The sequence below is a fragment of the Catellatospora tritici genome (assembly GCF_019083965.1).
GTDB classification, from domain to species: Bacteria; Actinomycetota; Actinomycetes; order Mycobacteriales; family Micromonosporaceae; genus Catellatospora; species Catellatospora tritici.
In genome coordinates this window covers 282,442-338,593 of sequence record NZ_JAHRCY010000005.1, presented here as the reverse complement: position 1 = coordinate 338,593, position 56,152 = coordinate 282,442, and the positions used below count along the sequence as shown (strand labels likewise).

General features: G+C 71.7%; 55 protein-coding genes (2 of these 55 running past the window's edge). 17 read left to right on the top strand and 38 right to left on the bottom strand.

Annotated elements, in window-relative coordinates; all coding sequences use genetic code 11:
* On the bottom strand, window positions 1-1,378 hold the 5' portion of the coding sequence (locus KUA19_RS13860; RefSeq protein ID WP_217396411.1) for a nitrilase-related carbon-nitrogen hydrolase. It extends 20 nt beyond the left edge of the window; 1,378 of the gene's 1,398 nt are visible here — the first part of the coding sequence; it begins with the start codon at window positions 1,376-1,378; the stop codon falls past the left edge of the window.
* Between the two features lie 3 nt (window positions 1,379-1,381).
* Window positions 1,382-1,951: a TetR/AcrR family transcriptional regulator gene (locus tag KUA19_RS13855; RefSeq protein WP_217396410.1), complete on the bottom strand. Its 570-nt coding sequence runs from the start codon at window positions 1,949-1,951 to the stop codon at window positions 1,382-1,384.
* Window positions 1,952-2,039: 88 nt separating this feature from the next.
* Here KUA19_RS13855 and KUA19_RS13850 point away from each other — a divergent pair, with 88 nt between their 5' ends.
* Both KUA19_RS13850 and KUA19_RS13845 read left to right on the top strand, forming a co-directional pair.
* Window positions 2,040-2,795, top strand: coding sequence for a class I SAM-dependent DNA methyltransferase (locus KUA19_RS13850; protein ID WP_217396409.1), 756 nt, complete (start codon window positions 2,040-2,042; stop codon window positions 2,793-2,795).
* Window positions 2,782-3,276, top strand: a complete 495-nt coding sequence (locus KUA19_RS13845) for a hypothetical protein (RefSeq protein ID WP_217396408.1) — start codon at window positions 2,782-2,784, stop codon at window positions 3,274-3,276. Before KUA19_RS13850 ends, KUA19_RS13845 begins: the two co-directional genes overlap by 14 nt.
* A gap of 49 nt (window positions 3,277-3,325) precedes the next feature.
* Here the strand turns inward: KUA19_RS13845 and KUA19_RS13840 are convergent, their stop codons facing one another.
* From KUA19_RS13840 to KUA19_RS13815, 6 genes are read right to left on the bottom strand one after another with little or no spacing between them, the layout of a single operon-like run.
* A complete protein-coding gene (locus tag KUA19_RS13840) occupies window positions 3,326-4,528 on the bottom strand; it encodes an MFS transporter (protein WP_308167442.1) in 1,203 nt (400 codons plus the stop codon).
* Window positions 4,525-4,827, bottom strand: coding sequence for a DUF6755 family protein (locus KUA19_RS13835; RefSeq protein WP_217396406.1), 303 nt, complete (start codon window positions 4,825-4,827; stop codon window positions 4,525-4,527). The genes KUA19_RS13840 and KUA19_RS13835 overlap by 4 nt, the downstream gene beginning before the upstream one ends.
* Window positions 4,824-5,345, bottom strand: a complete 522-nt coding sequence (locus KUA19_RS44535) for a QcrA and Rieske domain-containing protein (RefSeq protein ID WP_217396405.1) — start codon at window positions 5,343-5,345, stop codon at window positions 4,824-4,826. The genes KUA19_RS13835 and KUA19_RS44535 overlap by 4 nt, the downstream gene beginning before the upstream one ends.
* Window positions 5,342-5,989 carry a 4Fe-4S dicluster domain-containing protein gene (locus KUA19_RS13825; protein ID WP_217396404.1) on the bottom strand — a complete coding sequence of 216 codons (648 nt, stop codon included), beginning with the start codon at window positions 5,987-5,989 and terminating at the stop codon, window positions 5,342-5,344. Before KUA19_RS13825 ends, KUA19_RS44535 begins: the two co-directional genes overlap by 4 nt.
* A complete protein-coding gene (locus KUA19_RS13820) occupies window positions 5,989-8,274 on the bottom strand; it encodes a molybdopterin oxidoreductase family protein (protein WP_217396403.1) in 2,286 nt (761 codons plus the stop codon). Before KUA19_RS13820 ends, KUA19_RS13825 begins: the two co-directional genes overlap by 1 nt.
* 1 nt (window position 8,275) lies before the next feature.
* On the bottom strand, window positions 8,276-9,277 hold the full coding sequence (locus KUA19_RS13815; RefSeq protein WP_217396402.1) for a hypothetical protein: 1,002 nt from the start codon (window positions 9,275-9,277) through the stop codon (window positions 8,276-8,278).
* Window positions 9,278-9,430: 153 nt separating this feature from the next.
* Here KUA19_RS13815 and KUA19_RS42750 point away from each other — a divergent pair, with 153 nt between their 5' ends.
* A complete protein-coding gene (locus tag KUA19_RS42750; protein WP_217396401.1) occupies window positions 9,431-11,569 on the top strand; it encodes a bifunctional diguanylate cyclase/phosphohydrolase in 2,139 nt (712 codons plus the stop codon).
* Window positions 11,570-11,584: 15 nt separating this feature from the next.
* Here KUA19_RS42750 and KUA19_RS13805 read toward each other — a convergent pair whose 3' ends face one another.
* Window positions 11,585-12,994, bottom strand: coding sequence for a glycosyltransferase family protein (locus KUA19_RS13805; protein WP_217396400.1), 1,410 nt, complete (start codon window positions 12,992-12,994; stop codon window positions 11,585-11,587).
* A 411-nt stretch (window positions 12,995-13,405) separates the two neighbouring features.
* On the opposite strand from KUA19_RS13805, the gene KUA19_RS13800 reads away from it, so the two are divergent.
* A complete protein-coding gene (locus KUA19_RS13800) occupies window positions 13,406-13,903 on the top strand; it encodes a DUF8692 domain-containing protein (RefSeq protein WP_217396399.1) in 498 nt (165 codons plus the stop codon).
* 16 nt (window positions 13,904-13,919) lie between these two features.
* On the opposite strand, the gene KUA19_RS13795 is transcribed toward KUA19_RS13800, so the two are convergent.
* From KUA19_RS13795 to KUA19_RS13780, 4 genes are all read right to left on the bottom strand, one after another.
* On the bottom strand, window positions 13,920-14,483 hold the full coding sequence (locus tag KUA19_RS13795) for a GerMN domain-containing protein (RefSeq protein ID WP_217396398.1): 564 nt from the start codon (window positions 14,481-14,483) through the stop codon (window positions 13,920-13,922).
* Complete coding sequence (locus KUA19_RS13790) at window positions 14,480-15,835, bottom strand: sensor histidine kinase (RefSeq protein ID WP_217396397.1); 1,356 nt, start codon at window positions 15,833-15,835, stop codon at window positions 14,480-14,482. Before KUA19_RS13790 ends, KUA19_RS13795 begins: the two co-directional genes overlap by 4 nt.
* Window positions 15,832-16,509, bottom strand: a complete 678-nt coding sequence (locus KUA19_RS13785; protein ID WP_217396396.1) for a response regulator transcription factor — start codon at window positions 16,507-16,509, stop codon at window positions 15,832-15,834. Before KUA19_RS13785 ends, KUA19_RS13790 begins: the two co-directional genes overlap by 4 nt.
* A 221-nt stretch (window positions 16,510-16,730) precedes the next feature.
* Window positions 16,731-19,031 (bottom strand): isoamylase, encoded by a 2,301-nt coding sequence (locus KUA19_RS13780; RefSeq protein ID WP_217396395.1) that lies wholly within the window; start codon window positions 19,029-19,031, stop codon window positions 16,731-16,733.
* Window positions 19,032-19,186: 155 nt separating this feature from the next.
* Here KUA19_RS13780 and KUA19_RS13775 point away from each other — a divergent pair, with 155 nt between their 5' ends.
* Window positions 19,187-19,837 (top strand): dienelactone hydrolase family protein, encoded by a 651-nt coding sequence (locus tag KUA19_RS13775; protein ID WP_308167441.1) that lies wholly within the window; start codon window positions 19,187-19,189, stop codon window positions 19,835-19,837.
* Here the strand turns inward: KUA19_RS13775 and KUA19_RS13770 are convergent.
* Complete coding sequence (locus KUA19_RS13770; RefSeq protein ID WP_217396394.1) at window positions 19,821-20,846, bottom strand: GAF domain-containing protein; 1,026 nt, start codon at window positions 20,844-20,846, stop codon at window positions 19,821-19,823. The two genes, KUA19_RS13775 and KUA19_RS13770, sit on opposite strands and share 17 nt — an antisense overlap.
* 130 nt (window positions 20,847-20,976) lie before the next feature.
* Here KUA19_RS13770 and KUA19_RS13765 point away from each other — a divergent pair, with 130 nt between their 5' ends.
* Complete coding sequence (locus tag KUA19_RS13765) at window positions 20,977-21,804, top strand: MOSC domain-containing protein (protein WP_217396393.1); 828 nt, start codon at window positions 20,977-20,979, stop codon at window positions 21,802-21,804.
* A 56-nt stretch (window positions 21,805-21,860) separates the two neighbouring features.
* Window positions 21,861-22,547 (top strand): DUF4184 family protein, encoded by a 687-nt coding sequence (locus tag KUA19_RS13760; RefSeq protein WP_217396392.1) that lies wholly within the window; start codon window positions 21,861-21,863, stop codon window positions 22,545-22,547.
* 6 nt (window positions 22,548-22,553) lie between these two features.
* On the opposite strand, the gene KUA19_RS13755 is transcribed toward KUA19_RS13760, so the two are convergent.
* Both KUA19_RS13755 and KUA19_RS13750 read right to left on the bottom strand, forming a co-directional pair.
* Complete coding sequence (locus KUA19_RS13755) at window positions 22,554-22,760, bottom strand: RNA-binding S4 domain-containing protein (protein WP_308167440.1); 207 nt, start codon at window positions 22,758-22,760, stop codon at window positions 22,554-22,556.
* A gap of 14 nt (window positions 22,761-22,774) precedes the next feature.
* Window positions 22,775-23,884, bottom strand: coding sequence for a M20 family metallopeptidase (locus KUA19_RS13750; RefSeq protein ID WP_308167439.1), 1,110 nt, complete (start codon window positions 23,882-23,884; stop codon window positions 22,775-22,777).
* A gap of 76 nt (window positions 23,885-23,960) precedes the next feature.
* Here KUA19_RS13750 and KUA19_RS13745 point away from each other — a divergent pair, with 76 nt between their 5' ends.
* A complete protein-coding gene (locus tag KUA19_RS13745) occupies window positions 23,961-25,046 on the top strand; it encodes a winged helix DNA-binding domain-containing protein (protein WP_217396390.1) in 1,086 nt (361 codons plus the stop codon).
* A gap of 3 nt (window positions 25,047-25,049) precedes the next feature.
* On the opposite strand, the gene KUA19_RS13740 is transcribed toward KUA19_RS13745, so the two are convergent.
* On the bottom strand, window positions 25,050-26,099 hold the full coding sequence (locus KUA19_RS13740) for a hypothetical protein (protein WP_217396389.1): 1,050 nt from the start codon (window positions 26,097-26,099) through the stop codon (window positions 25,050-25,052).
* 99 nt (window positions 26,100-26,198) lie between these two features.
* On the opposite strand from KUA19_RS13740, the gene KUA19_RS13735 reads away from it, so the two are divergent.
* Window positions 26,199-27,281: a calcium:cation antiporter gene (locus tag KUA19_RS13735; protein ID WP_217396388.1), complete on the top strand. Its 1,083-nt coding sequence runs from the start codon at window positions 26,199-26,201 to the stop codon at window positions 27,279-27,281.
* A gap of 91 nt (window positions 27,282-27,372) precedes the next feature.
* Here KUA19_RS13735 and KUA19_RS13730 read toward each other — a convergent pair whose 3' ends face one another.
* From KUA19_RS13730 to KUA19_RS13695, 8 genes are all read right to left on the bottom strand, one after another.
* Entirely contained in the window at window positions 27,373-28,380 is a 1,008-nt protein-coding gene (locus tag KUA19_RS13730; protein WP_217396387.1) for a hypothetical protein, read from the bottom strand.
* A 108-nt stretch (window positions 28,381-28,488) separates the two neighbouring features.
* Window positions 28,489-29,043, bottom strand: coding sequence for a GNAT family N-acetyltransferase (locus tag KUA19_RS13725; RefSeq protein WP_217396386.1), 555 nt, complete (start codon window positions 29,041-29,043; stop codon window positions 28,489-28,491).
* Between the two features lie 5 nt (window positions 29,044-29,048).
* Window positions 29,049-30,227, bottom strand: a complete 1,179-nt coding sequence (locus tag KUA19_RS13720) for a pyridoxal phosphate-dependent aminotransferase (protein WP_217396385.1) — start codon at window positions 30,225-30,227, stop codon at window positions 29,049-29,051.
* Between the two features lie 51 nt (window positions 30,228-30,278).
* Window positions 30,279-31,514, bottom strand: coding sequence for an MFS transporter (locus KUA19_RS13715; RefSeq protein ID WP_217396384.1), 1,236 nt, complete (start codon window positions 31,512-31,514; stop codon window positions 30,279-30,281).
* A 4-nt stretch (window positions 31,515-31,518) separates the two neighbouring features.
* Entirely contained in the window at window positions 31,519-32,070 is a 552-nt protein-coding gene (locus tag KUA19_RS13710) for a GNAT family N-acetyltransferase (protein ID WP_217396383.1), read from the bottom strand.
* Between the two features lie 36 nt (window positions 32,071-32,106).
* Window positions 32,107-32,658 carry a hypothetical protein gene (locus tag KUA19_RS13705; RefSeq protein ID WP_217396382.1) on the bottom strand — a complete coding sequence of 184 codons (552 nt, stop codon included), beginning with the start codon at window positions 32,656-32,658 and terminating at the stop codon, window positions 32,107-32,109.
* 278 nt (window positions 32,659-32,936) lie between these two features.
* Window positions 32,937-33,368 carry a hypothetical protein gene (locus KUA19_RS13700; protein WP_217396381.1) on the bottom strand — a complete coding sequence of 144 codons (432 nt, stop codon included), beginning with the start codon at window positions 33,366-33,368 and terminating at the stop codon, window positions 32,937-32,939.
* A gap of 176 nt (window positions 33,369-33,544) precedes the next feature.
* Window positions 33,545-33,802 (bottom strand): acyl carrier protein, encoded by a 258-nt coding sequence (locus tag KUA19_RS13695; RefSeq protein ID WP_217396380.1) that lies wholly within the window; start codon window positions 33,800-33,802, stop codon window positions 33,545-33,547.
* Between the two features lie 296 nt (window positions 33,803-34,098).
* Between KUA19_RS13695 and KUA19_RS13690 the strand changes: the two genes are divergently transcribed.
* Entirely contained in the window at window positions 34,099-35,055 is a 957-nt protein-coding gene (locus KUA19_RS13690; RefSeq protein ID WP_217396379.1) for an ABC transporter ATP-binding protein, read from the top strand.
* Between the two features lie 10 nt (window positions 35,056-35,065).
* Entirely contained in the window at window positions 35,066-35,830 is a 765-nt protein-coding gene (locus KUA19_RS13685) for an ABC transporter permease (protein WP_217396378.1), read from the top strand.
* Here the strand turns inward: KUA19_RS13685 and KUA19_RS13680 are convergent.
* From KUA19_RS13680 to KUA19_RS13650, 7 genes are read right to left on the bottom strand one after another with little or no spacing between them, the layout of a single operon-like run.
* Window positions 35,823-36,659, bottom strand: coding sequence for a 2-hydroxy-acid oxidase (locus KUA19_RS13680; RefSeq protein ID WP_217396377.1), 837 nt, complete (start codon window positions 36,657-36,659; stop codon window positions 35,823-35,825). The two genes, KUA19_RS13685 and KUA19_RS13680, sit on opposite strands and share 8 nt — an antisense overlap.
* A gap of 35 nt (window positions 36,660-36,694) precedes the next feature.
* Window positions 36,695-36,964: an acyl carrier protein gene (locus KUA19_RS13675; RefSeq protein WP_217396376.1), complete on the bottom strand. Its 270-nt coding sequence runs from the start codon at window positions 36,962-36,964 to the stop codon at window positions 36,695-36,697.
* A 12-nt stretch (window positions 36,965-36,976) separates the two neighbouring features.
* Window positions 36,977-37,897 (bottom strand): 3-oxoacyl-[acyl-carrier-protein] synthase III C-terminal domain-containing protein, encoded by a 921-nt coding sequence (locus KUA19_RS13670; RefSeq protein WP_217396375.1) that lies wholly within the window; start codon window positions 37,895-37,897, stop codon window positions 36,977-36,979.
* Window positions 37,894-39,246, bottom strand: a complete 1,353-nt coding sequence (locus KUA19_RS13665; RefSeq protein ID WP_217396374.1) for a condensation domain-containing protein — start codon at window positions 39,244-39,246, stop codon at window positions 37,894-37,896. The genes KUA19_RS13670 and KUA19_RS13665 overlap by 4 nt, the downstream gene beginning before the upstream one ends.
* 27 nt (window positions 39,247-39,273) lie before the next feature.
* Window positions 39,274-40,611 carry a condensation domain-containing protein gene (locus KUA19_RS13660; protein ID WP_217396373.1) on the bottom strand — a complete coding sequence of 446 codons (1,338 nt, stop codon included), beginning with the start codon at window positions 40,609-40,611 and terminating at the stop codon, window positions 39,274-39,276.
* 1 nt (window position 40,612) lies between these two features.
* Window positions 40,613-41,770, bottom strand: a complete 1,158-nt coding sequence (locus KUA19_RS13655) for a glycosyltransferase (protein WP_217396372.1) — start codon at window positions 41,768-41,770, stop codon at window positions 40,613-40,615.
* Window positions 41,767-42,645, bottom strand: a complete 879-nt coding sequence (locus KUA19_RS13650; RefSeq protein ID WP_308167438.1) for a methyltransferase domain-containing protein — start codon at window positions 42,643-42,645, stop codon at window positions 41,767-41,769. Before KUA19_RS13650 ends, KUA19_RS13655 begins: the two co-directional genes overlap by 4 nt.
* A 204-nt stretch (window positions 42,646-42,849) precedes the next feature.
* Here KUA19_RS13650 and KUA19_RS13645 point away from each other — a divergent pair, with 204 nt between their 5' ends.
* The gene (locus KUA19_RS13645; RefSeq protein ID WP_217396370.1) at window positions 42,850-44,481 is read left to right on the top strand and encodes a class I adenylate-forming enzyme family protein; all 1,632 of its coding nucleotides are present in this window, start codon (window positions 42,850-42,852) and stop codon (window positions 44,479-44,481) included.
* On the top strand, window positions 44,478-45,251 hold the full coding sequence (locus KUA19_RS13640) for a class I SAM-dependent methyltransferase (protein ID WP_217396369.1): 774 nt from the start codon (window positions 44,478-44,480) through the stop codon (window positions 45,249-45,251). Before KUA19_RS13645 ends, KUA19_RS13640 begins: the two co-directional genes overlap by 4 nt.
* Here the strand turns inward: KUA19_RS13640 and KUA19_RS13635 are convergent.
* The 4 genes from KUA19_RS13635 to KUA19_RS13620 form a co-directional block, all read right to left on the bottom strand.
* Window positions 45,221-46,225, bottom strand: coding sequence for an alpha-ketoacid dehydrogenase subunit beta (locus KUA19_RS13635; RefSeq protein WP_217396368.1), 1,005 nt, complete (start codon window positions 46,223-46,225; stop codon window positions 45,221-45,223). The genes KUA19_RS13640 and KUA19_RS13635 overlap by 31 nt on opposite strands.
* The gene (locus KUA19_RS13630; protein WP_217396367.1) at window positions 46,225-47,241 is read right to left on the bottom strand and encodes a thiamine pyrophosphate-dependent dehydrogenase E1 component subunit alpha; all 1,017 of its coding nucleotides are present in this window, start codon (window positions 47,239-47,241) and stop codon (window positions 46,225-46,227) included. Before KUA19_RS13630 ends, KUA19_RS13635 begins: the two co-directional genes overlap by 1 nt.
* 15 nt (window positions 47,242-47,256) lie before the next feature.
* Complete coding sequence (locus tag KUA19_RS43920; protein WP_308167436.1) at window positions 47,257-48,162, bottom strand: 4'-phosphopantetheinyl transferase superfamily protein; 906 nt, start codon at window positions 48,160-48,162, stop codon at window positions 47,257-47,259.
* A gap of 98 nt (window positions 48,163-48,260) precedes the next feature.
* Window positions 48,261-50,858, bottom strand: coding sequence for a proprotein convertase P-domain-containing protein (locus KUA19_RS13620; protein ID WP_217396366.1), 2,598 nt, complete (start codon window positions 50,856-50,858; stop codon window positions 48,261-48,263).
* A gap of 287 nt (window positions 50,859-51,145) precedes the next feature.
* Here KUA19_RS13620 and KUA19_RS13615 point away from each other — a divergent pair, with 287 nt between their 5' ends.
* From KUA19_RS13615 to KUA19_RS13605, 3 genes are read left to right on the top strand one after another with little or no spacing between them, the layout of a single operon-like run.
* Window positions 51,146-51,733: a helix-turn-helix domain-containing protein gene (locus KUA19_RS13615; RefSeq protein WP_308167435.1), complete on the top strand. Its 588-nt coding sequence runs from the start codon at window positions 51,146-51,148 to the stop codon at window positions 51,731-51,733.
* Complete coding sequence (locus KUA19_RS13610; RefSeq protein WP_217396365.1) at window positions 51,730-52,983, top strand: MFS transporter; 1,254 nt, start codon at window positions 51,730-51,732, stop codon at window positions 52,981-52,983. Before KUA19_RS13615 ends, KUA19_RS13610 begins: the two co-directional genes overlap by 4 nt.
* A 17-nt stretch (window positions 52,984-53,000) precedes the next feature.
* Window positions 53,001-53,516, top strand: coding sequence for a DUF4126 family protein (locus KUA19_RS13605; protein ID WP_217396364.1), 516 nt, complete (start codon window positions 53,001-53,003; stop codon window positions 53,514-53,516).
* A 30-nt stretch (window positions 53,517-53,546) separates the two neighbouring features.
* Here the strand turns inward: KUA19_RS13605 and KUA19_RS13600 are convergent, their stop codons facing one another.
* A complete protein-coding gene (locus KUA19_RS13600) occupies window positions 53,547-54,491 on the bottom strand; it encodes an acyltransferase domain-containing protein (RefSeq protein ID WP_217396363.1) in 945 nt (314 codons plus the stop codon).
* Between the two features lie 146 nt (window positions 54,492-54,637).
* Window positions 54,638-55,729, bottom strand: a complete 1,092-nt coding sequence (locus KUA19_RS13595) for a DUF3103 family protein (RefSeq protein WP_217396362.1) — start codon at window positions 55,727-55,729, stop codon at window positions 54,638-54,640.
* A 274-nt stretch (window positions 55,730-56,003) separates the two neighbouring features.
* Between KUA19_RS13595 and KUA19_RS13590 the strand changes: the two genes are divergently transcribed.
* Window positions 56,004-56,152 carry the beginning of an ABC transporter substrate-binding protein gene (locus tag KUA19_RS13590; protein ID WP_217396361.1) on the top strand. It continues 1,126 nt past the right edge of the window, so 149 of the gene's 1,275 nt are visible here — the first part of the coding sequence; its start codon is at window positions 56,004-56,006; its stop codon lies off the right edge, out of view.

The following is a 56,152-nucleotide window of genomic DNA, read 5'->3' as shown; positions in this document are numbered from 1 at the left end:
CTCGCGAGCGCCGCCGGATCGCCATCGCGGCCGGCACCGCGGCACCGGCGGCGCACAGCCAGGCGAAGGCGTCACCGACGGGGCCGTACACCGTGGACACCGTGGTCACCGGGACGTCCACGATCAGCGTCGCGACGCCCTCCGGCTGGTAGCTCGCCTCACCGAGCACCGTGCCGCGTGAGTCGCTGACCGTCAGTTGCCCCGATCGTGCCGTCCGGACGACCGCGAGCCCGCTCTCCACGCCGCGCATGGCCGCGATTCGGCTGTGCAGCCAGCCGTCCCGGTCGAAGTCCCAGGCTGGGACCAGCAGGAGCTGCGCACCGTCGCCGCGATAAGGCCGGACCGTGCTCGGGAAGTCCATGTCCTTGCAGACGATGACGCCGACGCGAGGATCTGAGCGCAGCAGCACCCGTTCGCGGCCCGGCGCCAGAGCGTCCTCCAGCCCGGCGATGAGGTGCTGCTTGGCGTAGCGCTGGAGGTGACCGTCGGGCTCGATGACGACGGCGGCGTTGGTGTTCGCGACGACCGCGCCGAACACCAGGGTCACCCGCTCGGACCGGGCGAGCTCGGACAGTGGGTCGGTGACCTGCGCCAGCTGCTCCTCGCTCAGTTGGAGCACCTTCTCCGGCATGACGATCATCGTGGCGCCCTGGCGGGCCAGGTTCCGCGCGCCGGTCACATAGGTGTCGAGCAGCGACGGACCCTCGGGCGACGCCAGGCGTACCGGATTGAAGGGCTGGCCCACGGCCAGCAGCCCGACCCGGACGGTCGGTCCCGCGGGCGCCGTCGCCATCCGCGCGAGCCCCAGGCCCGCGGCCGCCACCAGCACCGCCGCGAGCATGGTGACGGTCGAGCGTCGGGCGGCGGCCAGCGCCGCCGGGGTCAGCATGATCAGGAACGTGACGGCCCAGACACCGGCGAAGGCCGCGGGCTGGCGGGTGATGCTCCAGGAGCTCTGGGTGTAGGCGAGGCTCCACCACGCGCCGTGGGGCAGCGTCAGCGAGACGAGCCACTCGACAGCCACCCAGACGACGGGCACCGCCAAGGTCGCGGCTACGGGTCTGCCCACGAGCATCAGTGCCCGGAACAGCACCGTGGCGAGACTCAGGGTGAGCCCGGTGAGCAGGACGAGCCCGGCCGCCAGGGGCACCGGCGTCTCCAGGTCGCGGACGAAGTACGACCACAGGTTGCTCGCGCCGACCGTCCCGGCGATCAGTGCCACCGGTAGCGCGCCCCACCAGGGCAGGCGAGGGGCGATCCAGAGCACGGGCAGGGCGGCGATCCAGGTGAGCACCGGGATCGGGTGCAGACCGGTGCCGAGGTACAGCAGGGCGGCCGTGGCGGCTGCGCAGCCGACGGCGATCAGGGGTGTCTTCATGGTCTAGCCGGCGATCCCTTCACGGATGCGGTCGAGGCAGCGGTGGCACAGGATGCGGAACTGCGGCTCGGTCAGGTTGATCCGGCCGCCGTGGTACAGCTGGATGAGGCCGTGCAGCTGGGCGGTCAGCGTCAGCGCGACCTCGTGCACGTCGTCGTCCTTGAGGGCTCCTGCCGCCATGTCGCGTTGGATCGCGGCGGCGAGGATGGCGGCCGTGGGGGAGCGGCCCTCCCGGAAGTCCTCCGGGTACTGCCTGGCGCCTTCCCGGCGGGCGGTGAACATGAACTCGTACAGGCGCGGGCGGGCCAGGGCGAAGTCGATGAGGGCGTCGGCCGCCTCGGCGAGGGTGGGCTGTTCCAGGACCGCCCACTGTGCCGCGACCTGGGCGAAACTCGTCGTGGCGACGTGGGCCAGCAGTTCGTCGCGGTTGGGGAAGTGCCGGTAGAGGGCCATCGGTGTGACGCCGACGGCGGCGGCGACGCGGCGCACGCTCACCGCGTCGGCCCCCTCCTCCTCCAGGATCCGGGTGGCGACATCGATTACCCGCTGTTTGGTGCTGCTCTTGTCCGGCACGTGTACACCGTATACGTATACGGTGTACACGTAAAGCCCGCTCCTAAATGGGTGGCGCGAGCGCAGCGAGATGAGCAGGCTCCTGCGCATGACGAGCAGTGACCTGTGGGACGAGGACGACGCCACGCATTACGACGACCGCTCGGCCGACATGTTCGACCCGAAGGTGCTCGACCCCACCGTGGACTTCCTCGCCCGGCTGGCCGGGTCCGGTCCGGCGCTGGAGTTCGCGGTCGGCACCGGGCGGGTGGCGGTCCCGCTCGCGGCCCGCGGCATCCCCGTCACCGGCATCGAGCTGTCCCAGCCGATGGCCGACCGGCTGCGGCGCAAGGTGGCCGAGGCGGACCTGCCGGTCGTCGTCGGCGACATGGCCACCACGACGGTCGCCGGGCGGTTCTCGCTGGTGTACCTGGTGTACAACAGCATCGGCAACCTGCGCACCCAGGACGAGCAGGTCGAGTGCTTCCGCAACGCCGCGCGCCACCTGGCGCCGGGCGGCCGCTTCGTCATCGAGCTGTGGGTGCCGGGCATCCGGCGCTTCCCGCCGGGCCAGACGGCAGTGCCCTTCGACGTGACCGACGAGCATGTCGGCTTCGACACCTACGACATGGTCACCCAGCAGGGCACCTCGCACCACTACCGGCGATACGCCGACGGCAGCACCAGCTACGGCTACAGCAACTTCCGCTACATCTGGCCTGCCGAGTGCGACCTGATGGCGCGGCTGGCGGGCCTGGAGTTCGAGCAGCGGGTGGCCGGCTGGGACGGGGCCCCCTTCACCTCCGACAGCGGCAGTCATGTCTCGGTGTGGCGAAAGCCGACAGACGCCGGTGACCAGGCATAGGGGACGTCGGTGGTCCAGTTTCGCTGCGGCGGGGGGCTCCCCGGACCGTGGTTACCGGGTCCATCAGGTCCGGCTGCAACGGGCGGTCTATGTCGTCCGTGCGGACGGCTGGTCGGCCATAATCGACTACGACAGCCTGGCTGCGGCTCGTCAGATCTCGGCCGGTGAGTACGCGCTGCCGGTGGTGTCCACGGTCGGCTACGTCGAGGGACCGCACGAGGAGCCGTTCCTGCAGGCGCTTCCCGACGGCATCGGCCATGGCGTCGACCTGGCGGCATTCGTTCGCCGGCTCGATCTCGAACGCTGGATGCTGCGGCCGGAGGCGCTGGCGGGCGGAGTTCTGACGCGGGAGACCGCGCCACGCGACGGCGGCATCGGCGTCTACCGGGCCAGGCATACGCTCTTTCTCGACGCCGACATCTGGGCCACCGCTGTCGCGCTCATGAAGGAGCACAGGTTCCCAGGGCTCCGTCGTCGGTGACCTCATGGCCGGGCGGCTGAGCGCCTGAGGCGGTGCGCCGTCATCGCCCTCAGGCGCGGTTGCGGATGGACCAGGTGTAGGCCAGCGCGCCGAGCGAGACCAGCGACAGCAGCAGCAGGCCCACGCCGTACTGGCCCATGGCTCCGTACACCGCGCCCATGACCAGCGGCGGGACGAATCCGCCGAGGCCGCCGACGGCGCCGACGATGCCGGTGACCGCGCCGATCTTCGAGTTCGGGACCACCCTGGCCACCAGGGCGAACACCGCACCGGCCCCGGCGCCCAGCGCCCCGGCCATGACCAGCAGCGTCAACGTCGCCCACGGGTACAGCGACGGCGTGAACGCCTGCCAGGCCGCCATCACCATCACCACGGCCAGGCACACCGCCAGCACCCTGGCCGGTCCCACCCGATCGGACAGCCAGCCGCCGGGCGGCCGCAGCAGCACCGCGACCAGGGTGAACCCGGCCGCCTTCAGTGAGGCGTCGCCCTGTTCGAGGCCGTACGCCGACTGCAGGTAGGTGACCAGGTACACCGCGAACGAGACGTAGCCGCCGAAGGTGACCGCGTACAGCCCGGCCAGCGGCCAGGTCATCGGTTGGCGGGCGGCGTCGGTGAACCGCTGCGCGAACGGCTCGGCGGGCACGGTGCGCCCCGGCGGGTCCCGCAGCACCAGCCACGCGACCACGCCGTACCCGGCGAGCACCACCGCGACCAGGTAGAACTGGGCGTTCTCGCCGATCTTCAGCATCGGCTTGGTCAGCAGTGCCGCGATGGCGGTGCCGCCCATGCCCATTCCGATCACGCCCAATGCCATGCCGCGCTTGGCGGGTGGGAACCAGCCGTTGCCGTGCGGGATCGCCGCCGCGAACGGGGTACCGCCCAGGCCCAGGAAGAACCCGATCACCAGCAGCGCCGGGTACGAGCGCCCGGCCAGCGTCAACGCCAGCACCGGCAGGATGGTCAGGAACGAGATCGCGGGCAGCACCTTGCGCGCGCCGAGCAGGTCGGTCAGCGCCCCGACCGGGATCCGCCCGAGCGAGCCGACCAGCACCGGCACCGCCACCAGGATGGACTGCTGCACCGAGCTCAGCCCGAGGGTCTGCTTGTAGTGCGCCGACAGCGGCGAGATCAGTCCCCACGCCCAGGAGCTGAGCAGGAAGCCCAACGCGGCGATGATCAGGTTCAGGTACGCCCCGCGTGGCACGATCTGGACCGGCGTCACCACGCCGGTCCGGCTCGGGGCGGTCACCGGTCGCGCCGCTCGCCGATGCGCCACGCCCATAGCGCGACCAGGAACGACGCCGCGCTGAACGCGGCGGTCCACCACGCCGTGCGGGTCTGGCCCATCATCCACGCGTTCAGGCCGACGCCGATCGCCCACAGCTGGCCGACCAGGATGGACAGCACCAGTGCCACCCGCCCGGACAGCATCGCCGAGCGCTCCGGATCGGTCTCGGCGCCCGCCCCGGGCCCGGGGCCGGTGCTGCGCACGCGCGGGTCGCCATACCCACTGGTGGGTCTGATCAGCGGATATCGCTGCTCGGTCATGCCCGCTCCTGTCCCGATCGCAGCGTGCCGACGGCCCAGATGCCGTCACCGCGCTCCTCCAGCAGCACCCGCGGCAGCGGCCGTGGCGGCGGACCGGCCGTGACCTGGCCGGTACGCGGGTCGAACACGCCCTCGTGGCAGGGGCAGTACAGCTCGCCCTGCTCGCCCCGGCCGGCCCGCCACAGCACCGCGCAGGCCAGGTGCGTGCACACCGACGAGTACGCCGCCAGGGTCCCGTCGGCCATCCGCAGCGCCACCGCCCGGTCCTCCTCGCCGGGGTAGCTGAACGCCACCGACTGGCCCGGTTCGAGCCGTTCGGCGACGAGTTTCGGCGCGGCGGTGCCGTCGCCGTGCCGGTGGAACAGCCCGGACGCGACCGCGGCGGTGCCGACGGCCAGCCCGCCGGAGACCGTGACGGCCAGGCGCAGATAGTCGCGGCGGCTGGTCAGCGAGTCGGCGGCGATGCGCTCACGCAGCTGCTCGACACTCTCGGCCGGTGCCTGCTCGTCGATGGTCACAGGGGCTCTCCCAGCACGTTGTCGGCGGAGGTGGGCACGGACCCGAACGGCTGCGGGCCGCGCGTCGGCTCGGCGAACTGGCCGACGCCGCCGGGAACCGGCACGTCGGCCCGACCGGCGGGCACCACCACGGCCACGCCGGTGGTCAGCAGCGTGCCGTCGAAGTCGAAGGTGTTGGCCACGGCCACGTTCGGACGTTCGGCGCGCAGCTCCTCGACGGTGCCGTAGAAGATCGACCCGGTCGGGCAGACGGTGGCGCACATCGGGGCCAGTCCGTACGAGGTGCGGTCGTAGCACAGGTTGCACTTGAACTGCAGCTTCGCCCGCAAGTCGATCTTCGGTACGCCCATCGGGCAGGCGTTGACGCAGTTGCCGCAGCCGATGCAGCGGCTCTTGTCGGCGTCGTGCACCACCCCGTCCGGGGTGACCAGGATGGCCTCGGCCGGGCACACCTGCGCGCACGGCGCGAGCGGATCCTCGCAGTGCATGCAGACGGTCGGCATGGAGGCGACGCTGTGCCCGGCATCCAGATAGTCCAGGTGGATCATTGACTTGCCCCGGTGCGAGTCGCACTCCCGGCACGCCGACACACACGCCTGGCAGCCGATGCAGCGGCCCGGATCGATGATGATGGTGCGTCCCATCACGGCTGTGACGTCCCCCTTCCCTGCGACGACGTGGGCGGCCGTTCGTCGCCGCGCGAGACCTGCGTCTCGGTGTAGGACTGGTGGCCCGGCGGCACCGGCGGTGCGGGCACCGGCGTGACGTGCGCGGCGGGCTGGATCCGGCACGCGCACACCTTGTACTCGGGGATCTTCGAGCGCGGGTCGAGCGCGTCGATGGTCAGCTCGTTGGCGGCCACCGGATACGGCCAGTGGTACGGCACGAACACCGTGTCGGGCCGGATCGCATCGGTGACCAGCGCCGGGAACGTCGCAGCGCCGCGCCGCGTGATCACGGTGACCGGGTCTCCGGAGGCGTAGCCGTGCGACGGGTGCACCTCCACCCACGGGCGCGGCGTCTGCTCGACCAGGCCACCCAGCCGCCGGGTCTGGTTGCCCGACAGGAAGTGCGCCACGGTACGGCCTGTGGTCAGCGTCATCGGGTACTCGTCGTCGTACGGGTCGGCCGGGGGATGCCAGCGCACCGCCTGCATGTGGATCTTCTTGTCGGCGTGCCAGGTCTGCCCGTCCTCGAACAGCCTCGGCGTGCCCGGATGGTCGACCGTCGGGCACGGCCAGCTGATCCCGCCGGTGGAGTCCAGCCGGGCGTACGTGATGCCGAAGTAGTCGTTGACCGTGCCCTGCGAGGCGATCCGCAACTCGTCGAAGACCGGCTCGGAGCTGTCGAAGTCGAACTTGTCGCCGACCCCGAGGCGGCGAGCCAGCTCGCACATGACCCACGTGTCCGTGCGTACCCCCGGCAGGGGCTCCTGGGCCTTGCGGTGGCGGACCACCCGCGCCTCGGCGTTGGCCATCACCCCGTCGTCCTCGGCCCAGGTGGTCACCGGCAGCACCAGGTGCGCGTTGGCCGAGGTCTCCGACAGGAAGAAGTCGCACTGGGTGTGGAAGTCCAGCGCGTCGTACCCGGCCTTGACCACGGCGTAGTTGGGCAGCGAGACGAACGGGTTGTTGCAGATGCCCAGCAGGCCGCGGATCTCGCCGCGGCTCATCTGGTGCACCATCTCCATCATCGAGGTGCCCGCCTGCGGCAGGTCCGCCTCCTCGACGCCCCAGATCCGCGCCACCTGCGCCCGGTGCACCGGGTCGCTGATGGACCGGCCGCCGGGCAGCATGTCGGACTTCTGGCCGTGCTCGCGGCCGCCCTGCCCGTTGCCCTGCCCGGTGATGGTGCCGTAGCCCGCGCCGGGCCTGCCGAGGTTGCCGGTGGCCACGCACAGGTTGATGACCGTCAGGCAGTTCTCCACGCCCTGGGTGTGGTGCTCGATGCCGCGCGCGTGCCAGGCCATCGCCTTGGGCGCGGTGGCGAACATGCGCGCCACGGCGGTGACCTGCTCGGCGGGGATGCCGCAGAGCTGCGCCGCGCGGTCGGGCGGGTACTCGGCGGCGGCCTCGACGACCTGTTCCCAGCCGGTGGTGTGCGCGGCGACGTACGCCTGGTCGGCCAGCCCTTCACGCACCACCACGTTGAGCACCGCGTTGAAGAACGCCGCGTCGGTACCGGGCCGCAGGGCCACGTGGATGTCGGCGGTGCGGGCGATGCTGGTCTCACGCGGGTCGACCACGATCAGTTTCGCGCCCCGGTCCCGGGCGCCCCACAGGTACTGCGTCATCACCGGGAAGCACTCGCCCACGTTCGACCCGGCGATCAGCAGGCAGTCGGTGAGCAGGATGTCGGCGAACGGGTTGGCGGCCCGGTCGATGCCGAACGACAGCTTGTTCGCCCCGGCCGCGCTGACCATGCACAGCCGCCCGTTGTAATCCACGTGCCGGGTCCGCAGGGCCACCCGGGCGAACTTGCCCACCAGGTACGTCTTCTCGGTGAACAGGCTCGCCCCGCCCAGCATCCCGAACGCGTCGCGGCCGTACGCGGCCTGGATGCGCTGGATCTGCTCGGCGGCGTGGTCGAGCGCCTGCTCCCACGACACCGGCCGCAGGTCGTCGGTGCGGGTGCGCCGCAGCAGCGGGGCGGTGAGCCGGTCGGGGTGGTTGACCTGCTGGTACGCGTTGAGTCCCTTCGGGCACAGCCGCATCCGGTTGATGTCGTGGTCACGGGGCTCCACCCCGAACACCTTGCCGTCGCGCACCCGCAGGTACATGCCGCACTGCACGCCGCAGAAGCAGCAGTGCGTGGCGACCAGCGTCTCCTCGCCGCGCACGGCCCGCCACCGGTCGGCGGGAACCCCGCCCGCGTCGCGGAAGCGCGACGTGCCCGGCGGGGTGATCGTCGGATCGAGTGGGATGGTCACCTCAGAAGCCTCGTTTCACCTCGGTGCGGTACGCCTGGCCGCGCTGCAGCCGTTTGCACCGGGGACAGGTCAACGCCATCGCGTCGAAGCGCAGGTCCAGGTCGCGCATGGTGGCGCGCAGGTTGTCGACGTACTCGGTGGTGTCGATCGGCTCGCCGCAGACCCGGCAGGGCTGCACCTGCCCGGCGCCGGTGTACTTGAACAGCTGCATGCCGACCGCGGCCGGGCGCTGCACGATGTGGAAGAACTTCCCGAACGGCAGGTACAGCAGCGTCAGTACCACGGCCGCCAGGTGCAGCACGGCCACGAACTCATAGCCGCCGCCGTGCAGGAGCGCGCTGGAGAAGGTGAGCAGCAGACCGGTCACCGAGATCACGATCAGCGCCAGCAGCGGCACGAAGTCGTAGCCGAAACGCTGACCGGTGCTCGCCTCCCGATCGCGCATGCGCCGGACCAGGAAGTACGTCGCCCCGGCGATGACCAGCACCGCGGCGAGGTCCAGGCCGTGGAACAGCAGCCAGCCCAGCGGCGACAGCGCGTCGAAGCGCACCACCCCGAAACCCCAGACGTTCATCGTGTACGCCGGTCCGGCGCCGGTGTTGGAGGTGAAGGTGAACCAGCCCCAGACCAGCGGGAACGTGATCGCCGCGGCCAGCAGGCAGCCCCAGAACAGCAGCTGGTGCGCCGCCCAGCGGGCCCGCGACCGGGCCCCGAGGAACTTCTGGAACCCCAGGTACGTCGCGATCATCCGGGGCAGGGCGGTGGGCGCCTTGCGCAGGTTCTGCCAGGACAGGGCCGCACCCCAGCCCTTGCGGAACAACCGCCGCGCACCAGGGGAGGAGATCCACACGGTGTACCGGTAGGCGATGCCGAAGGCGAGGAAGACGCTGGCCACGGCGTACGGCACCAGGGCGGAGTCGAAGCTGTGCAGTCCTCGGCTGCCCGCGTAGATCGCCGCGCACAGGACCAGCGCGGTGACGATGCCGACGACCACCGGTTTCATTCCCAGATCGTATTAAAACGGTTTTCTCTGGACAGGTGCTTTGTGAACCCTGCTGCCGAGCTGGGCGATCGTGCTCCGTCAGCCGGACACGATGACCGACATATCGTGCACAATTGTAGAAGAGGGATTTTCTGCGCAGCGGTCAAGGAGATCGTGACGACCGGCGAAGAGGCGAGCACGACCCAGTCGCGCATCAAGGCCATCGACGGGGTTGAGCTGGGCGCTGCCCTGGCGGGAGCGGCCTGGCTGGTGCTGTACGGCGTTCTGCTGGCCGCCACCCGAAACTCGCCGAACGGGTCCCGCTTCGTCGGCGAGGTGCTGTACCTGGTCCCGATCGCGGCGGCGGCGGCGCTCAGCGTGGTGGCCGCCCGCCGCACCCGCCAGCGGGTGCGGACGGCCTGGCGACTGCTGGTCGCGTCGAACTCGCTGTGGCTGCTGGGCGAGTCCATCTGGGCGTTCTACACCTACACCACGCCCGGCGGCGCACCCGTCCCGTCGATCGCGGACGCGGTCTACCTGGCCTCCTACGCGTGCGCGCTGCCCGCGATCGTCATCGGCCTGGGTCTGGTGCTGGTGGGCCGAGCCCAGGGGCTGGTCGACGCGCTGCTGGTGGCGGCCGGGGCCGCCGCCATCGGCTGGCAGCTGGTGATCGGGCCGCTGCTGCCCAGCGACTGGAACGCCGCCACCCTGGTCACCTTCATCTATCCGGTGCTGTCGGTGAGCATCGTCAGCATCCTGGTGGCGGTCCTGCTGAGCGGTTCGAAGAGCATCCCGGCCTCCATGATCCTGGTCGGGGCCGCGTTCGGTGTGTCCGCCGTGACCGACGCCGCCTACGCCTACATCACCGTCGTGCGCGAGTACGCCAGCTCCAGCTGGGTGAATCTGGGCTGGCAGGGCGAGGCGGTGCTGCTGTGCCTGGCCGCCGTCGTGGCCGCCCGCCGCAGCGAGGCCGACAAGCCCGGGGTCATCGACCCCGACATCACCCTGCTGCCCGCCGTGGTCGCGGTGCTGGCCGTCGGCGGGCTGGCCGCCGCCGACCTGATCCTCGTGGGCAGGTTGAGCGAGGTGACCTTGGCCGTGTCGGTCCTGCTGCTGCTGGGACTGCTGGTGCGGCAGGTCGTCGCGGCCCGCGACCGCACCCGGTTGACCCAGCAGCTGCGTACCGCCGCCGTCACCGACCAACTCACCGGTCTGCACAACCGCCGGTTCTTCCAGGAGATGATCGGGCTGGAGGCCGAGCGGGCGGCCCGCCGCCGCACCCCGCTCAGCCTGGTGCTGGTCGACCTCGACCACTTCAAGGCGGTCAACGACACCTTCGGGCACTCGGTCGGCGACGCCGTACTGATCGACATCGCCCAACGGCTGCGCCGGGCCTGCCGGGCCAGCGACCTGATCTGCCGCTACGGCGGGGAGGAGTTCGTCTGTCTGCTGCCGGGCACGGACGCGGCCGGGGCGGCCGAGCTGGCCGAGCGGATGCGCGCGACGGTCGGCGGTGCGCCGGTGCTCGTCCGCGGCGGTGACTGCATCGACCTCACCGCGTCCATCGGTGTCGCCACCGCCGAGCCCGGCACCGATGGGCAGGTCGACATCGACGCGCTCGTGAACGCCGCCGACATGGCCGTCTACCAGGCCAAGGACCTGGGGCGCGACCGGGTCGTCGCCTCCGCCTGGCATCCGCGACCGGCCGTCGACGCCGATCTGCAGCTTCCGGCGGCGCTGGTCTGGATGTCGGACCGGATCGACCGTGCGCTCGGCGACGGCAGCCCGGGTGCCGCAGTGTCGCGCTGGGCGCGGCTGACGGCCGAGCGGCTGGGACTCGACGAGGCGGCACAGCGCAACACCGCCGCCGCCGCCCGGGTACGCGACCTCGGCCGGATTCTCGACCTGGCGGCGCCACCCGCCACCCGGCCGGACCCCGAGGCCGACGGACGGGACGCGCAGTGCGCGGCCCGGCTGCTCGTAGAACTCGCCGACCGCCCCGACCTGGCCCAACTGGTCGCCGCCCACCGCGAGTGGTACGACGGCTCCGGCGCACCCACCGGCTGCGCCGGAGCCGCCATCCCGATCGAGGCGCGGATCATCGCCGTGTGCGACGCGTGGGCGCGGGCGCCTGCCGACGTGTCGGGCGGCTTCGACGCGGCGGAGTCTCGCCGGCGACTGCTGCGAGACCGGGGGATCCGCTTCGACCCGGTCGTCGTCGACGCCTTCCTGTCGCTGGTCGACGAGGGGGTCATCGGTCTGGCCCCGATGCCCGGCCCGGTCGCCGGGCTGGACGGCACGCCAAAGCCGTGACCGTGCCGGAACGGTTCAGACCCGTACGAAGGCGATCATCGCCATGCCGGTGGCGGCCTGTAGCGCGGTGGCGGACACCACCGCGACGATCGGCCACAGTCGTGCCGTACGGGCGCACAGCCAGGCCGCCGGAATCTGCCACAGCACCGCCAGGAAGATCCACAGGCGTACCGTCTCGCCCCGGTTCACCCCCAGCAGGTCCAGCACGACGAGCGTGACCGCCGCCGAGGCGGCGAGCACGGCCCCGGCCCGCCACGGCCCACGCCGGACTGCGTCGACCACCCCGGCGGCCACCAGCAGCACGGTCGGCAGCCCGGCGGCGATGGCGAAGTCCCACAGGTTGCGCACCACCCACACCCCGTACGGGCGATGGCCGTCGCCGTTGAAGCCGCGGGCGTCGTCGAGCACATAGGCGAAGTTCGACGCCAGGTCGTAGCCCACGACCAGCCGCATCGCGGCGTAGCAGGCCGCGAATCCGGCCACCGCCAGCCCGATCAGCCACCCGGTGTCCGGCCACGACAGCCTGCCACCGGCCTTCGCCCACCCCAGCAGCGCCACGAACACCACGCCGAGGGCCAGCGGCAACGGTTCGAAGAACATCGTGCCGTACAGGAAGGCACCCAGGGCGACCGCGTCGCCGCGACGGGGACGGCGGAGGAAGCGAACGAACAGCCACAGCGCCAACAGGATCGGGACGGGGGAGACGGTGTTGAGGATCGGGAGGAAGAACAGCCGTCCCGGCACCAGGATGGACAGTGCGAGGGCGTAGAGGGCGGTGCGGTGGTCGAGCAGCTCGGCGGCGAGGAGGTAGACGAGCAGGCAGGACAGGCTCGACGCGGCGACGGTGAGCACCCCCATCGCGGCGGGTGAGTCGGTCAGCGCCACCAGCACCTGGTAGAACACGGTCTTGCCGGCCATGTTGGTGCGGGCGTGGGAGTCCAGGGCGGCGCCGATGTCCGCTTGCCCGGACAGGAACTCCCAGATGCCGTACGCGCGGGCCGGTTCCAGGAAACCGTTGGCCCGTTGACTGGTGACCAGGTCCTGGAGGGCGATGTCGTCGTTGCCCCGGATCAGCAGCTGCATGGGCACGGCCGCCGCCAGCCAGGCGGCCACCACCACGAGGCGTCGCCGCTCGTACCAGCGGTGCGACAGCCACAGCCCCACCGAGGCGACGAGCGCCGTGACCAGGAACGGCCACAGGATGTCGGGGGAGAACAGGCGCAGGTAGTGGTATCGGTAGTGCCCGGCGCGGGACCCGACGGGCACCAGGTGCGCCATCATGCCCAGACTGACCAGCACCCCGGCGGCGCAGGCGGCGACCGCGACCCAGCGCAACCGCCCGGTCGGCCGCACCCGGTGGTGCGCTCGCGGATCGCCGGCCTGTGCGCCGGTACGGGACCGCGGCAGCGGAGCCGTGTCGACCATTCCTGCCTCTTCCTCGTCGTCGCCTGCCGCCCGGGTATGGGCAGCGTGGTGGCGCCGACGAGAGTCCGACGGCGCCACCACGGAAGGGAGCAGCGCGGCTCGGGGCCGCCACTGGCGGAGTTCGCGGCCGACGTGGGCGAGCGCTGCTCGGGGCACGGCGTCCGGGACCGGTCGGGGCCGCAGCAGGCAAGGAAGCGGCCCCGACCGGTTGCCGTCGGCCGTACGGACAGGTCAACGGCGCGTGCCGACGAGCGGCATTGGCGCAGAATATGACATTCAGATGACAATCGCCTGTTATCAGATGGTTTTCGAGCGCTGTGGTGCGGCACCGGTGCGACAGTGGCTGGCGCAGGGGCCGCCGTCCTGTCCGCACCGGACACGGCTGCCGCCCGCTGACGCCAGGAGGCAGGAATGGACATCGGACTCCCGCGCGCGGACCGGCTGGTGCGACGGCTGCTGGCCGCGGTGGCGGTGCTGCACGTGTTGAGCCTGGGCAGCAACGCCATCTACCACGGGCTGGGCATCCACGAACCGTTCCCGAGATTCGCCTGGTTCACCATCTTCTTCAACGTCGACAAGGAGAAGAACCTGCCGACCTTGTTCTCCTCGGCGGTGCTGATGCTGGCGGCGTGCGTGCTGTGGCAGATCGGCACCGAAGCCAAAGCGGCCGGACGGCGGTATGTGCGGCACTGGCGGGGGTTGAGCGTCGTCTTCGTGGCCCTGTCGCTGGACGAGGTCGCCCAGGCGCACGAGGTGGCCAGCAGGTCCGGAGTGCTCCGGCTGGGCGCGGCGTCGTACCTGTCGTGGATGGTGTTCGTCGCCCCGCTGGTGCTGGCGTTCGCGGTGTCGTACCTGCGATTCCTCGGCCACCACGACGGCGTGGCCTGCGAACCCTGGCACGACCGGTGAGCACGGTCGCGACGGGCTACCAGGTGAGCAGGCTGGTGTAGTCGGCGCAGGTCAGCGGAGTGTCGGTGAGCGCGCCGTCGGCGCGGGGCACGCCGACCGGGTGGCCCTCCCGGGTGAACGCCACCCGCTTCACCCCGGGCCGGGCCGTCAGCGTGCACACGACCTGGGCGAAGGCGAGGACGTCGTCGTTGCGGCCGGTGTCCTCGCGGGTGCTGGACAGGTCGACCACGGCCGTGGTGGCGCTGGCATCCACCGCGCCGATGATGTGCGTCCCCAGCAGCGCACTGGTGAACCCGACGTCCTCCTCGGCCTCGGTCGGCCCGGCCATCAGATCGGACACCAGCTGCTGTATCGACGGCGGGGCCGACAGCTTGCGCTCGACCCGGATCAGCGAACCGTTGTTGACCAGGTACAGGTGCTCGCTGGCCGGACCGGCGGTGCGGGCGACCGGTTCGACGAACGCCTGGGCGGCGTCGGTCGTGGCCAGCGGGCGGGCGGTGTTCTCGGTCGGCACTCCGCAGGCGGCGGCGGTCACGGCCAGCCCGCACAGGCAGAGCACCGTGGCGTACAGGCGGATCATCGCTGCTCCTGAGGTAGCTCGATACGGAACCGGGCGCCGCCGCCGGGGCGATCGTCCACGCTGACCCGGCCGCCGTGCGCGGTGACGTGCTGGGCGACCAGGGCCAGGCCCAGGCCGGTGCCGTCGCTGCCGCCCCGGGCTCCCGCCGAGGCTCCCCGGACGAAGCGGCCGAAGATCACATCGCGATCGGCCGGGCACACCCCGGGCCCGGCGTCGTCGACCTCCAGCACCCGGGCGTCGCGCTGATGCCCGATGCGCAACGCGACCGCGCCGCCGCCGTGGGCATGGGCGTTGTCGAGCAGGTTCGCCAGCACCTGGGTGAACCGGCGGCGGTCCACCCGCCACTGCGCGTCGGCCCCGGGCTCCACCGTGACCAGCTCGGCGGCCAGCCCACGTGCTCGGCAGACCTGCCGGGCGAGCGCCGCGATGTCGACCGGGGCCACCTCCGGCGGCTGGTCGCCCCGCGCCAGTTCCAGCAGGTCGGTGACGAGTGCCTGGAACCGGCCGACCTCGTCGGTGAGCAGGCCGACCGCGGTGGCGGTGCGCTCGTCCAGGGCGGTACGGCGGTTGTGCAGCACGCTCGCGGCCGCGGCGATGGTCTGCAGCGGCGAGCGCAGTTCGTGGCTCACGTCGGCGGCGAAGCGCCGGTCGCGCTCCACCCGCCGGGCCAGCTGCTCGACCATCTGGTTGAACGAGGCGGTCAACCGGGTCAGCTCAGGCTCGGTGTCGGGGTCGAGACGGGCGCTGAAGTCGCCGGCCGCGATCTCGCGCGCGGCTTCGGCCACCGTCGCCAGCGGCCGCAGCACCCGGCGGGCGGCATACCAGCCCAGCAGCGCGCCCGCGCCCGTGGTCGCGGTCGCCACCAGGGTCAGGATCAGGGCGAGGATCTGCAGCGAACGGTCCAGCTCCTGCATGAAGTCGATCTCGTACAGCGTGATCGTCGCTCCGGCGGGCACCCCGACCACCAGCGCCGTACGCCCGCCGATCCGGGTCCGCTGCACCCCGCCCCGCCCGTGCTCGGCCAGCGTCACCAGGCTGGCCGGAATGCTGGCGGTCAGACCCGCGTCGACGGTGCGGGAGTAGAAGTGCCCGTCGCGGCGGATCAGCACCCGCCGGTTGCCCCCGGTGTCCAGCGACCGCAGCACCTGCAGCACGCCAGGGTCGTCGCCGTCGACAGCCGCCTGCACGATCCCGACGTCGACCATGGCGGTACGGACCGCGGCGTCCTCCCGCTCCGCCAGCAGGAACCGCTGCGTGAGCTGGTACGACCCGACCGCGATCGCCGCCGACACCAGCAGCGCGCCGACGGCGAACCCGCCGGTCACCTTCGCCCGCAGGCTCGGGCGCCTCATCGGACCAGTTTGTAGCCCAGGCCCCGGACCGTCACGATGCGGCACGGGGCACCCGGGTCGTCCTCGATCTTCTGGCGCAGCCGGGCGATGTGGACGTCGACCAGCCGCTCGTCGCCGAAGTCGTACTCCCACACCCGTTCCAGCAGCTGCTGGCGGCTGAGCACGTGCCCGGCGTTGGCGGCCAGTTCACACAGCAGCCGCAGCTCGGTGCGGGTCAGCGCCAGCGCCTTCCCGCGTCGCAGCACCTCCCCGGCAGCGGGGCGCAGCTGCAGGTCGCCGAAGACCAGCGCCTGCTCGACCCGGGGCGCGGGCAGTCCGGCGCGGCGGCGCAGCGCTCGCAGCCGGGCCGACAGCTCCGGGGTGGCCACCGGCTTGACCAGGTAGTCGTCGGCCCCGGCCTCCAGCGCGGCGACGATGTCGCCGGTGTCCTGCCGGGCGCTGACGACCACGATCGGCACGTCGTCGTCGCGGCGCAGCCTGCGGATGCACTCGATGCCGTCCAGGCCGGGCAGCATCAGGTCGACCAGGACCGTGTCGGCCGGTTCGCGCCGCTGCCGGGCGAGGCCGTCCTCGGCGGTGGCGGCGGCGCGTACCGCGTAGCCCTCGTCCTCCAGCGCCATCGCCAGCGCGAGCCGGATCCGGTCGTCGTCCTCGATCACCAGCACTGCAGCCACCGTCGCATCATGGCCCAGCGGTTGCGGCCGCCGCCGACGGCAGGCCGACGATTCCCCCGAAGTGTCATGAAATCGTCACGTAACCGGAATGGCTGTTCCCGAGCCGGGGGGTGATGCGACCGGAGGACGTGTCTCACCGCTGCTGGACAGCCCTTGCCGTCCACTCGTGTCACCCGTGGTCGGACACGGCCGTCGAGACCGGGTCCGACCACGAGCGTGATCTACTTCGCGATCAGCAGCAGCACGGCCCGGCCGTGCAGGACGTACGTCGTCCCCGCCCCGCCGAGCAGCGCCTCGGTGCCCGGCGTGGCCACCTGACCCGAGCCCTCGGCCCAGGTCGAGGTGTCGGTGACCCGGTACCAGCTCTTGCCCGCGGGCGGGGCGGGCAACGTGAACGTCACGTCACCGGACCAGCCGTTGTAGCCGGTGTAGAGCGCCGCCGCGGAGTCGCCGAACTCGGTGCCGTCGATCCGCCAGGCCAGCGCGTGGTTGTTCGCGTCGCCCCAGTACGCCCCGTCCGGCGCGACCCCGGCCGCGGTGAACCACTCCAGCTGCCCCAGCCCGTTGCCGTTGCCGTCGGAGGCGGTGTAGAAGTTCGCCGGGCGCAGCGCCGGGTGTGCCTTGCGGAAGGCGACCATCCGCTGGGTGAACGTCTGGAAGTTCGACTCGTCGGTGGTCAGCGACCAGTCCAGCCAGTTCGCGCTGGAGTCCAGGTTGTACGGGTTGTTGTTGCAGTTGACCGACCGCAGCGTCTCGTCACCGCCGGTGAACATCGGCACTCCGCCGGACAGCAGCACCAGCGCCATCCCGTTGCGGGCGGCCTTGCGCTGGTCCGCGGCGACACCGCCCTGGTCCCAGGAGATGTTGTCGTCGCTGCCGCCGTCGGACGGCCCGTACGGCCAGGCCTGGCCGTTGTTCTTGGCGTTGCACGAGTACAGGTCCTTGAGGGTGAACCCGTCGTGGACCACCATGAAGTCGATCGAGTGGAAGGGCTTGCGGCCGTCGTCGCCGTACAGGTCGGACGACCCGGCGAACCGGGTGGCCAGGTCACTCGGGGTGACCGCGTCCACGCCCATCTTGTTCTGGTCGCGCCGGATCGTGTCACGGTAGATGCCGTTCCACTCGGCCCACCCGGCCGGGAAGTTGCCGACCTGGTACGTCCCGGCGCCCAGCGCCCACGGCTCGGCGATCCAGTCCACGCCCGAGCCGCCGCCGGCGGGCCGGGCGGGCATCTCGGTGGTGAGCCGGTTGAGCGCGGTGTTCGGATCGGTGCGGCTGTAGGTGAAACACCCGTGCTGGCAGGTGTTGCCCAGCACCGGCGCGAGGTCGAATCGGAACCCGTCCACGCCGAGCGTGTTCTTCCAGTACGCCACCGAGTCGACGATGAGGTTCTGCGCGACGGTGTTGCGGGTGTTGTAGTTGTGCAGCAGCCCGGTGTTGTCCATGGACCCCTGCATGTCGCTGGTCAGCGAGTAGTAGGTCGGGTTGTCCAGGCCGCGCCAGGAGAAGATGTTGTACGTGTTCTTGTCGGTGATCGGCCCGCCTTCGGCGGTGTGGTTGTAGACGACGTCGATGTACACCTTGATCCCGGCGTCGTGGTACGCCTTGATCATGGCCTTGAACTCCTTCGTGGGCCCGCCCGCGGTCTTGTCGGAGGAGTAGCGGCGGTCCGGGGCGAAGTAGTTCTCGGTCATGTAGCCCCAGTAGTTGTCGCCACTGGTGCTGGTCGGGTTGGTGTCGTTGGCGTCGTTCTGGGTCTCCTGCACCGGCAGGAACTCCACCGCGGTCACCCCGAGCGAGGCCAGCGCGGCGGCCTTGAGCCCGGCGCCCTTGTAGGTGCCCCGGTAGGCGGCCGCGATCGAGGTGTCGGACTTGGTCAGACCGCGCAGGTGCACCTCGTACACGACGTCGTCCTTGAAGGCACGGGTCGGTTTGGTGCCGATGCTGGTGGCGTCGGCGGCCAGCACCAGGCCCTTGGGCGCGATGGTGCCGGTGTCGACGGCGCGCTTGGTCGGGCCGGAGGAGTAGTCCGAGGCGACGCCGTCGGGCAGCGCGGTGTCGTGGCTGACCTCGCGGGCGTACGGGTCGAGCAGCAGCTTGTTGGGGTTGAACCGGTTGCCGGAGGCGTCCACGTCGGCGACGAATCCGGTCGAGGACCCCTTGGTCCAGCTCGCGCTGTAGGGCCAGTTCGGACCCCAGGCGCGGTAGCCGTAGTAGACGGTGCCGGTCACCCCCGCCGACTGCAGGGTCGCGGTGCTCACCGTCGTCGCCCAGATGTCGCCGGTGCCCTTGGTCAGCACGTAGCTGGCCTTCTCCTGCGCCCCGGTGGCGGCGGCGTAGACGTACACGGCGATGCGGGTGGCGCGGGAGGAGTAGACGCGGAAGGTGACGTTGGACGCGGTGGCGTCGTAGCGGCCGCCCAGGGCCTGGGTGTCGATGCCTGCCTGGGCGGCGGGGGAAACGAGGGCGAGACCGGCGGTGACCAGTACGGCCGCCAGCGTCACCCTCCAGAAGCTGCGCATGGGGAGTCCTTCCCGGAACGTGCGCGGGGACGAGCTTCTGCAAGTTCTTGCAGGAGTTGACTCAGATTACGAGTAAGTTTCAGGCCCGTAAAGGGCCGATCATCTCCGCGCCCAAACGTCGCGCGAAGCCGCAGGCCACGGCGCACGATGGAGTGGTGGACGCGCCGACGATCACCGACCTGACCCTGCCGGTGACTGGGCATGCTCTGCCTGGCACGCTCGCCGTCCCGGCTCGGCCGACCGGTCTGGTGGTGTTCGCCCACGGCAGCGGCAGCAGTCGCACCAGCCCCCGCAACCGGTACGTCGCCGGACTGCTGCACCACGCGGGACTGGCCACCCTCCTGTTCGACCTGCTCACCGAGGACGAGGAGGACGAGCGCGGCAACGTCTTCGACATCGAACTGTTGGCCGGGCGCCTCTCGGAGGTGCTCACCTGGCGTCGTACCCGCCCCGACCTGGCCGACCTGCCACTGGGCCTGTTCGGCGCCAGCACCGGCGCGGCCGCCGCGCTGTGGGCCGCCGCCGACGACGACCTGGGCGTACGTGCCGTTGTCAGCCGCGGCGGCCGCCCTGACCTGGCCGCGACCCGGCTGCCCGGGGTACGCGCGGCGACCCTGCTGATCGTCGGCGGCCTCGACACGGCGGTGCTCGCCCTCAACGAGGAGGCCGCGGCCGAACTGGGTGGCGAGCACTCGGTGGCGGTGGTGCCCGGGGCCACCCACCTGTTCGAGGAGCCCGGCACCCTGCACCACGCGGGCGAACTGGCCCGCGACTGGCTGCTGCGACACCTCAGTCCCACAGATTGACGCCGCCGGGGGTGTGGTGGGCCGGATGCGGCCGCCCCGCCGGTGCCCCGTCGTACTCCAGCGCCAGTCCCGCCTGCGCGGCGAAGGCGCTGACCATCTCCTGGTCGATCGGCTCGAACGGCTCCGCGGCGCCCCGGCGGGCGACCGTGAGCGCCCCGAACGCCCGCTGTGCGCCCAGCACCGGTGCGATCAGGACCCGGCCCACGTCCGTGCCGACGACGTACGGCGCGCTCGTCGGATGCTGGTGCGGGTCGAACTGGAACGCCCGGCCGACGCGGATCGCCTGCTGCGCGAACGAGCCCTCCAACGGCGTCGACAGGTGCTCGAACGGCGCCAGCACACCCATCGCCACCACCAGCCGTACGTGGCGGCCACGGCGGCTCAGCAGGGACAGCCCCGCGCCGTCGGCACCGCTGGCGCGCCAGGTGTGATAGACCAGCTCGCGCAGCAGCGCCGGGGTGTGCACGCCCGCCAGGGCCCGCGTGGTCACCCCGATCATGGCCTCCTGCCAGGCGTGGCGGCGCCGCACCTCGGCGAACAGGCTGGCGTTGTCGATCGCCACCGCCGCCGTGGCGGCCAGGGTCACGGCCATCCGCTCGTCCTGTTCGGTGAACTCGACCGCCTCGGGGCGGCCCGACAGGTCGAGGTGGCCGAGCGTACGGCCGCCGAGCACGATCGGCACGCGCAGCAGGGGCCCGCGCAGGGCGTGTCCGTCGGGCAGGGTGGCCGCGGCGGGAAGGGCGCCGAAGTCCGGCACCCGCACCGGGCCGCCACCCCATTCGACCTGCCGGAACAGCGCGGCCCCCTCGGCCATCAGCGCCAGCAGCCGCTCGTCGCCCGCCGACTGGACCACCCGTTCCGGCTGCCCGTTCGGGGTCACCGTCAGCGCGGCGCATCCCGCGCCGACCAGTGCGCGCGCGGCATCGACCAGGTGGTGCAGCACCTGGTCGAGATCGACGCCCCGGGCCACCTCCAGGTTCGCCCGCAGTAGCACCTGAGCTCGATCCATCGCACGCGCCTCGGTCGACCGTTCCATACACCCAGCCCCAGTATGACCCTTATGAAACACATGTCGGGCAGGTCCGCCGCGCCGACGCGGAGGGTCCCGGTCGGCGGCCGCTGCGGCTAGGCTCGCGGACATGCGGTTGGCGAGCATCCACCTGTACCCGGTGAAGTCCCTGGGCGGCGTCGACGTGGTCGAGGCGCAAGTCGAGCCCTGGGGGCTGCGCGGCGACCGCCGCTGGCTCGCCCTCAATCCCGACGGGACGTACCTGACCGCCCGCACCGAGCACCGCATGCTCTCCATCACCGCCGCGCCGCGCGCCGACGGCGGACTTCAGCTGACCGCGCCCGACGGCGACACGCTGCTGGTGGCTCCGCCCCACGACGGCGAACCGGCCGCCACGACCATGACCCGGCTCGACAAGGTGCTGCTCGCGGGCGAGCAGGCGGACGAGTGGCTGTCCTCGCGGCTCGGACGCCCGCTGCGGCTGGGCTGGCTGGACGACCCGCGCCGCCGCTCGGTCGCCCTCGACCACGGTGGTAAACCGGGCGACCTGCTCAACCTGTCCGACGCCGGTCCACTACTGCTGGCCACGACCGCCTCGCTGCGGCGGCTCAACGACTGGATCGCGGAGGGCGCGGTCGAGCGCGGGGAAGAGCTGCCCGAGCCGCTGCCCATGGCCAGGTTCCGGCCCAGCGTCGTGGTCGACGGAGTAGGTGAGCCGTTCGTCGAGGACGACTGGAAGCGGGTGCGCATCGGCGCGGCGGAGTTCCGGTTCACCGAGCAGTGCGACCGGTGCGCGCTGACCCTCATCGACACCAGGACGTTCACCAGCGGGCGGGAGCCGATTCGGACCCTGGCCCGGCACCGCCAGTGGGACGGCAAGACCTGGTTCGCGGTCCGCCTGGTCCCCGTCGGCGACCCCGCCGTGATCCGGGTCGGCGATCCGGTCAGCGTCGACTGACCTGTCCCGGTCGCGGGGGACCGCGGCACGTGGGCGCGGCCGGTAGCGTCCCTGCCGTGCCGCTGACGTTTCCCTCGCACGCCGCGCTGCCGCTGCCGCTCAAGCTGTGGCGCCCCCGCTGGTTCGACGGGGTCGCGCTGGTCGTCGGTGCGGCATCACCCGATTTCGCGTACGCCCTGGACGGCTCGGGTCTGCCCGTCTTCCCGCTGTCGCACCAGTGGCCGGGCCTGTTCCTGTGCTGCCTGCCCGTGACCCTGCTGTGCGTGCCCCTGGTGCGCGCGGCCGCCCCGGCGATCGCGGCGCACGTACCGGGGCTGCGCGCCTACGGCGTGCTGGGCACGTACCGCCACCCGGTGCTGGTCACGGCCGTCTCGGCGCTGCTGGCCGCCGCGTCGCACCAGGTCTGGGACCGGGTCACCGAGCGGCACGCGCTGCTGGACACCGGCTCGACCGTGCTGGGCGCGGTGGCCGCCGTCGCGTTCTGCGTCCACCTGGTCCGGTCGGGCCTGCTACGCAGCTGGCACGGCGACCCGCCCTCGACGCCAACCCGGCCGGGCCGGTTCTGGCTGGTCGCGACGGTCGTCACCGCCGTCGCGGTCGCGGCGGTCCCGCTGCTGCCGGGTGCGTTTCTGATGCACACCTCGGGGGTACGGCTGCTCGCCGCGCTCGCCCTGGGCCTGCTGACCGCCGCGGCCGCGTCCCGGCTGCGGACGGCCTCGGCCACGCGAGCCGAGGTGGACTGAACCGCCTCAGGCGACGCGGAGCTGCTGCCCGTCGATGCCCACCACGTCGCCGCGGAACAGCTGGCGCCCGCGCCGGGTGTCGACCTCCCCGTTGACCGTGACGTCGCCGTCGGTCACCCGCAGTTTCGCCTCGCCGCCGGTCTCGATCACCCCGGCCAGTTTCAGGAACTGGCCGAGCCGGATCATGTCGTCACTGATCGCCACATCTCTCACGAGATCATTCTTACCTACCGGGTGAGCAGGAACTGCCGCAGTGCCCGGTAGTAGGGCTCGATGGTGGTGACGTCGACGTACTCGTGCGGGCCGTGCAGGCCGCCGCCGCCGATCCCGAAGATGACCGCCGGGATGCCGCGCTGGGAGTAGTAGCGCCCGTCGGCCGCGCCGTGTTTGCGCAGGAAACCGGCCGGGAACCCCTGCGCCTGCGCCGCCGCCCGCAGCGCCAGCACGTCGGGCAGGGTGCGGTCGGCCCAGTGCGGCGCGTCGGCCTGCGCGACCGCGACCTCCACGCCCGGACCACACACCTCCAGCAGGTGCGCGCCGACCTGGTCGGGGCTACGCCCGTCGAATCCGGCCGCGCCGGGCGGGAACCGGATGTCCAACCACGCCTGCGCGGTGGCGGGCACCTGGTTGAACACCCGGTTGTCGGTCTCCACCCGGGCCACGTTGACCGTGGTCACCCACGCCTCGCTGGTGGGCAGCGGGTACGCCGCGAGCAGCTTGTCCACCGCCCGCATCACGGTGACCAGCGCGTTGTCGCCCTGCCACGGGTACGCGCTGTGACCGGTGCGCCCCGTCGCCGACAAGCGCACCTGGGCGATGCCCTTGGAGTCGGTCACCAGCTCCAGCCCGCTCTGCTCCCCGATCACCACGAACTGCCCGGTCACGCCCTGTGCGAGCTGATGTCCGGTGCCGTCCCGGCCGCCGACCTCCTCGTCGGTGACCAGCTGCAGCGCCACCGGGTACGGCAGCGTCGGCGCCAGCTCGGCGAAGACCAGCGCCTGCGCCAGCGCCGCGACCTTCATGTCGTGCGTGCCGCGCCCGTACAGCCGGTCGCCGTCGCGGTGGGCGACGAACTGGTGCGGCTCGGCCGGAACCACGTCCACGTGTCCGTTGAGGATCACCCGGAAGTCCGGCCGGACCCCGCCCGCGTCCCGGTAGACCAGCGCGCTGGGTTTGCCGTTCGAGCTGAACCGCTCCACGGTGAAGCCGGGCCCGACCCGGTCGAGCACCTCTTGGAGCACCAGCTCAAGGGCGCGGTGCAGCTCGTCGGGGCGGTCGGCGGTCGACGGCACGGCGATCAGCCGCGCGGCCGTACCCAGGAAGGTCTCCAGCTCCACGGACCCATCCTGGCAGCGCGCCGCCACCCGTGCCACCGCGGCGCCGCTGTCGGCGCGTGCGACTACCATCCCGCTGGTGGACGCCCGCAGCCTCGCCTTCTGGCGCATGCGCAACCTCGGCCTGCTCGACCCGCCCGCGACCGGTGCCGTCGCGACGGTCGGCGGCCTGGTCGCGGTGCAGTCACAGGACTTCGGCCCGGCGAAGTGGTCGCTGGGCGACCGCGACGGCGCCGCCACCGAGGCACAACTGGACGTCGCCTTCGCGCGCGGGGACTTCCTGCGCACCCACGTGCTGCGCCCGACCTGGCACTTCGTGTCGCCCGACGACATCAGGTGGCTGCTGGCACTGACCGGGCCGCGCGTGCACCAGCTCATCGCGTACTACTACCGCCAGCTGGGTCTGGACGAGGCCACCCTGACGCGCGGCGACGAGGTGCTGGTGGCGGCGCTGTCGGGCGGGACGCAGCTGACCCGTAAGGACCTTGTGCCGCACCTGGCCGCCGCGGGCCTGCCGACGGGCAACCTCGCCGTCACCCATCTGGCCATGCACGCCGAGTTGGAGGGGCTGATCTGCAGCGGCGCCCCGCAGGGCAAGCAGCAGACATACGCGCTGCTGGCAGACCGCGCCCCGCAGGCCCGGATGCTCGACGCCGACCAGGCGCTCGGGGAGCTGACGCTGCGCTACTTCACCAGTCACGGCCCGGCCACCGCCAAGGACTTCCGCTGGTGGTCCAGCCTCACCCTGGCCGACATCCGGCGCGGTCTGGACCTGGTCGGCGACCGGCTGCGCAGCCTGAGCTTCGACGGGCTGACGTACTGGTTCGCCGGGGCGCCGCCCGAGTCGGTGCCGGCCGGGCCGGTGGTGCACCTGCTGCAGGGCTACGACGAGTACATCGTGGGGTACAGCGAGAGCAAGTTCCTGCTGGACCTGGCCCGGCGGGGTGGCGCGCGGCTGGACCGGCCCGCCGCCAACGGGGTGCTGCTGGTCGACGGCCAGCTCACCGGTCACTGGCGCCGCACCGTGACCCGCCACGACGTCACCTTCGACCTGGAGGTGTACGCGCAGCTCAGCGCCGACGAGGAGGCCGCGCTGCGGGCGACCGCCGACCGGCACGGCCGGTTCCTCGGCCTGCCCGCGCGGGTCAGCGTCGCGCCGCGCTGAGTCTCACCGGGCGACCGCGCCCGAGTTGCGGTCGCCGACCAGCTTCGACACGTCCACCGCCTCGAAGTCCGAACCTTGCAGGTTCTTCAGCGCGCGCAGCGCGTCGTTGGACCAGCGGTCGTCCGGGGCGCCGGACAGATACCAGGGCGAGCCGTTGTCGGCCACGATCACGCCATAGCGCTTCATCGCCTCGGCGACGACGCGGGCCTGCTTGGGGAACTTCGACACGTCGACGCTCGCCTTCAGCCGCAGCCGCAGCCCCATCGGTGGCAGTGACGCGTCGGAGCGGTCGGAGGCGGCGTGCCGGGCGGGCCACAGGTACGTGTCGCGCGAGCGCGGCACGGTGATGCGCAGCGCGTGGTCGATCCGGCCCTTGACGACCTCGTCGTAGCGGACCAGTCCGGCGAAGATGGACAGCCCGGCCGCGTCGGCGGAGGTCCACCCGGCGGGGCGCAGCCTGTTGGAGCGCAGGTCGAAGATCGCCCCCGACCCGGCGCGCCAGGCGGTGCCGTTGGGGTAGGCGGCGTACAGCTCGTAGACCTTGCAGGCGACGGGGTCGTACAGGATGACGTGCCGGTCGCCGTCGCTGCCGCGCCCGCCCTCGACCTTCGCGTCGGCGGGGATCGGGTACGGGCCCTTGTCGCTCTCGCCGGAGTACTCGAACGTGACCTTCACCTTGGCCTGGTTCGGCTTGACCGTGGTGACCGGGATGCCGATCGGGGCGCCTTCCCACAGGCCGGAGCCGAAGTCGGGGTGCATGTGCGCGTCGGTGCCGATGCTGCCGACGTACGCCGCCGACGAGGCGTGCACGGGCAGCTTCGACACGTCCAGCCGCCAGATGCTGTCGGCGGGGAAGACCCCGCACGCCGCGGCGGCCGCCGATGGGCTGGGCGAGGCGGACGGGCTCGCCGGGGCGCTGGTGGCGGCGACCGCCGACGAGGTCGGGGCCGCGGCCACGAACGAGGGCTGCGGGTCCGGGGCGGTGTCGCAGGCGCCGAGCAGAGCGGTGGCGATCAGCGCGGCGGCGGTGAGAGCGATCGGGCGGTGGGGCACCCGCGCAATCTAGTGCAACTGGGGCGGGCCTTCACCTCGAGCGCCCCGCTGTATCCGGTATCGCCGCTACAGCCCGTTTCGTCCACGTAGCCTCGTAGCATGGTCAAACTCGGCCGGGTGCCGTGGTGGCTGATCGTCCCGCCGACCACCGCGCTGGTCCTCGCGGCGGCGTGGGGTCGCGCCCTGGGCGGCGCGGCGCTGCTCGTCGTCGCGGCCGCCTTGGTCGGCGCCGTGGTTACCGCGGTGCACCACGCCGAGATCGTCGCGCACCGGGTCGGCGAGCCGTTCGGCACGCTGATCCTGGCGGTCGCGGTCACCATCATCGAGGTCGGACTGATCATCATGCTGATGACCTCGGCCGGGGATGGCCCGTCCCCGCTGGCCAGGGACACCGTGTTCGCTGCCTTCATGATCGTGTGCAACGGGGTGATGGGGCTGTGCCTGCTCGTCGGGGCACTGCGCCACGGCGAGGTCGAGTTCCACGTCGAGGGCGTCACTGCGGCCCTGGCCACGCTCAGCGCGGTGGCCACCCTGGCGCTGGTGCTGCCGTCGTTCACCACCAGCAGCCCCGGCCCGACGTTCTCGGGGCCGCAGCTGGCCTTCGCCGGTGTCGCCTCGCTGGTGCTGTACGGCTCGTTCGTCTTCGTACAGACCGTCCGCCACCGGCACTACTTCCTGCCGCTGGAGACCGTGGGCGGGGACGACGCGCACGCCCCGCCGCCCAGTGCCCGCACCGCCGCGACCAGCCTCGGCCTGCTGTTTCTGTGCTTGATCGTGGTGGTCGGCCTGGCCAAGTCGGCGGCCCCGGCCATTGAACGCGCCGTCGTCGCCGCCGGCGCCCCGTACGCCGTCGTCGGTGTCGCGATCGCGCTGTTGGTGCTCGCCCCCGAGACCGTCGCCGCGGTGCGCGCCGCCCGCCGCAACCAGATCCAGACCAGCTTCAACCTGGCCCTGGGGTCCGCGCTGGCCAGCATCGGGCTGACCATCCCGTCGATCGCGGTGGCCTCGATCTGGTTGGAGAACACCCTGGTCCTCGGCCTGAGCCCCAAGGACATGGTGTTGCTGGCGATCACCGTCGTGGTGACCACGCTGACCGTCGCCCCGGGCCGGGCCACGCTGATGCAGGGCGCGGTGCACCTGACCCTGTTCGGCGTCTTCCTGTTCCTGTCCCTGGTCCCGTGAGGCCCTGCCGCCGTGGCGGGGGCGCCGGAGCGTCGTGCCCGCCCGGGAGAGCAGCCTGGACGCAGCCATGTCGGTGGCAGGCTCAGCAGGGTCACGGTTTCGCGCGGCCGGACCTCACCCTGGCGCGCCGAAACCAGCCGACCAGCGCAGGGTCGAAGAGCAGGATCTGCAGCGCCCACGGCATCAGCGCGCCCGCGACGCCCACCTCCGCTCCGGAGATGAAGAGATCCCGGTTGGCCGCGTTCTCGCCGCGTTCATTGGTCGCCTGCGCCGACGGCGCGAGATCCACCGCGGACTCCCAGATCAATGCGTTGGCGCGGACCGGTGCCGGATCCGCCCAGTCCACTCGCGCGTTCAACGGCAGTTCGCCCACCACGACCCGCTGGAGGCTACCGACGTCCTTACCGCCGCCGTAGCAGATGGGGGACAGCTGGTAGAGGCCCTCGTCGAGGACCCGGTGCGGGTTGTCGCCCGCTTCCTTCAAATCGACATGGCAAGGGGGCTGTACCTCGGGTAGCTCATACCAGCACTTGCTGCCCACGCACATGGTGTACTCGTCGCTCGACGTGAGCAGGAATTGTGCGACGGCATGTCCTTGGAGGTCATCGTGGTTGGCGGTGGTGTAGGCGAACTGCTCGCCCCGCCAGGTGTACCTCCACCCGTCCGGTGCGACGGCGATCTCGGGGACGCCGGGTTCGCCGAGCGTGTCGATGTTCACCGCCGTGATCGTCTGCGTCGAGTAGCCGTAGAGGCGCAGTCCGACCAGAGCCGGGGGATTCGTGGAGTGTTCCGGCAACGCGACGGTCACCACGAGCCCGAACGGCCAGAAATGGTTCGTCGGTTTGAAGATGGTGTCCCCGGGCGCGTTCAGCCGTACCGTGACCTTCGCGCCCTTCACCTCGCCGGGCACCATCGCGGTGATCTGGTGCAGGCCCTCCTGCGGACGGAATGCCTCGCCGAGATCCACCACGGACTCCTCGGTGGCGCTGGAGAAGCGGCGGTATGCATCCACGCCGATCGTCAACGACAGGATGATCAGTACGACGACGATGATCGCAGATCGCCTGGTGGCAGACCCATCACCGTCCTGTGTGTCCATACGCGAAGGATACAAAGGCATCGCCACGGTGCTGAGTTCGACCGGCGCTGGAGTGGATCACCGAAGGACTCGCGGTCGTCGGCGGCATCCGCTGGTCCGGCCCACTTCTCATCGGTCGGTGCCGCGCCGCCAGTCGGCGGCGGTGATGCGCCACAGGACGTGGCGGCGCAGCGGGCTGCCCTCGGGCACGGACGGGTGATCGAAGTCGTCGGCCGGGTCGTGCGTCATGCCGATGCGCGCCATCACCGACTGCGACCGGGTGTTCGTCGTGGCGGTGAACGAGAGGACCTCGTCCAGCCCCAGGTCGTCGAAGGCGAAGGCCAATGACCGGCGGGCGGCCTCGGCAGCGTATCCGTGACCCCAGAATGGGCGGGCCAACCGCCACCCGATCTCCACCGCCGGGAGGAACGGCGCTTCGAACCGGGGCACGGACAGGCCGGTGAACCCGATGAACTGCCCGGACTCGGCGAGCTCCAGCGCCCAGAGCCCGAACCCACGCTCCTCGAACCCGGCCTCGATCCGGTCGATCAGAGTGTCGCTGTCCTGGCGGCTCATCACCGCCGGGAAGTGCTCCATCACCTCGGGGTCGGCGTTGAGCGCGGCGAAGGGCGCGCGGTCGCCGGGCAGCCAGCGCCGCAGCCGCAGTCGATCGGTGGTCAGCATGCCGATCAGCCCTTCCGCAGGCGGATGATCGCCTCGTCGATGACCTCGGGCCGTTTGCAGAACGCGAACCGGACCAGGTGCCGCCCGGCGTCGACGTCGTCGTAGAACACCTGCGACGGCACCGCCACGACCCCGTACCGCTGGGGCATGGACAGGCAGAACTCGACGCCGTCGGTGCCGCCGACCGAGGTGATGTCGACGTTGACGAAGTACGTGCCCTCCGCGCGCAGCACGGTGAACCCGGCCTCGGCCAGCCCCGCCCGCAGCTGGTCGCGGCGCGACTGCAGCCCGGCGGTGAAGCCGGTGAAGTAGTCGTCGCCCAGGCCCAGCGCCACCGCGACGGCGGGCTGGAACGGGCCCGCGTTGACGAAGGTGAGGAACTGCTTGACCCGCAGCACCGCCGAGACCAGAGCAGCGGGGCCGCTGGCCCAGCCGACCTTCCAGCCGGTGCAGGAGAACGTCTTGCCCGCCGAGGAGATGCGCAGCGTGCGCTCACGCATGCCCGGCAGCGTCGCCAGCGGGGTGTGCGGCCCGGCCGCGTCGTCGAAGACCAGGTGCTCGTACACCTCGTCGGTGACGGCGTACACGTCGTGCTCGCGGCACAGGTCGGCCAGCAGCCGCAGCTCGTCGGCGTCGAACACCTTGCCGGTCGGGTTGTGCGGCGAGTTGAGCAGCAGCAGCCGGGTGCGCGGCCCGAACGCGGCGCGCAGCTCGTCGGGGTCGAAGTGGAACCGGCCGTCGGCGCCGGGCCGCAGCGTCACCGGTCGGCGCACCGCCTGCGCCAGCGCGATGCTCGCCGCGTACGAGTCGAAGTACGGCTCGAAGCACACCACCTCGTCGCCCGGCTCGCACAGCCCGAGGATCGCCGCCGCGATCGCCTCGGTGGCGCCCGCGGTGATCACGACCTCGCCGTCGGGGTCGTACTCCAGTGCCCAGAAGCGCCGCTGGTGAGCGCTGACCGCCTGGCGCAGCACGGGCATGCCGGGACCGGGCGGGTACTGGTTGAAGCCCCCACGTAGCGCCGCCTCGGCCGCGGCCAGCATCTCGGCGGGGCCGTCGGTGTCGGGGAAGCCCTGGCCGAGGTTGACCGCGCCGGTCTGCGCAGCCAGCGCGGACATCGTCGCGAAGATCGTCGTGCCGAAGGGGCGCATCCGGGCGACCAGCGGGTCGGCAGGGGTCGTCATGGCTTCCATCTTCGCCGGTACGCCCGCCGACCGTCGCCCCGGCCCGGCGTGTCAGCCCGCGGCCTCGTACCGCCAGAGCTCCGGCACCGCCCGCACCAAGGCCACGACCGTGACCACCGTCAGCGCGCCGCCCACGCCGATGGTCCACCGCGTCCCGAACGCCGCCCCGGCGAACCCGTGCAGCAGGTTGGCCAGCTGCGGCCCGCCGATCAGCACCACCGTCAGCGACCCCTGGATCCGCCCCCGCATCGCGTCCTGCGTGTACGCCTGCGAGATCGCGTTGCGGAACGTGCTCAGCGCGAAGTTCACCGCGCCCCCGCACAGCAGCGCGACCAGCGCGAACCGCAGTCTCGGCGCGAGCGCCAGCGCGACGACGCAGCAGCCCCAGGCCATGGCGGCGCTCGCCATCAACGCGCCGTGGCGGCTCCTGCGGCTGTAGGCGCCCGACAGCAGCCCGGCCGCGAACACCCCGGCCGGGTACGCCGCGTACAGCAGACCCAGCTGGGTGCCACCGCCGGGCGGACCGCCGAACGACCGCTCGGCCAGCTCCGGATAGAGCGCGACCGGCATTGCGAACACCATCGCGGCCAGATCCACGGCGAGCACCGCGACCAGCACCCGCTGCCGGGCCAGGTAACCGAACCCGTCCCCGAGCCGCCGCAGGGTGCCGCCGATCGCGGGTGCCCCGGTCGGCGGCAGCGGCGGCAGCCCCGCCACCGCCCACAGCACGACCAGCAGCGCCAGGCTGTCCAGCAGGTACAGGGGGCCCAGCCCGATGGCCGGGATGAGGATCCCGGCCAGCAGCGGCCCCAGCACCGCCCCGGCGTAGCGGGTGAGGGAGCTGAGGCTGTTGGCCGCCACCAGTTGCTCCGGCGGAACCACCCGGGGCACGGCCGCGCCCATCGTCGTCATCGTGATGCCGTAGCCGAGCCCCTGCAGCGCGACCAGTGCCAGCAGCAGCGGCACCGACGCAAGGCCCAGCGCGGTGTTCAGCCACAGCCCGAGGTAGGTCAGGCCCAGTGCGGCGTTGCCCGCCAGCAGCAGCAGGCGGCGGTCCATCGCGTCGGCCAGGGCACCCGACCACAGCGCCGAGGCGACCAGCACGCACAGCGACACCGTCGCCGAGATCCCGACCGTCGCCGACGAGCCGGTCAGCGTGAACAGCTGCGTCGGTACGGCGACCAGGCTGAACGAGCCGCCGACCGCCGACACGACCGAGCCGGTCCACAGCCGCCGGAACGCCGGGATCCGCAGCGGCCGCCGGTCCACCAGGTACGCGCCGATCATCGGATCACCACACATCCCCGTCGCGCCAGTCGCAGCCCAGGCCGGTACCCGGGACCGCACGCAGGCCGGGTGGCAGCAGCACGAACACGGCGCCGTCCTCCTCGGGGGTGGGGACCGGGCCGTCGTCGGTGCGCACGTGGGTCGGGCCGGGCCACTGCTGCCAGCCCAGCCGCAGGTACAGCGGCATCGCCGGCGCCGACGCGCACAGCCCGCCCAGCTCGTACTCGGCGGCGATCACATCAGCCACCTCGGCCATCAGCGCGGTGCCCAGCCCCCGCCCGCGCAGCGGCTGCGCCACCGCGACCGCCTCGACGTAGCCGGTGCGGCGAACGGTGCCGTCCAGCCACAGGGTGCGGGGCCGGACCGCGGCGTGGGCGACGAGGTCGCCGCCGATACGGCCGAGCACGTGGGTGCCGCCGAGCGCGTGCCGCCAGTCCTCGTCGTCGAACCCGTCGTCATAGGCGTGATCGAGCAGGTCGCGCAGCTCGGCCAGGTCGGCGGGGGACAGGTCGGCGGTGGCAGCTCGGCGCAGGATCATCAGGTCGTGGCTGGGCATCCGGACAGGATGGCACGTCGAGGCGCGTCTGTGTGATCAGCGGGTGGGCGCGGGGCAGGGGGCGCCGACCGGGATGCCGACGGTCTGCTCGCGGGCGGCGACGCGTATCCGCAGGTGCAGGCACTGCGGGCGGTCGACGAGGTAGCCGCCCGCGTACGCGGGCCAGCCGTCGACGCCGCTGTAGCCGGGGCAGGCGGGCACGCGTAGGCGGGTGGTCTCGGGGCCGGGACTGCCCCAGCCGATGCGGCTGTGTCCGGACGGATCGTCGACGACGGCGAGCTCGACGGTCACGCCGGGCCTGACCTGCAGGCCCTGCTTGGCGAACAGCTTGCCGGGTTCGCCGGAGTCGGCGGCCTGCAGCACCTGCCGGGTCGGCAGCGCCACCGCGTCGAGCACCACCTCCAGCTCCGGCCGGGGCGGTGCGACGTCGATGGCGTGGGCGCAGTCGACCTCGGGCACACCGCCGTCGGGCGCGGTCGAGGGGGTGGTCGCCGTCTCCGACGGCTGGGGGTCCGGCGTGGGCACGGTGGTGCACGCGGCGACGGCCAGGCAGGTGATTACGGCGATCGTTGCGCGGGTGGACCTCATGCGGGAGTGAGTCGTGGCGGGCGGCCCCGGTTCCCCGCGCCGCAGGGGTGCTTCATCAGTCGGTTGTACGGCCGAGCCCGCTGTCGGCCATCTGCCACGACCGCACTGTCTCGTCGCTGCTCGCGGTGGCCAGGACGCGGCCGTTTGGGCTGAACACTGTCGACAACACGAATGCCGCGCCATGTGCGCCCATGATCAGACATCGGGACTCTCCCCTCCTCGGGCCGTGCGACGGCGCGTCGCGCGGCCCGAGGACGGAAATGTTCCTTCGCTTGTGCTCAGCAGAGGTAGTTGCCGCAGTACGCGTTGAGGATCGCCACCGAGGACAGGGTCGCGCTCTGGCCGCCCTGCGAGATGGTGACCGTCGCGTAGATCTCGCTGTCGAACGATCCGCCGGGGACGGCGACCGCGCAGGCCACCGAGGTCGAGGTGCACCCGGTGATGACAGACGTCCAGGGTCCGGTGACATTCCACGTGTAGGTGTAGTCACCCGAGCCGCCGAACACCTGGAAGGCCACGTTGTAGGTGCTCGCGGGCTTGCTGTTGTGGCAGTACTGGTACCAGTTGAAGATCGTGCCCGGTGCGATGCGGCAGCCGAACGTCTCGGATCCGAACGCCGCGGCGGGGGAGGCGGTGCTCAAGGTGAACGTCGTCGCCGCCACGATGGCCGCGGCGATCCCGGCCAGGGTCGAACGCAAGCGAGTCCTCATAGGAATCTCCGCTCTGGAAGGTGTCCCGCGAGCCTAACAACCACTTAGCCATCGTTCAATGTCGATTTAATGTCATCCGCACCCGCCTTGACCTGCGAAGGCGGCGCGCCGAGCCCCCGGCCGTGAGGGGCATGCCGGGGACTCCGTCCGATGGTGGCGATCGGCCAGGTGGCAGGTCAGGCCGTGGCGGTCTCGAGGCGGGCGGCGACGGCCGCGCACAGTTCGCCGACGGTCGAGGTGGCCAGGGCCTCGGCCTCGTCGTCGTCGAAGCGCACGCCGTAGCGCTCCTCGACCCGTACCGTCAGCTCGGCGAGGGCAAGAGACTCGAGGTCCGCTCCGGCCGGCCCCAGGGTGGTGTCGTCGTCGATGTCCGTGACGTCGTACTTCATCTCGGACAGCGAATCGAGGACGAACTGGCGGATCTCGTTGGTCATGGTTGCTCCTCGCTCGTGTGGCATGACCGCGGTGCGACGGACCGCACGCCGCCCGGTCACCCTTGACCTGGGCAGACGAACAGAAAGCTTTGTTTAGATTGAGGATCGTCGCTATCCGGACAGTGACCGTACACGGTGGACAGTGGGAGCGCTACCATGACGTTCGGCCAGTTTTTCGGTCGAACGTCCAAACTAAGTTAGTGCATCTGTTTCAATATCTAGATCGCTCATTGCGTACGGTCCCACGGTTCCCTACGCTGACCTCCGCGCAGTCACCGGCCGTCACAGGAGCACCCATGATCGAGATAAAACAGCTGCGCAAGTCGTATCGCAGCAAGCGCCGCAACGCGACCACGACCGTCGACGCGGTCAACGGCGTGGACCTGTCCGTCGCCGAAGGTGAGATCTTCGGCTTCCTCGGGCCCAACGGCGCGGGCAAGACCACCACGCTCCGCATGCTCGCCACCCTGCTCGCCCCCGACAGCGGACAGGCCCGTATCGCCGGGGTCGACCTGCTGGCCGACCCGGCCGGGGTGCGCCGCCACATCGGCTACGTGGCTCAGGGCGGCGGCACCTGGGACGAGGTCAGCGCCCGCGAGGAACTCGTGCTGCAGGGCCGCATGCACGGCCTGGGCAAGGCCGAGGCCCACCAGCGCGCCGCCGAGGCGCTGGCCGCGTTCCAGCTCGACGAGTACGGCGACCGCTGGTGCAAGACCTACTCCGGCGGGCAGCGCCGCCGCCTCGACATCGCGCTCGGCGTGGTCCACCGCCCGAAGGTGCTGTTCCTGGACGAGCCGACGGCCGGACTCGACCCGCAAAGCCGCGCGCACATGTGGGAGGAGGTGCGCCGCCTGCGCGCCGCGGGCATGACGGTCTTCCTCACCACGCACTACCTCGACGAGGCAGACTCCCTCTGCGACCGGATCGCGATCATCGACCACGGCCGGATCGTCGCCCAGGGCACCCCCGAGCAGCTCAAGCAGCAGATCTCCGGCGATGTGGTGGTCGTCGGCCTCGGCGGACCCACCGCGCAGGCCGAGACCCTGCTCAAGGACAAGCCGTACGTGCTGAAGCTCGAAACCGAGGGCGAGACCTCGCTGCGCCTCTACGTCGACGCCGGTGACACCGCGATCCCGCAGGTCATGCGGGAGCTGACCGACGGCGGCGTGACGCTCGCGACCATCGCACTGCACCGGCCGAGCCTCGACGACGTGTTCCTGACCAAGACCGGCCGCTCGCTGCGCGAGTCCTGAGGAGACCTGAGTGAAGCTGCTCCGAGACACCTGGCTGCTGTTTCAGCGGCAGATCCTGCTGATGTGGCGTACGCCGATGTGGCTGTTCTTCGCGATCGCCCAGCCGGTGACCTACCTGTTCCTGTTCACCCCGTTCCTGCAGAAGGCGCTGGTGCCGATGGGCGCCAAGAGCATCGAGGACGTCTACAACATCTACGTGCCCGGCCTGCTCGTGGTGATGTGCTTCTACACCGGCTTGTTCGCCGGGTTCGGGCTGCTGGCCGAGGTGCGCATGGGCATCCTCGAACGCGCCCGGGTGACCCCGGTCAGCCGGTCGGCGCTGCTGCTCGGCCGGGCCGCCCGCGACGTCGCCTCGATGCTGGTCCAGTGCGCGCTGATCACGGTCATGTCGTTCCCGTTCGGCCTGACCGTGCCCCTGCCCAACCTGCTCTTCGCGTACGTGCTGCTGACCATCATCGGACTGATGGCTACCGCCATCTCGTACGACATCGCCCTGACGATCAAGAACGAGGGCGCGCTCGGTTCGCTGCTCAACACCATCGGCCAGCCGATCGCGCTGCTGGCCGGGGTGCTGCTGCCGCTGGCGATCGCCCCGGTGTGGATCCAGCAGCTGGCCCTGCTGAACCCGTTCTCGTGGGCGACCAACAGCGTGCGGGCCCTGTTCTGGGGTTCCCTGAGCGACCCGGTCGTGTGGCAGGGCACGGCCGTGGTGACCGTCCTCGCGGTGGTCACCGTGATCCTGTCGACCCGCCTGTACTCCCGCAACGTCAGCTGACGGCGGTGAAGGTGGCGAGCGAGAGATAACCCAGCAGCGGATCGTAGTCGGCCACGAGGACCTCGTGGCCGACCTGCCCCGCCAGCGCCCACCACGCCCCGGTCAGTGGCTGGCCCGGCGGTGCCACGCACAGCCGGGGCTGGGTGACCGCGTCGGCCACGTCGGCCAACCCCGACCCCAGCACCACCGAGATGCCCTCACCGGCGGCCTCGGTCGCCCGCAGCAGTGCCCCGGCCGCCTGCCCGGCGTCCAGGTTCGGATGCTGGGTGAGGTCGCGCAGCCGGGTCGGGCCGGTCCGCTCGCACAGCAGCCCGACGGCGGCGTGCCGCTGCGGCACCAGAGCGGTCGCCGGTGTCGGATGGGGGAGCATGGACTGCTCCACGACCAGCACCAGCGCCCGCGCGCACGCCTCGGTGCGCAGGTACTCGCGCGCGACCCGCAGGCCGGTGAACGCGGCCGCGTTGCCCTGGTCGCAGATCGCGAAGGCCTGCGGGCCGCCCGGACACAGGTGGCTCAGGTACGTGGCCGTGGCCCGGCCCGGCCGCAGGTCAGGGATCGCGAACGCCAGCACCAGCAGGTCCACCGGTTCGTCGGGGCGCACGGTGTGGCCGATCAGCTCGGCGGCCATGTCCCCGTAGCTGTGGCCGTCGGCCAGGTCGCCGCCAGGGGCCAGGCCGTAGGGGCGGACCAGATCCTCGACGAACGCCTCCAGTGCGTCCTGGTGCTCCGGCCGCAGCCACGCCGGGTCGTCGAACGTCCGCCGAGCCGTGCGGGCCAGGCAGAGTTCCGCGGGCGGGCTGGGCCAGACGGGTGCGCTATCGGTGAACAACTGCTGCTCCCGCCGATCGCCGACCCGCCCCTGCCCTAGCCGACCGCATGCCCGGCCACGTAGTCGGCGAGAGTCCCCACCGTCCGCAGGTGCACCTCGTCGAACTCCTCGACGTCGATCTGGATGTCGAGCTCGTCCTCGATGGCCAGCAGCAGTTCGAGGGTCGAGGCCGAGGTGAGGTCGAGTTCCATGAGGCCGGTCTGCTCCGACACCCCGGGCAGTTCGTGCCGCAGGACCTGCGGCAGCAGGGTGCGGATGCTGCCGACGACCCGCTCGCGCAGTTCGCTGTCGATCTGTGTGCTCATGCCATCTCCGTGTCAGTGTTGGAAGACCATCGCCGAGAAGGTGGCGCCGCGGCCCGCTCCGGCCGCGGCGATGACGTAGCGGTCGCCGGGGTGCAACCGATCGCGCGCCGTCTCGTAGTTGATGAAGGCGTCGGCGCAGAACACGTGCCCGTAGCGGGCGATGTTCTCCAGCACCACCCGACCGGTCGGCAAGCCGATCCGGCGACACACCCGCTGCCACGAGATGAGGTTGACGTTGTGCGGCAGCAGCAGCGCGACGTCGTCCAGGCGCAGCCCCGCCCGGTCGACCGCGGCCAGGATCACCGCCCCGAGGCTGTCCGGGTACTGCCGCTGGAAGTCCAGCGCCACCTCGGCGTGCTCGCCGTCGAACTCGCCACGCGAGCTGCTGGCGAAGGAGAGCAGCCGGTCGCGGGTGCCGCCGCTGCCGACCAGACAGGCGGCACTGCCCTCGCCGAAGACGGAGGTCTCCGGCAGCAGTCGCGATTCGAGAGTGAACGTCTTCTCGCCCGCGACCACCAGGGCGAGGGCGTCCGGGTCGGGGTCGGCGGCCAGCAGTCGCCCGGCCAGGTCGACGGCCTGCAACCCGGACGCGCAGGCCTGCTGGGTGACGGTGAACGCGAGCGCCCGGTCCAGGCCGAGGCTGCGGCACAGGTCGTGCAGCGGATTCTGGGGGAACGGAACGCCGACGGGAATGGCGCGGGCATGGAGCACGTACCGGATCCGATGCTCCCGGCCCCGCAGGTCCAGCCTGGTCGCGGCCGCGAGCAGCAGGTCGAGCAGGGTCCCGTCGCCGTCGCTGCGGATCTCGGCCAGCCCGTGGTAGCGCTTGAAGACCTTGACCTGCATGGGTTCCAGGCCGAGCAGGTCGGCCAGACTGTCGATGGGTATGCGCTGCTCGGGCAGGTACGTGGCCACCGCCTCCAGCGCGGTCACGACGCCACCGGGTCGACAGCCGCGCCGACCACGGTCGATTCCATCCGCTCCAACAGCGCCACCGCGTCGGCGTGGGAGAGGTAGGCGGTGTCGACCTGCACCAGGGCGTCCACGGCGGCCGGGTGCGGATTGACGTGGATCATGAACATCTGGTGCAGGCCCTCGACCTCCTTCCACACGGCTGTGGTGTCGGCGAGCGCGGCGCCGATCTCGGCCCGCGTCGGCGCCGTGGTGATCGGGGCCTCGTCGCCGCGGCGGTCGTTGAACATGCAGCGCAGGTCGATGGCCGTGCCGCGGTCCTCGGCGATGGCCGCCACCAGGTCGTCGCTGTCGAACGGCGAGTAGTAGGCGTGCTTCTGCGCGGTGAGCAGGCGTCGGCGGGCCGACCGGACCAGGTCCTCGAAGCCCACCCCGGCGACGTCGATGGTGCACAGGCCGAGTTGGGCCATCGGGCCCGCCGCGTTGTCCAGCCCGGGGCGGAACCGGTTGTTCACGGTGATGGTGGTGGCGACCTGGGCGACGCCCGTGACCGTGGACAGGGCGTGGGCGAAGGCGGCGTACAGGACGGCGCCGGTGTTCACGCCGAGCCGCGCGGCCACGGCCCGCAGCGCCAGGTGCAGCGCGGCCGAGGTGTAGTCGGCCTGCCAGAACCGCCCGGGGTAGCGGTCGGTGTGGTCCCGGGGGGTGGCACCGGGGAACATCGTCGGCGGGACGGCACGCAGCTGCTGCTCCCAGTACCGCAGCGCGGCCTCGTTCTGCCGCCGGCCCGACGGGGTCTGCTGCATCCGGGCCTGTTCCAACGGCTGGATGCCGGGCGGCCGGGGCGGTTCGCCGGTGACGGCGTCGCGGTCGCGCAGGTCCTCGAACATGGCCATGGCGCTGGTCGGGTCCGCGACGTGGTGTGCCAGCGCCACCACGGCATGGGTGAGCACCCCGCCGTGGCGCACCAGTGCCCAGCGCATCGGCCATTCGCGCTCGTAGTCGAAGTTCTTGGCGGTGTAGTGGGCACCAACCTGCGCCGCGACCTCGGCCGGGTCGGCGCCGCGAGTGTCGCAGACCTCGATGATGGCGGTCCCCGAGGTCGGCACCAGCTGGGTCGCCCGCCCGTCGGAGTCGAAGCGCAGCAGGGTGCGCATCGCCTCGTACCGGCCCAGGTAGAAGCCGTACTCGTCGATGAACTCCGCCACCTCGGCGCCGGGGGCCAGGTCCCGGACCGCGGTCATGGTCAGCGACACACCCGAGGCGACCATGCCCTGCCAGACGGCCTGCTGCCCCCAGCTCAGCTCGCCCGTGCCGCCACTGTCGCCGGTGAACGGCACGGCGATCCGTTCGGCCACCACGATGTCCATCTACCGCAACTCCATTCGCGTGACTTCCTACTGCCGCACCGGCTCGACACCGGTAGCGGCGCCGCACACGAGCGCCTCCATCCGGCCCAGCAGGGCCGCCACGGCCGCTCGACCGAGATAGGCCGTGTCGACCTGCACCTGCGCGGCCAGCACCTCGGCCGAGGCATTGGCGTGGAAGATCAGCCGGTGATGCAGGTCGTCGACGCGGTGCCAGGTCGTGGTGGACGCCGCGGCCCGCGTACCGTCCGGGTCCGGGCCGGGCTCGTCGGGGCCGCGGCGGTCGTTGTACAGGCAGTGCAGGTCCAGCGTGACCCCGCGCTCGCGGCCGACCCGCTCGACCAGCGCGTCCACCTCGGCCTGCACGTAGTAGCCGTACTTCTGGGCGGCCAGCAGGCGGCGCCGGGCGTGCTGCACCAGCTCGTCGAACGGCATGCCCGCCGGGTCGAGGGTGCACAGGCCGTGCTGGATCATGTGCCCGGCCGCGTTGGCGAACCCGGGCCGGAACCGGTGGTTCACGGTGATCACCGCGGCGACCGGGTGGACGCCGGTCACCTGCGCGAGCGCGGCGGCGAACGCGGCGTACAGGACCGGCCCGGTGGGCACGCCGAGCCGGGCGGCGGTGGCGCGCAGCGCCGGTGCCATCGCGGGCGAGGTGAACTCCGCATACCAGTAGCGGTCCCGCGGCGGGGGCGGAGTCTGGGCCGACCGGGGGAACATGGTCGGCGGGATGAGCCGTAGTTGCTGCTCCCAGTAGCGCAGCGAGGCCGCGTGCTGCCGCCGCCCGGCGGCACCGGCCTGCAGCCTGGCCTGGGCCAGGGGCGGCAGGCCGGGCGGGCGCCCCGGCAGACCGGTCGCGGGGTCACGGTCGCGCAGGTCCTCGAACATCGCCAGGGCGGCGTCTCCGTCGGCGGCGTGGTGCGCGATGGCCAGTACGGCGTGGGTGAGCGCGCCGAGGTGGCGGACCAGTGCCATCCGCATCGGCCACTCGTGCTCGTAGTCGAACCGGGCGAAGATGAACCGCTGCTTGAGTTCGGCGGCCACCCGCGCGGGGTCGGCGCCCCCGGCGTCGTAGACCTCGATCTCGGCGGTGCCGCCGCTGTGCACGACCTGCTGCGGCGTCCCGTCCGGCGCGAACCGCAGCAGGGTGCGCATGGCCTGGTAGCGGCTGAGATAGAACCCGTACTCGTCCACGAACTCGGCCGTGTCCGCCCCCGGCGCCAGATCGCGGACCGCGACCAGCGACAGCGAGTTGTCCGCCAGCACCATCTGCTGCCACATCGACTGCTGGGTCCACGTCAGCGGGCCGGTGCCGCTGCCCTCGCCCGCGAACGGCACTGCGATCCGCTCGACCACCGCGATGTCCATCTCAGTGCTCCGCCTCCGCCAGTCGCTCCAGCCGGGCGGCCGCCGCCGCCGCGCCGCCCGCCTGCCGGAACGACTCCTGAACGCGTCGCGCCGCCTGTCGGTAGCCCGGGTCGTCGAGCACGGCCAGGACGGCCTCGCGCAGCTGGTCCGGGGTGGAGCGGTCGAAGCGCACCCGTACCCCGGCACCTGCCGCGGCCACCTGCTCGGCGTTGACCGGCTGGTCGGAGGTGATCGGTGCGACCACCAGCGGCACGCCGTGGGCCAGGGCCTCGCAGACGGTGTTCAGGCCGCCGTGGGTCACCACGGCGTGCACCCGTGGCAGCAGCTCCAGCATCGGCACCTGCCGGCACACCAGCACATCCGGCGGGTACGCCCCGGCGTCGGCCGCCTCCGGCGACACCAGGATGACCTGGACTCGGTCGCGCAGCGGCGCCACCGCGTCGAGCAGCCGCCGATGGAACCCGTCGGCCGTGTCCAACGCGAGTGTGCCCGCGGTGACCAGCAGGCGCTGCCGGTCCGCGGCCAGGCGATCCCACGGGAAGTCACCGACCGGTGGCCGGACCGACAGGGCCGGGCCGACCAGGGCCACCTGCTCGGCCAGGTCCTCGCCCGCCAACGCCGCGCCGGTGAACGCGATCACCAGATGTGGGGAGAAGCGCAGGTCGTGCGGCGGCTCGCCGGGCAGCCCCGCCCCGGTCCACAGCGACGCGAGCACGCCGCGGATCCACGCCTCGACCCGGGGCAGGCCGGTGTACGGCCGGGCGATCTCCATCGAGGTCGGGGCCAGGGTGGCCCAGCGCACCCCACCCAGGTGCGCGGCCAGCGCCCCGGCGATCGCGTGCTGATCCACCGCCATCACGTCGGGCCCGAACTCGGCCACCGCCCGCCGCACCGCGGGCAGCGTGAACCTGGTGTGCGGCACGACGTAGCCCTTCCACCGGGACCTGGTGGCGGTCATGCCACGGTCGCGCAGCTCACCGCGGTACAGCGGCAACCCGGTCGGGTACACCGGCGCCTGCGGGCCGAGCAGCGGCCGTAGCACCGTCTCCACCCCCACCCAGGCCACGTCGTGTCCGCGGCCGGTCAGCTCCTGCGCGACCGCGGCCATCGGGTAGACGTGCCCGGTCAGGGGCAGGGAGTGGAACAGGAACCGGCTCACGGCTTCCGCGCGGCGACGGCCGCGTAGTGCATGACACCTTCGTCGTACGCCCGCTTCATCAGCGGGATGGCGTAGAAGAAGCGCAGCGCGGCGACGCCCCTGCGGCGGGCCAGGTCACGCAGGAACGAGTGGTCGTGCAGGTCGAGCCGCTCGACCCCGGCGAAGTCGGGGTCCCAGGTGTTGCGCACGTACGGTGTCCAGTCGTGCACGCGCACGTCGCCGAAGCCCGCCTCGCGGCACCAGCGGTCGTAGCACCCGAACGGCGGCAGGCTGGGGATGGCCTGGCGTTCGTAGATCTCGTCCAGCAGCCCCGTGGCGTCGGCGTCGAGCCGCCCGTCGCGGATGCACCAGGTGCTGATCGCCAGGACGCCGCCGGGGCGCAGCACCCGCCACGCCTCGGCGAGGAACGCGGTCCGGTCCGGCATGTGCTCCAGACTCTCCAGCGCCCACACGACGTCGAAGGTCGCGTCGGGGTAGTCGGTGCGTACGGCGTCGAGCTGCCGGAAGGAGACCTGGTCGGCCAGGCCCGCCTCACGCGCGCGGTCGGTGGCCCGGACGACCTGCTGGGAGCTGAGCGTGATGCCTTCCACCCGGCAGCCCAGTTCGCGGGCCAGGTAGAGCGCGGGGCCGCCGATGCCGCAGCCCGCGTCGAGCAGGTGCGCACCGGCCGGGACCGCGGCGAACGCGGCCAGCTCGCTGACCGTGCGGTCGGAGGCGGCGTGCCGGTCCGGTCCGTCGGCGGCGGGGCTCTCGCCGAGATCCCAGTAGCCATGGTGGACGTGCTCGCCCCACAGGCCTTCGTACAGGTCGATCGTACTGTCGTAGTACTGCTCGACCGCCTTGTTCAGGTCTTGCGCCAGCTGTCCGGCACTCACGCCAAAGCTCCTGACCATCCACATTGGTCCGACATCGCGATCGCCCACGTTACGGCGGAAGAGTTCGGCTGGACAATCAACAAACTACCCGAGGGCGCGGCAGCCGAGCGGTTCTAATAAATACATCGATCCGTTCATTGTGGGAGCGATCCCACGCTGCTAGTGTCCGGCCGACGTGCAGGCCAGACCGAGGAGAAATCGCTGGTGGCAACCAAGAACATCCGGGCCGCGCTGGTGGGCGACACCGAGCTCGGCGCCGGCAACGTCCTGCCGAAACTGATCGAACACGGCGCCGACCTCGACGGCCCCGGCCTGACCTTCGACGTCGCCGTCGACGGCCGTCCGGCCTGGCAGGACCTCACCCTCGGCGGCCTGCACGAGCGGGTCCTGGCCCGCGCGGCGTGGCTGCACCGCCGCGGCGTCAAACCCCGCGACCTGGTGGCCATCTATGTCACGTCCTCGGCCGACCTGTTCCTCAGCCACCTGGCGCTGAGCTGGCTGGGCGCGACCCCCGCGTTCCTGAACCCCCACGTGCCCGCCGACATCGCCGCCGAGTACCTGCGCCGCCTGCGCGCCACCGGCGTGCTCACCGACACCGTGCACCGACAACTGCTGGCCGGGCACGACCTCGGCGCGCCGATCCTCGGTGACGTCGCCGAGACCGGGCTGGCCGACCCGGCCGCGGCACCCAGGCCCTACCGGCACCACCCCGCCGACCCCATCGCGGTGACCCACTCGTCGGGCACCACCCGGATGCCGACCGCGGTCGTCCACTCGCACAGCAGCCTGTTCGCCGCCACGCGGCGCATCCGGCTGTCCGTCCCGGTCGCCCAGGGCACCCAGCGGGTGCTGTCCGCGCTGCCCGCCCCGCACGCCGCCGGAATCGGGGCGATGAATCAGGCCCTGTGCAACCGGGCCGAGCTGCTGTGGCTGTCGCGCCAGGACCAGGGCGAGGTGGTGCTCGACGCCATCGAGCGGTGGCGGCCCACCGGCGTGTTCGGGTTCGCCGTGACCTGGTCCGAACTGGCCCGCTTCGACCTGAGCCGATACCGGTTGGACTCGGTCTCGCTCTGGTTCAACACCGGCGACTGCGCACACGAACCGCACATCCGCCGCCTGGTCCAGGTCGGCAGCCGCGAGGTCGTCACCCGCGGCGGCGTAACCCGCGTGCCCGGGTCGAGCTTCATCGACGGCCTCGGCTCGACCGAGATGGGGCACTCGGCCTTCTACCTGACCCACCGCAGCGACACCGACCGCTACGGCCGCTGCGTCGGCAGACCGCACGTCTTCGCCGACGTCGCGCTGCTCGACCCGGACACCGGCGCCGAGGTGCCGGTCGGCCAGGTCGGCCACCTCGGGCTGAAGTCGCCCACGATCGCGGTCGGATACTGGAACAACCACGCCGAGTGGTACCGCCAGTGGGCCTCGGGCCGCTATCTCACCGGCGACCTCATGTACCGCGACGCCGACGGCTTCTACTACCACGTCGACCGGGCTGTCGACGCGGTTGACCTCGGCGACGGGCAGCGCCTGTACACCGCGATGTCCGAGGAGCGGATCCTGGCCCGCTGCCCGCAGGTGCGCGATGCGACCGTGGTGGCGGTGACCACCGCCGGGCACGTCGTCACCGACGTGCTGCTGCAACTGCACGCCGGAGCCGACGCCGCCGTCGACCGCACCGAGCAGGTGCGCGACGCGCTGCCCGAGCCGGTGGCGGCCACACTGCGCAAGGTCCTGGTGGTGGCCGACGAGGAGATCATCCTCGGGCCGACCGGCAAGGTGCGCAAGTTCCTGATGCGTCAGCGGCACCTGGCCGAGATGGGCGCCGCGTCATGACCGCCGGGTGGGACTGGGAGGACCCCGCCGCGGTCGAAGCGCTCACCGACGAGTTCATGCGGGGCCGGACCGCCGTCGCGAAGCTGGAGGCCGTGGCGAGCACGCCGGTGTACGGCCGCGAGCAGCTGGCCCGGCTCGGCATCACCGGCATCGAGTTCGCCGCCCTGAGGACCCTGCACCCGACCGGTCTGGGCAGCGACCTGACCGGCCTGCGCTGCGGCGACACCGTCACCGGCCGGGGCGAGCTGTACCGGGTCGACGGCGAGTGCCACTTCGTCGAACTGGACATCCAGGAGCCGCTGCCGTTCGCCGACGGGTGCGTGGACTGGGTCTACGCCGAGCACCTGATCGAGCACGTGTCGATGACCGCCGCGATCGGCTGGCTGGCCGAGGTACACCGGATCCTCGCCCCGGGCGGGCTGCTCCGGCTGACCACCCCGGACCTGCGTAAATACGCCGAAGGCTACCTGCGTGGCGACGGCTTCTTCGCCAAGCACCGCGGGCGGATGAGCAAGGCGCTGGGCGGAGTCGCCCCGCCGATGCCCGCCCGTGGCGCGTTCATGTTCAACCAGCTGTTCTACCTGTACGGCCACCGCTGGATCTACGACCTGGACGAGCTGACCCACGCGCTGACCCGGGCCGGGTTCGACCCGGCCGCGATCCGCGTCTGCGGCTTCCGCGCCGGGGCGCGCCCGGACGTGGCCCAGCTCGACCAGATGATCCGCAACGACGAGACGATCTACGTCGAGGCGGACCGCCGGAACGTCTGAGCCGCCTCGAACTTCATCACCTGCCGGATCGCGGCGGCGAGCTGTTCGCGGCTCGGCTGCAGCACCACGTCGAGATCAGGGTTGCAGCCGACGACCGCGCCGTCGGGACGGGTGATCCGTCTCGGCGGCGCGACCAGCCGCATCTCCTCCGCGGCGGTGGCCATGATCTCGGCCGCGACCCCGCAGGAGCGGTTCGCGTCGTCGATGACCACCAGGCGACCGGTTCGCGACAGCGACTCCGACAGCGCCGCCCAGTCGAACGGATACAGCGAGCGCGGGTCGAACACCTCCACCGACACCTCGCCGTCGAGCGCCTTCGCCACGGCCAGCGCGTCGTGCACGTGGTGGCCGATCGCGACCACGGTCACGTCGCCGCCCGGCCGGTGGATGCGCGCCGACCCCAGCGGCACCGGCACCAGGTCGGCGTAGTCGACGTCCTCGCGCACGTCCAGCGCGATCCGGGGGGCGATGAACACCACCGGGTCGTCGTCGCGGATCGCGGTGACCAGCAGCCCGTACGCGTCGGTTGGCGTGGCGGGCATGACCGTCTTGACGCCGGAGTGGACGAACAGCCCGTGCGGCTGGTCGGAGTGCTGCCCACCCCACCCGGGTCGCCAACCGGCGCTGGAGACGAGGTAGGTGACCGGCACCCGGGCCTGCCCGCCGCTCATCACCGAGAACTTGTTCGCCTGGTTGGCGACCTGCTCCAGCACCAACTGGAGCAGGAACGGGATCGCGAACTCGACCACCGGGCGCCGCCCGGCCAGTGCGGCTCCGGTCGCGACGTTGGCGACGGCCTGCTCCGACAGCGGCGTCTCCACGATCCGGTCCGGCCCGAACTTCGCCAGCAGTCCGGCGGTGACGAACGTGATGGCCTCGTTGACGTCCTCGCCGAGCACGAAGACCGACTCGTCCCGCTCCATCTCGTCGCCGAGCGCCCGGTTGAGTGCCTTGAGGTAGGACAGCTTCGGCATCAGCCCACCACCCCCGCGCGTGGGCGCAGCCCGGTGGCGTACAGGTGGTCGAGCGCGTCGGCCGGGTCTGGCCTGGGGCTGTCCCGCGCGAACCGTACCGCGTCGGCCACCAGCTCCTCGATCTCCTGGTCGATCCCGTCGCGCGTCTCCGCCGGGATCCGGGCGCCCTGCGTCGCCACGGGATCGCGCTCGCGCCAGCGGGCGATCTCCTCCTCGGCGCGGTAGCGCAGCCGCACCCGGTGCTCGAACGTGTGGTGCGCGTCGAACCGGTAGGTCACCAGTTCCAGCAGCGTCGGGCCGCCGCCGGAGCGGGCCCGGTCGACGGCGCGCTCGGCCGCGTCGCGCACCGCGCGCGGGTCCATGCCGTCCACGGACTCGGCCGGGATGTCGAACGCGGCCGCCCGGCCGGTGACCGAGCCCGCCATGAACGTGCCCACCGCCTGGGTGGTGGCGTAGCCGTTGTTCTCGCAGACGAAGAGCTGGGGCACCCGCCACAGCGCGGCGAGGTTCAGCGACTCCAGCAGCGCGCCCTGGTTCATCGCGCCGTCGCCGACGAAGCTCGCGACGACGCGGCCGGTGTTGCCACGCGAGGCCGCCCACGCCACGCCGGTGGCGATGGCGGCACCGTGCCCGACCGTGATGGTGGCGCCGTACAGCCCGGTGGCGTAGTCGGCGATGTGCAGTGACCCGGCCCGGCCCTTGGCGACCCCGGTGACCCGCCCGGCCAGCTCCGCCATCACCCGGCGGGGCTCGCACCCCTTGGCCAGGGCGTGCCCGTGGTTGCGGTGGTTGCTCAACACCACGTCGTCGTCGCGCAGGGCCGCGCAGACACCCGCGGCTACGGCTTCCTGGCCGATGCACGGGTGGATCCCGCCCACGATCACGCCTTCGCGGACCAGCTCGATCGCCCGTTCCTCGAAGCGGCGGATGAGCCTTGCTGTTCGGTACAGGCGCTCGTCAGACACGTCCACAAGACTAGATATTTCCACGTTCCGATCAACGGCCGAACGGGCCATGTACGCGGGCGCGGCTCAGTTCCCGACCCGAGCGTGGACGTAGTGGGCGAGGTCGCCGACGGTCAACCCGATGATCTGGTCGATGTCCAGCTCGGCGTAGAACGCGGCCAGGTCGACGCCGTCGCCCCACCGTTGCCGCATCCGCTCGCCCAGCTCCACCGCCTCGACGCTCTCCAGGCGCAGGTCCTGTTCGAGGCGCGTGGCCGCCGTGATCTCGGCCTGCTCACCCGTCACCGCGACCAGCATCGCGGCCAGCTCGCTCGTGACTGTCTCCACGGCCGGGATCGTAGCACCGGCCCAGTGCCGGACGATCGTCCGGAAGGGACTGTCACCGGTCACCGCGACGGCCGCGCGGTAGCCCGCCGGTGCCCGCACGTCGGCGACCACGAACGGGCCGGGCACCGCGTCGGCGAGGACCGGAAGTGAGAGGTGCGGCCCGAGCCGCCCTCCGGCCGCCTTCACGCAGGCCTCCTTGCGCGCCCACAGCCGGGCGAAGCGCGCCGCCGAGTCGGCCTCGGCGACGTAGGTCGCCTCCTCGGCGGTGTAGTAGCGGGCGGCCATGCGCACCGGATCGGCTCGCGACGGCAGTCGCTGCACGTCCACGCCGACCGGCCGCAGTCGGCTGACGGCGACCGCGACGAGGTCGCCGGAGCTCGACAGGTTCAGCTGAGGGCCGCCGGGGAGTTCGGGTTTGCCGTGCGGTCCCCGCCGCCAGCGGATGTGCTCGGGTCGCACGCCCAGTTGAGCTGCTGCGATGTGGCGCAGCGCGCCGTGCGCGACGACGAACCGGTGACTGTCCTCAGGTCGGCGCAGCCCGTCGGCGCGGGCCAGTTCCTCGTCGTCCAGCGCGGCCGCCAGTCGGGCGACCGCAACGGCGGGCAGGTCGGTGCGCACCAACCAGACCTCGACCGGGGTGCGCACGGCCGGACTCTACCGACGCCGGACCGGAAAGGGGGAGCCCCCGGCGTGCGGGGGACGCACGCCGGGGGCTCCGTGGGGGTGGTGCCGGACGCCAGGGGTCAGAGGGTGAGCGTCCAGCTGTTGATGTAGCCGGTGTCGGCCGAGGCGGCGTCCTGCACCCGCAGGGTCCAGGTGCCGTTCTTGACCTCGGTGGACAGGTTGACGGTGTAGGTCGTGTCGATGTTGTCGGTCGACCCGCCCGCCCGGTTGGACAGCACGTACGAGCTGCCGTCCGGCGCGATCAGGCTGACCACCAGGTCACCGATGTACGTGTGCACGATGTGCACCTCGACCTTGGAGGTCGACGAGGCGTTGCCCGAGCAGCCCGACAGCACGATGGTGCTGTTGACCGTGGTGTTGTCCGGGATCGTCACGTCGGTGCCGTTGGTGCCGGTGCAGGCGGGGGCGCCGCCACCACCGAGGCTCAGCGTCCAGGTGTCGATGGTGCCGGTGTCCGCCGAGGCGGCGTCCTGCACCCGCAGCTTCCAGGTGCCGTTGGCGGCCTCGCTGGACAGGTTGACCGTGTACGTCTGGTTGATGTTGTCCGTGCTGCTGCCGGTCCGGTTGTGCAGGTTGTAGACCGAGCCGTCCGGCGCCACCAGGTCGACCACCAGGTCACCGATGTAGGTGTGCAGGATGTGCACCTCGACCGTGCTGGTCGCGCTGGCGTTACCCGCGCAGCCGTTGATGTTGATCGACGACTCGACCGTGGCCAGGTCGGGGATCGCCACGTCGGTCGAGTTGGTGCCCGAGCAGCCGGGCGGACCGTTGACCGTCAGGGTGAAGGTCGTGGTCCGGGTGCTGCCGGGGCCGGTGCCGGTGATGGTGACCGCGTACGTGCCGGGCACGGTGCTGGCCGAGGTGCCGATGGTCAGCGTCGAGGTGCCGCCGGCCGAGTTGATCGACGACGGGCTGAACGACGCGGTCGCGCCGGACGGCAGGCCGGACGCGGTGAGCGCCACGGTCTGGGCCGCACCGTTGGTCAGCGTGGCGGTGATGGTGCTGCTGACCGAGCTGCCGGGGCTGACCGAGCCCGACGACGGGGCCGCCGCCAGCGAGAAGTCGTTGTTGGCGGGGCAGGAGGCGTCGCTGCCGGCCACGTTGACGGCGGTCCAGGCGGCCTGGACGGTCTTGTACTCGGCGGAGCACAGGCCGTACAGGTCGGTGGCGGCCGACAGGGTGTAGGCGCGGGCGGTGTTGGCCGGGGTGGCCGTGTTCACGTACGACGTGTTGGAGGTGAAGTACACGTCCAGCGCGCGGTACCAGATCTTCTCGGCCTTGGTGTTGCCGATGCCGACCACGGCCGGGGCCGAGCCGCAGACCGGGCTGGTGCCGTAGGACGTGGCGCCGGTGCCGACGGCCAGGTCGAAGAAGAAGTGGTTGGCCACACCGGACGAGTAGTGCACGTCGATGTTCTTGGTCGTGGTCGACCAGCAGCCGTGCGACGAGCCGTCCAGGGTCGGGTTGTACATGTAGCGCAGCGGGGTTCCGTTGCCGTTGATGTCGATCTTCTCGCCGACCTGGTAGTCACCCGGGTCCGACGGCGCGGCCGCGTAGAACTCGACCATGTTGCCGAAGATGTCCGAGGTGGCCTCGTTCAGACCGCCGGACTCGCCGGAGTAGGTCAGGCCGCCGGAGACAAGCGCCTCGGTGACGCCGTGGCTCATCTCGTGGCCCGCGACGTCCAGCGACACCAGGGGCTTGGCGTTGCCCGAGCCGTCGCCGTAGGTCATCTGGGCGCCGTCCCAGAACGCGTTGACATACGCGCTGCCGTAGTGCACCCGGCTGGGCACGCCCGTGCCGTTGCCGAAGATGCCGTTGCGGCCGTGGACGTTCTTGTAGTAGTCGAACGTCTTGGCGGCGCCGAAGTGCGCGTCCACACCGGCCGACTGGCGGTTGGAGTTGCTGCCGGTGCCCCACACGTTGTCGGCGTCGGTGAAGTTGGTGCAGGTCGACGTGCCGTTGTTCATGTCGCAGGTGTTGCCGTTGCCGCGCACCGGGTCGATCATGGTGTAGGTCGAGCCCGACAGCGTCGTGTCGATCGACACCGAACCGGTGTAGATGCCGGTGCCGGTGCCGGTCACCGTCTCGATCTCGTCGAACTGCCCGACGTACGCGCCGGTGGTGGCGTCGGTGATGACGTGCAGCTTCGACGGGGTCTGCTTGTCGGCGGCCCAGCCGTGCAGCACGGTCTCCCAGGCCAGGCGGCCCTTGCCGGAGCTGGCGTCGACGAACAGCTCCGAGCCCACGGTCTTGGTGACCGTGCCGGAGAAGTGCGTCTTGGCGGTCTGCTGTGCCTTGGCCGCGGTCACCTTGGCGGTGGTGGACAGGTTCAGCGGGTTCACGAGACCGACCGAGCTGCCCCGGTACGCACCGTCCTTGCCGGTGTGCACGACGAAGTCGCCGCCGTACACGCGCAGGCCCTGGTAGGTGCGGGTGTAGCGCACGTGGGTGCCGCTCGCGTCGCTGATGGTGCGGTCGACGCTGTACTTGTCACCCGCCGCGGCGCGTACGTCGGACGGGTGCGCGGTGATGGCGGCCTGTGCCGCCGCCAGACCGGTGGGTCCGGCCGGTGCCGCGTTGCCCGACGTCGCCGTCACCGACAGCAGGCCGCCCACGAGTAGGGCGATGCTGCCGGCCGCTAGAGATCTTTTCACGAGTCCTCCCCGACTCCGTAGAAAAGTGTGGCGGTGGCCACTGAGAGCTATGTATATAGAAACCGGGGAAACTTTGGAAGTATCTCTTCATAATCATGCGTCGATGAGTTTGTTTCGGGGATGCTGCTAGATCGCGTAGCGCTGGCTAGGCGCACCCTGACTGACCGATCAGTAGTGACGCGCTTGCGAGTCCTGTCGGGTAGCCGACGCCGGCAAGCCACTCGGAGGAGGGACGGATCGGCCGCGCGCAGATTGTAAAGAAGACTTTAGAAAGCTATCTTTAGCAAGTGTCCGACGCCCGATCCGTTCCGCTGACCGACCCCGTCGCGCTGCGCGCCTTCGCTCACCCGCTGCGCATGTCCCTGGTGGCCCTGCTGCGCCGGGAAGGGCCACTCACCGCCACCCGGGCCGCCGAGCGGTTGGGGGAGAGCGTGCCGAACTGCTCCTTCCACCTGCGCCAACTCGCCAAGTACGGCCTGGTCGAGCGGGTCGAGGGCGCCGACGCCCGGGAACGGCCATGGCGCGCCACCGCGCTGTTCACCTCCTGGGGCACCGACAGCGACGACCCCGACGTGCGCGCCGCCGTCGACCACCTCGACGCCGTGGTGACCCGCCGCTTCTACGACCGCGCCATCGAGTGGCTGCGCACCCGTGACCAGGAGCCGCCCGCTTGGCGCCGGGTCACCGGACCCGGCGACACCGTCCTGCACGTGACCCTGGACGAGTTCGTCGAGCTCGAACGCCGGTTCGCGGAGCTGATCGAGCCCTACCTGGTCCGCCAGCGCGATCCGTCGGCCCGGCCCGACGGCGCCCGCACGGTCGACATCCTCCAGTTCGTGCTGACCCTCGACCAGCCGGAGACCCCCACGCCATGATCGTCGCCACCCCCGAAGTACGGCAGCGCCGCTCCTGGCTGCCCCCGCTGCTGCGGCAGACGCCGTTTCGCCGCTACTGGACCAGCCAGAGCGTCTCTCTGCTCGGTGACCAGGTGAGTGAGCTGGCCGTGCCGCTGTTCGCGGTGCTGGTCGCCCACGCGGGACCGGCCGAGATGGGTTACCTGACCGCCGCCGCGCTGGTGCCGAACCTGCTGTTCTCGCTGCTGCTGGGCGCCTGGGCCGACCGGCGGCCGTACAAGCGGCGCCTCATGATCGTCGCCGATCTCGGCCGCGCCGCCGTGCTGCTGCTGGCCCCCGCGCTGTACCTGCTCGACGTGCTGACCATGCCCGTCCTGTACGCGGTGGCCTTCAGCGTCGGCACGTTCAGCGTGCTGTTCGAGGTGTGCCGCACCACCCTGTTCGTGTCGCTGGTGCCCCGGGAGGAGTACGTCGCGGCCAGCGCACTGCTCAACGGCTCGCGCGCGTTCTCGTTCGTGGCCGGTTCCAGCATCGCCGGCGTGCTGGTCAAGGTGCTCTCCGCGCCCGGCGCGCTGGTGCTGGACGCGGCGTCGTACCTGTTCTCCGCCGCGACCCTGGCCCGGGTGCGCCCGGCCGAACCCGCCCCGTCCGACGCGCCCGGTCTCGGCCTGGGGCGAGGGCTGGCGGCGCTGTTCCGCATCCCGGTGCTGCGCGCGTGCGTGCTCGGGTCGACCACGCTCAACCTGTTCAACTACATGTACTCGGCGCTGGTCATCCTCTACGTGACCCGCGACCTGGGCGTTCCGCCGGAGATCCTGGGTCTGGGCCTTGGCCTGGCCGCGGTCGGGGCGCTGCTCGGCGCTGCGCTGGCCGGGCGCCTGGCCGCTCGCTTCGGCGTCGGCCCGATGTACGTCGTCGGCTACCTCCTGTTCCCGGCGCCGCTGATCCTCATCCCGCTGGCCGACGGCCCGCATCCGGTGGTGCTGGCGATGCTGTTCGGCGCCGAGTTCCTGTCCGGCATCGGGCTCATGATCCTCGACACCGCCGGAGGCGCCCTGCAGGCCGGTGCCATCCCTGACGACCTGCGGGCCCGGGTCAGCGGCGCCCAGCGCACCCTCAACTACGGCATCCGCCCGCTCGGGGCCGTGCTCGGCGGCACCCTCGGCGCGCACCTGGGGGTGCACCCCACGCTGTGGCTGGCCACCGTGGGGGCGCTGGGCGGGGTGCTGTGGCTGCTCGCGTCCCCGATCCCGCGTGTACGCACCCCCTGACCGCCTAACCTGGAGCCATGAGTGCGATCTCCGCCGCTCGACCGCTCGCGCTCGGCGTGGCCACCGGCATGCGCTCGCAGCTCGGCCTGGCCGCGCTCGCCGTGGCGATGCGCAAGGGGCCGCGCGACGTGAACACGCTGGTCCGCAAACAGGTGCTGGCCAGCCCGGTGCTCAAACGGACGCTCATGGCCACCGCGGCCGGGGAACTGGTCGCCGACAAACTGCCGACCACCCCCAGCCGCCTCAACCGAGGGCCGTTGCTGGCCCGGCTGGCACTGGGCGGGGTCGCCGGAGCCGTGCTCGGGCTGGCCGAGGAGCGGTCGGTCCGCGCGGCCGTGACCGGCGCGGCGCTGGGCACGATGGGCGCGGGCATCGGCGCGTACGGCGGCTACCACCTGCGCGCCGCCCTGGACAAACACACCGACATCCCGGACCGGTACTGGGCGGTGGCCGAGGACCTCACGGCGATCGGCCTGGCCGCCTTCGCGGTCGCCACCGGTGATCAGGCAGCGGCGCCGGAGGAGGACGCCTGATCGTTCGTGCTCGCCCAAACGGGAGCGGAACTAGATCGCGAAGTGGCCGCGGCGCCACTGCCAGTGGCGGCCGGCCCGCAGATGGTCGGCGGCCGCGCGCTGGAGCACGGTGTGGCGTGGCAGCTGGTCCAGCGGCGTGGTCAGGCTGCGAAAAACGAACCGCAGCACCTCGACGTCGGCGTCCAGCCCTTCCGGCTCCTCGTAGGGCTCCAGTTCGAACCGCTGCTGGAACCGGACGATGTTGGCGTCCTCGGGCAGGTACTCCAGCAGCTGCGGGTCGAGCAGCCACGAGCCGCAGGAGAACGTGGTGTAGTGCTCGTCGGGAAAGTGGCGCGGGAAGAACGCGCGGGCCTCATCGAGCGACGCCTCGACAGCTTGCGGGGTCAGCGGGCCCGACTCGTGGATGTGCAGGCCGATCGCGGTGTCGCCGCGCTGGTGCTGCAGTCGGCCCAGCTCGTAGAGGCCGCCGCGCGCGTGCAGCGTCAGCCAGCTCTGCATGACCGGCCAACCCTCGCGGTGCATCCGCCGGTCGATCGCGAGGTTGCGGCCCAGGTCCGCCAGGGTCGCCCAGGACACGGCGTCGTCGATGCCGTGGTCGCGGTGGTATCCGATGACGACGTCGACCAGGGCCAGGTAGGCGTACACGTAGAGATGCCGCCAGGCGAGGCCACGGTCGCGTGGCAGCTCCGGACCGGGCGGCAGCCAACCGTGGCCGCCCAGATCGGCACGGACCAGGGCGATCGAGCGGTCGAGCAGCCAGCGCAGCTCCGGAGTCCACAGCGGAGATTCCGGATCGGGCCAGCCGGCCAGGATCTCGGCGGCGTCGTCGGGCCGCACCGCGAGCCGGTCGAGGATCGCGGGCGCGTCGGCCTTGGCCGGTAGCGGAGCCGACGGCCGGTCATCGGCGAGCCGGTACACGCGGTCGACGTCCTCGACGGATACCCCGAGCCGAGCGGCGGTGTCGTCCAGATCCACGCGGACGACTCTATCGTCCGGTGCGCTTCACCCGACAGCTCGCCGTGACCACCCGGCCGGTGACCGGGCCACCGGCCATTGCGGCGGCGTGCGGCGGACGGGGCGGGGTCCGGCCGCCGCCGCACCCGCGGCGGCCGGACCGGACGTCACAGCGGGGCGACCCAGTACGGGCTCACCTCGAGCCAGCCGTTGGCCGCGGCGCCGTTGAGGTGGCCGCTGCTGCCGGTGGACAGGGTGTACCAGGAGTCGACGTAGTCGGGGTCGTCGGTCCACCACGAGGTCGGGATGGCGTTGATGATCGCGTTGACCAGTGGGATGTACACGCCCTGGTCGGTGATGGTCAGCAGGGCGGTGGCGATCGCCTGGGCCAGCGCCTGGTAGTTGGTGTCGCCGTCGTCCTCCATCATCACGACGTCGGCCAGGTTGTACTTGTACGCCGAGAAGTGCACCAGCAGTTGGTTGGGGTAGTAGGTGGTGCCGTCGTAGTCGAGGTACGGCAGCTGCACGACGTCGACCTTCGGGTGGCCGTCCAGGCCGAAGCCGCCGACCACGCAGTAGATCTCGGCCGCGCCCTTGATCCACGGTTCCTCGTCGTCGGACAGGCGGACCGAGTTGATCTTCGTGGCCCAGTAGCCTCCGGCCAGGGTGGCCGTGGTGGTGGCGCCGGAGACACCGCGCTGGGCGAGCACCCGGCGGACCAGGTCGAGCCCGGCGGGGACGGTCTTGGCGGAGTCCACTTCGACCACGAGCACGGGCCGCTGCGGGGCGCGGTTGGGGTCGAGGAGGACGGTGCGGCCGCTGAGGTCGTACGCGGTGATGGAAGCGGCGGTATCGTCGCTGCTCGCGGTGGCGACCAGCGGCGCCTGGCCGCGCGCGAGCGCGGCGCGCATCTGCGGCAGGGCCAGCCGCAGTTGGGTGACCGACCCGACGGAGGCGGGCAGGCCCTTGGCGGCCAGCACGGCACGGTCGGCGGCGGCGGCATGCATACGCAGCGTCGCGTCGGGTATGGCCGCCAGAGTGAGTGGACCGGCCAGCACCGCCTCGGTCACGGCGGCGCGGGTGCCGCCGTCGGCCAGGGACTGGGCGACTCGGCTCGCCAGGCCGTCGAGCGTGACGGCGACGGAAGCGCCGGTGGCGGGGGAGGAGGAGTCGACTGTGGCCGCTGCGGGGACGGGCAGGCTCAGCGCGAGCAGCGCGGCCGCGGCGACCGGGAGGATCCGGCGCGTTGCGATCAGCACGGGTGGGCTCCTTCGGGGGTGGGGCGCGTGCGCTCGTGGCGCGCGCTCATATATCTATATGGATGAGTAGTCTTAACCGGTTCGTCCCACCAAGGCAAGGTGCTGCCGTTTGCTGCCGCGTGAACAACGGGCACCGCGACGCCGGGTGAACTCGATCTCGGTTGTGCGGTGTCCGGAAACAAATCAGTAACCAGCATTGACACCCCGTGGACCTGCGGTAGAGGCTTGCTCAGCGCATGAGACAACGATGTCAAGTTCTCAGGATGGAGGAAGCATGCGTCTCTCGAGGCGTATGGCCGTCGCGGCCGTCGCATTCGGAACGCTGATGGCCACTGTGGCCTGCACCAGCACCGATGAGCCCGGTACCGGTACGGGCGCCAAGGACGTCGAGGTGTTCACCTGGTGGGCGGACGGCGGTGAGAA

What these genes read in the sequence shown, in the direction of transcription:
- KUA19_RS13640 (WP_217396369.1), top strand. Translation starts at nt 44,478, where the DNA reads ATGACCGCCGGGTGGGACTGGGAGGACCCCGCCGCGGTCGAAGCGCTC.
- KUA19_RS13780 (WP_217396395.1), bottom strand. Translation starts at nt 19,031, where the DNA reads ATGCGCAGCTTCTGGAGGGTGACGCTGGCGGCCGTACTGGTCACCGCC.
- KUA19_RS13675 (WP_217396376.1), bottom strand. Translation starts at nt 36,964, where the DNA reads ATGAGCACACAGATCGACAGCGAACTGCGCGAGCGGGTCGTCGGCAGC.
- KUA19_RS13730 (WP_217396387.1), bottom strand. Translation starts at nt 28,380, where the DNA reads ATGGACACACAGGACGGTGATGGGTCTGCCACCAGGCGATCTGCGATC.
- KUA19_RS13610 (WP_217396365.1), top strand. Translation starts at nt 51,730, where the DNA reads ATGATCGTCGCCACCCCCGAAGTACGGCAGCGCCGCTCCTGGCTGCCC.
- KUA19_RS13850 (WP_217396409.1), top strand. Translation starts at nt 2,040, where the DNA reads ATGACGAGCAGTGACCTGTGGGACGAGGACGACGCCACGCATTACGAC.
- KUA19_RS13630 (WP_217396367.1), bottom strand. Translation starts at nt 47,241, where the DNA reads ATGGCCCGTTCGGCCGTTGATCGGAACGTGGAAATATCTAGTCTTGTG.
- KUA19_RS13720 (WP_217396385.1), bottom strand. Translation starts at nt 30,227, where the DNA reads ATGACGACCCCTGCCGACCCGCTGGTCGCCCGGATGCGCCCCTTCGGC.
- KUA19_RS13790 (WP_217396397.1), bottom strand. Translation starts at nt 15,835, where the DNA reads ATGAGGCGCCCGAGCCTGCGGGCGAAGGTGACCGGCGGGTTCGCCGTC.
- KUA19_RS13835 (WP_217396406.1), bottom strand. Translation starts at nt 4,827, where the DNA reads ATGACCGAGCAGCGATATCCGCTGATCAGACCCACCAGTGGGTATGGC.
- KUA19_RS13725 (WP_217396386.1), bottom strand. Translation starts at nt 29,043, where the DNA reads ATGCTGACCACCGATCGACTGCGGCTGCGGCGCTGGCTGCCCGGCGAC.
- KUA19_RS13660 (WP_217396373.1), bottom strand. Translation starts at nt 40,611, where the DNA reads ATGGACATCGCGGTGGTCGAGCGGATCGCAGTGCCGTTCGCGGGCGAG.
- KUA19_RS13735 (WP_217396388.1), top strand. Translation starts at nt 26,199, where the DNA reads ATGGTCAAACTCGGCCGGGTGCCGTGGTGGCTGATCGTCCCGCCGACC.
- KUA19_RS13805 (WP_217396400.1), bottom strand. Translation starts at nt 12,994, where the DNA reads ATGGTCGACACGGCTCCGCTGCCGCGGTCCCGTACCGGCGCACAGGCC.
- KUA19_RS13710 (WP_217396383.1), bottom strand. Translation starts at nt 32,070, where the DNA reads ATGCCCAGCCACGACCTGATGATCCTGCGCCGAGCTGCCACCGCCGAC.
- KUA19_RS13825 (WP_217396404.1), bottom strand. Translation starts at nt 5,989, where the DNA reads ATGGGACGCACCATCATCATCGATCCGGGCCGCTGCATCGGCTGCCAG.
- KUA19_RS13705 (WP_217396382.1), bottom strand. Translation starts at nt 32,658, where the DNA reads ATGAGGTCCACCCGCGCAACGATCGCCGTAATCACCTGCCTGGCCGTC.
- KUA19_RS13715 (WP_217396384.1), bottom strand. Translation starts at nt 31,514, where the DNA reads ATGATCGGCGCGTACCTGGTGGACCGGCGGCCGCTGCGGATCCCGGCG.
- KUA19_RS13795 (WP_217396398.1), bottom strand. Translation starts at nt 14,483, where the DNA reads ATGATCCGCCTGTACGCCACGGTGCTCTGCCTGTGCGGGCTGGCCGTG.
- KUA19_RS13800 (WP_217396399.1), top strand. Translation starts at nt 13,406, where the DNA reads ATGGACATCGGACTCCCGCGCGCGGACCGGCTGGTGCGACGGCTGCTG.
- KUA19_RS13770 (WP_217396394.1), bottom strand. Translation starts at nt 20,846, where the DNA reads ATGGATCGAGCTCAGGTGCTACTGCGGGCGAACCTGGAGGTGGCCCGG.
- KUA19_RS13690 (WP_217396379.1), top strand. Translation starts at nt 34,099, where the DNA reads ATGATCGAGATAAAACAGCTGCGCAAGTCGTATCGCAGCAAGCGCCGC.
- KUA19_RS13700 (WP_217396381.1), bottom strand. Translation starts at nt 33,368, where the DNA reads ATGAGGACTCGCTTGCGTTCGACCCTGGCCGGGATCGCCGCGGCCATC.
- KUA19_RS13695 (WP_217396380.1), bottom strand. Translation starts at nt 33,802, where the DNA reads ATGACCAACGAGATCCGCCAGTTCGTCCTCGATTCGCTGTCCGAGATG.
- KUA19_RS13765 (WP_217396393.1), top strand. Translation starts at nt 20,977, where the DNA reads ATGCGGTTGGCGAGCATCCACCTGTACCCGGTGAAGTCCCTGGGCGGC.
- KUA19_RS13815 (WP_217396402.1), bottom strand. Translation starts at nt 9,277, where the DNA reads ATGAAACCGGTGGTCGTCGGCATCGTCACCGCGCTGGTCCTGTGCGCG.
- KUA19_RS13635 (WP_217396368.1), bottom strand. Translation starts at nt 46,225, where the DNA reads ATGCCGAAGCTGTCCTACCTCAAGGCACTCAACCGGGCGCTCGGCGAC.
- KUA19_RS13605 (WP_217396364.1), top strand. Translation starts at nt 53,001, where the DNA reads ATGAGTGCGATCTCCGCCGCTCGACCGCTCGCGCTCGGCGTGGCCACC.
- KUA19_RS13665 (WP_217396374.1), bottom strand. Translation starts at nt 39,246, where the DNA reads ATGGACATCGTGGTGGCCGAACGGATCGCCGTGCCGTTCACCGGCGAC.